The organism is Epilithonimonas bovis DSM 19482, from assembly GCF_900108115.1.
GTDB lineage: Bacteria > Bacteroidota > Bacteroidia > Flavobacteriales > Weeksellaceae > Epilithonimonas > Epilithonimonas bovis.
Genome location: NZ_FTPU01000002.1, coordinates 56494 through 114164, shown reverse-complemented (window position 1 = coordinate 114164; position 57671 = coordinate 56494). Strand labels below are relative to the sequence as shown.

Sequence of the window (57671 nt, the reverse complement as noted above, 5' to 3'; positions counted from 1 at the left end):
GAATGTTTTTGTGCATGCTTTTACCGATGGGCGCGACTGTGACCCGCATTCAGGGAAAGGCTTTATACAAGATCTTATTAACCATATGGATGCGACTACAGGAAAACTGGCATCCGTCATTGGTAGATATTACGCCATGGACAGAGATAAGCGCTGGGAGCGTGTGAAATTAGCGTACGACCTTTTGGTAAATGGCGTAGGTAAAGAGACCAAAGATCCTTTGCAGGCGATTCAGGATTCTTATGACGAGGGTATTACCGATGAGTTTATCCAACCAATTGTTTGTGCCAACAACCACTTTCCTGTGGCCATGATCGAGGATCATGATGTTGTGATTTGCTTCAACTTCCGTACAGACAGAGGCCGTGAGATTACAGAGGTCTTGTCTCAGCAGGATTTCCCTGAGTATGGGATGAAAAAACTGGATCTGTACTATGTAACCTTAACCAATTACGATAAAACCTTCCAGAATGTACGTGTTGTTTTTGATGAAAATGTACTTCAAAATACAATGGGCGAAGTTTTGGAAGCTGCAGGTAAATCACAAATCAGAATTGCTGAAACCGAAAAATATCCCCATGTTACCTTCTTTTTCTCCGGAGGCAGAGAGGCAGAATTTGTTCAGGAGAAGCGTTTGCTTTGCCCAAGTCCCAAAGATGTGGCCACTTATGACCTGAAACCGGAAATGTCGGCTTATGATATCACCAATGCCATTGTACCGGTGCTGGAAAATGAATCTGCAGATTTTGTTTGCCTTAATTTTGCCAATACAGATATGGTAGGGCACACGGGTGTTTTTTCTGCCGCCGTAAAAGCAGCTGAAACAGTTGACGCCTGTATACAGAAAGTAGCTACCACAGCTTACGAGCATGGTTATGCTGTATTTATCCTGGCAGATCATGGTAATTCTGACGTAATGATTAACCCTGACGGTACACCTAATACGCAACACTCTACCAATCTGGTTCCTTTTATAGTAATGGATAAAGATCATACCTGGAACCTAAAACCTGGTAAATTAGGAGATGTGGCGCCAACGATTCTCAAAGTAATGGGCGTTGACATACCCAAAGAAATGACAGGCAATATCCTTGTCAGTTAGAAATATAAATTAAAATCATTGAGCCGGTTTTTTAACCGGCTCTTTTTATAATGCAGAAAAGTTAAAGATCATAAAATTATGCAATGATTAATATTTTATGTTTAGCTTTGCTAATTCAAATAATTATAGATGCACGATAAACAATTGCAATTGGAAGTAATGAAAACTCTGGAGGGGAATATGCCTGAGTTCATCAGTTCCTACCTTACCCCGATAGAGAAAATTTGGCAACCTTCAGATTTTTTGCCAGATAGTTCCAGTGACAATTTTAGATATGAGATAGAGGAACTGCAAACCTTTGCAAGAGAGATGCCTTATGATCTTTTTGTAACTTTGATTGGCGACTGCATCACAGAAGAGGCACTCCCAACTTACGAATCCTGGCTGATGGATCTGGATGGTGTCAACCAGCAGGAAAACGTTGGCTGGACCCAATGGATAAGAGCATGGACTGCCGAAGAAAACAGGCATGGTGATCTTCTTGGCAAATATCTCTATCTCTGTGGCCGTGTCAATATGCGTGAGATGGAGATCACTACGCATCATCTCATCAATGACGGATTCGATATCGGAACGAGCTCAGACCCGTACAAGAATTTTGTCTACACCAGTTTTCAGGAAACCGCAACCAATATTTCGCACAGGAGAGTGGGCACTTTGGCCAAGCAGTCCGGCAACAAAAAGCTGGCGCAGATGTGTGGTGTCATTGCTGCCGACGAGGCCCGACATGCTAAGGCATATAAAGATTTTGCTTCACGGATTTTTGACATGGATGCCAGCGGAATGATGCTCGCGTTTGAAGATATGATGCGCAGGAAAATTGTGATGCCGGCGCATTTATTAAGAGAGTCAGGACAAAAAGCTGGCGAACTTTGGGAGCATTTTTCTGATGCAGCTCAAAGGGCGATGGTGTACACCGCACAGGATTACATCGATATTTTTAAAGACTTGATTGATGAATGGAAAATTGACAGCCTCAAAAACCTGAATGATAAAGCAGAGAGAGCAAGGGATTATGTTATGAAGTTGCCCGACAGGCTTCAGAAAATATCAGACCGGATTGCCACACCGCATTTGCCATACAGTTTCAAATGGGTTAAAAGCTAAAATTAATAAATTGCGCCTCAGGCGTATTTTTTATATCATACATACTCAATGATTTCTTGGATTAAGAAATGATATAATTTGTATATTTGCATCTTTATTTATGAGATAACACAGCAATGATAAAAAGCAACAAAAAGCTGGCAATCGATTTTGATGGCACTGTAGTAGAGGATGCCTACCCGGGCATTGGCAAAGCAAAAACATTTGCATTCGAAACACTCAAAAAACTTCAGGGCGAAGGTTACAGACTTATCTTATGGACGTATCGCCATGGCAAATCTCTGGAAGATGCTATAGAATTCTGCAGAAAAAACGGGCTGGAGTTCTACGCTGTTAATTCAAGTTTTGAGGGCGAAGTTTTTGACTCAGAAACCCAATCCCGAAAAATAGATGCAGATCTTTTTATTGATGACAGGAATTTGGGTGGTTTCCCGGGATGGGGAGAGATCTACCAGATTATTAACGAAAGGATTGAGTTTCAGGTTGCAGGTGGCGAAGTTCATGCCTACTCCAAAATGAAAAAAGAAAAGAAAAAAGGTCTTTTTTGGTAATTTAAAAATAAACAAGAATAAAGGCAAAAGATTCAAGTATGAAGGAAAATGATTTGCTTTATAGAACATTCATATTCGGTGTCAATTGTCTGAAATTTTTGAAAACTTTGCCCAGTTCTTATGAATTGAATGTCATAAAAGTTCAATTATCAAAATCTTCTACTTCAATTGGAGCTAATTATGAAGAATCTCAGGCAGGTTCTTCTAAAGCTGATTTTCGGAATAAAATCAGAATTTCCTTACGAGAAGCCAGAGAAACAAACTATTGGCTTAGAATTATCAAGGAATTGGAAGTTTCGGATGAGGAACATTTAACGAAACTTCTGAAAGAAAGTTTTGAAATTAAAAATATTTTAGGAGCAATATTAAATAAAACGAAATTGGATTAAAGGTGAAAAATTGTTTCTTTTTACTTTTATCTTGATTTCTCACTACAGATATGATTCAACTTAAAACAATAGAAGAGCTTCGGTTGATGAAGCAAAGTGCAAGACTGGTTTCCCAAACTTTAGGAATGCTGGCCAAAGAGATAAAACCTGGCGTTACAACGCTTCATTTGGACAAATTAGCCCACGATTTTATAAAAGATCATGGGGCAGAGCCTGCATTTCTAGGCTATGGCGGTTTTCCGGCATCGCTTTGCATCTCACCCAATGAGCAGGTTGTTCATGGCATCCCAAATTCTGCTCCTGTGGAGGATGGTACCATTTTATCCGTGGATTGCGGTGTAGACTGGAACGGTTTTGTGGGTGATCATGCTTACACGTTTGAGGTAGGTGAGGTGTCTCCGGAAGTCAAAAAGCTATTGAAAGTTACCAAGGAATCTTTATACAAAGGCATCGAACAGTGTGTGCGTGGCAAGCGTGTAGGTGATATTTCTTATGCTATCCAAAGCTACTGCGAGAAGGTAGGTTACGGTGTTGTCCGCGAATTAGTTGGCCATGGTGTTGGCCGCGTTATGCATGAGGATCCGCAAGTTCCTAATTATGGCAGAAGCGGTAGCGGCAAGGTTTTGAAAGACGGTATCGCGCTCGCCATAGAACCAATGATTAATTTGGGAACCGAAAAAGTGAAGTTCCACAAAGACGGCTGGACGGTGACTACTGCAGATAACAAACCATCGGCACATTTTGAGCATGATGTCTGTATTATTGGCGGAAAACCCGTTTTGCTGTCAACCTATCAATACATTTATGATGCGTTAGGAATCCAGTCTGATGAAGAAAAAGCTTTTCAGATCGATTTTTAATCGGATTAATCCATCGGTAAAACCTTGAAAAAACTCGCCAAATTTCTCTTAAACAGTATCCCAAGGCCTGCGCTGATCCAGCTTAGCATCCTTGCAAGGCCTGTTATTTATCAGATTTTTAAAGGGAATAATTTTTATGATCCCATTGATGGCAGATCGTACCGCAGGTTTTTGCCCTATGGTTACGGTAAGCAGAGGGCTAATGCGCTGTCTCCGGGGACTTTATCTCTGGAGAGACACCGCCAGATGTGGCTTTACCTGCAAAACGAAACCCAATTTTTCACCGAAAAACTAAAAGTCCTTCACATTGCGCCGGAGCAGGAGTTTTTGCGCCGTTTCAAAAAAATGGATAATCTGGATTACACTTCTGCGGATCTTTTTTCTCCCATTGTTGATGTAAAAGCCGATATTCTTGATCTGCCTTTTGCTGATAACAGTTTTGATGTTATCATATGTAATCATGTTCTGGAGCATATTGTAGATGACAAAAAAGCAATGTCTGAACTTTACCGCGTGATGAAACCCGGCGGCTGGGGAATCCTTCAGGTTCCAATGAAAAATTCACTGGAGAAAACTTACGAAGATTTTACAATTACCGATCCCAAAGAGCGTCAAAAACATTTTGGGCAGTACGACCATGTCCGCTGGTATGGCATGGATTATTTTGACCGGCTACGAAGTGTCGGTTTCCAGGCCGAAATTAATTTTTATTCTCAAAAATTCTCAGAATCTGATACCAAAAAATTTGGCCTTAACAGAAACGAGATTCTTCCGGTTGTTTCTAAGCCAGTTTGACACATCGGTCAAACAATTGTTTGATTGAATTGTGTTAAATATTCAATAAAATTATTCCTCAACAGTTTGATGGTCAGCAATAATAGTTTTTGTTGATTATCTTTGATAGATTTTATTATTAATTACATAACATACGTTTTATAATTAATCAATAAATTTGAACGTTTGTTTGAAAACGCATCTTAAATTATTATCTATGAGGAATATCGCGCTTAGTTTTTTTGTTGTTTTAGGTCTTTTGACATCATGCTCCAAGTCAGAAAAAAAAGATGACAATAAAGAATTGCCTCCACAACCTTATCAGTATATTGTGGCCAACAGCGGTCCGGCTGAAAATCTCACACAATATCCCGCAAGGCTGGAGGGTGTGGAAAATGTGGAAATCCGTCCTAAGATTGATGGTTTTGTAGAAAAAATCTACGTGGACGAAGGCAGCCAGGTGAAGAAAGGGCAATTGTTATTTCTTATAAGAAACCCCCAGTACGAGCAATCGGTATTAGCAGCGCAAGCTACGGTAAACAGTGCAAGGGCACAAGTGGCCACCGCACAGATGCAGGTTACAAAAACCAAACCGCTTGTAGATAAAAAAATCATATCTGCCTATGAACTTCAGGCTGCAGAATTGGCGCTCAAGTCAGCCAAAGCAGCTTTGGCAGAGACTCAGGCTCAGTTGAGCAATGCGCAGGTTAATCAGGGTTACACCAGGTTATACAGCCCTGTGAATGGCGTGGTGGGAACCTTGCCTTATAAAGCCGGCAGTTACATCAGCAGTGCGACTGCGCAGGCTCTTACTACTGTTTCTAATATTTCGAGGATTTATGCTTATTTTTCAATTAATGAGAAGCAGCAGCTGGAGTTTTTCAAACATTCTCCAGGCGCAACTATTCAGGATAAGATAAAAAATTCGCCGCTTGTGGATTTGATTTTATCTGATGGTAGTAAGTATGACGAAAAAGGCAAAATAGAATCTATCAGCGGACTCGTAGATCCCAACACCGGATCTTTTTCTATGAGGGCCACTTTTGCAAACCCTAATGGTTTACTAAGAAGCGGATATAGTGCAACAGTCCAGTTGCCCAACAATATGGAGGATGTGATTATTATTCCTCAGGCTGCTACGTATGAACTTCAGGGTAAAGTATTTGTTTACCTGATTGGTAGCAATAACAAGGTAAAATCCACCGAAATCAAGGTTGAAGATTTGCCGGACGGTGTTACCTATGCTGTGACTTCTGGCCTTAAAAAAGGGGATAAAATTGTTGTGGAAGGTATTGGCCTTCTCAAGGATGATACGCAGGTCGTGCCAAAAGAGACCAGTTTGCAGAGCGTACTCAACAAAAAATAGTCTTCTAAAATATTTTATTATTGTCAAAAGTGAGTGTTGACAGCTTTTAATTTTAAAAGCCTTTATCCTTCATCTTTTTTCTTTTAGTCTAAAAAATATGTTTAAAAAATTTATAGAACGTCCCGTATTGTCCACGGTTATTTCTATCATCATTGTTATTCTTGGTGTTTTAGGAATTTTGACCCTGCCAATCTCACAATATCCGGAAATTGCACCGCCAACAGTTGTTGTAAGTGCAAGTTATCAGGGTGCCAATGCTGATGTAATCCTAAAAAGTGTTATAGTTCCTTTGGAAGAGCAGATCAATGGTGTGGAAGGGATGACCTACATGAGATCCACTGCAACCAATGACGGGACAGGTTCGGTAACCGTTTATTTCAAGCAAGGTGTCAATCCCGATATCGCTGCGGTAAATGTACAGAACAGGGTTTCCAGAGCAACGCCTCTGTTACCGGCAGAAGTTACTAAAGCCGGGGTTACAACGACCAAAAGACAGAGTTCCAACGTGCTGATTTTCTCACTGTATAGTGAGAATCCTGCTTATGACATGACCTTTCTGCAAAACTATACCAATATTAATATCGTACCTCAGATCAAAAGGGTAACAGGTGTAGGTGATGTAACGGTTTTTGGTACCAAGGATTATTCTATGCGGATTTGGCTTGATCCTAATAAGATGGCATCTTACGGGCTCGTACCTTCGGATATCAACAGCGTTTTGGCGGAGCAGAATATAGAAGCTGCGCCCGGAAGTTTAGGCGATGAGAGCGACCAGAGTTTCCGTTATACTTTGAAATATAAAGGAAGGCTCACTCAGATTCCGGAATTTGATAATATTGTTATTAAAGCCACAGAAAATGGGCAGATCCTTAAGCTAAAAGATGTCGCCAAAATAGAATTGGGTGCACAGGATTACACAGGAAGTAGTGCCACAGACGGCTATCCGTCTATTGGGATGGCTGTTGCACAGACAGCAGGCTCCAATGCTCAGGATGTGATCAATCAGTCTATCGCTGTTCTGGATAAAGCACAGGCTTCTTTCCCCAAAGGAATCAAGTATGAGGCGCTGGTAAACGCCAACGACTTTCTGGATGCATCAATTGATAAAGTGGTCCATACATTATTTGAAGCTTTTATACTTGTATTTATCGTAGTGTTTATATTCCTTCAGGACTGGCGCTCTACGCTGATACCGGCAATCTCGGTTCCGGTAGCAATTGTAGGGACTTTCTTTTTCCTGGATATTTTTGGCTTTACGATTAACTTGCTTACACTTTTTGCATTGATTTTGGCAGTGGGTATTGTGGTAGATGACGCCATTGTTGTGGTAGAGGCGGTCCACAGTAAGCTGGAACAAGGTGAGAAATCACCGTTAAGAGCATCTGTAAGTGCAATGGATGAGATTAGTGGTGCCATTATCAGTATCACGCTTGTGATGGCTGCTGTGTTTATACCAGTAAGTTTTATCTCTGGTTCTGCAGGTGTTTTTTACAAACAGTTTGGTTTGACGCTGGCTATTTCCATTATATTATCTGCGGTCAATGCATTGACATTAAGCCCGGCATTGTGTGCCATTTTCCTTAAACCGCATTCTCATGAGGATAAGAAGAAGAATTTTATACAGCGTTTTTTTGATAATTTCAATACTGTTTTTGATGTTTTTGTAGCAAGATACTCACGCGGGATATTATTTTTACTCAAGAGAAAGTGGATCGCATTTGCAGGTCTGGCTGTTTTTGCCGGTATTTTTGTCTGGCTGATGAATACCACGCCTAAGTCATTTGTACCAAGTGAAGATATGGGAGGTGTTTTTATGGATATTTCGTTGCCGATTGGTTCTAATGAAAACCGAACCAAAGAAGTGATGGCTAAAGTTGAAAATATTGTCAAAAAACAACCCGAAGTTCTCCATATCTTCAAGGTTTCGGGAAGAGGGATGATCAGTGGGACTGGTTCCAATAACGGGATGTTGATTGTAAAACTGAAAGACTGGAAAGACAGAACAGCAAAAGGTTCTGACCTGCAATCCTTTGTTGCAAGAATGTATAAAGAAACAGCCGGTATCAAGGATGCTAAGATGACATTTTTTGGTCGCCCGACCTTGCAGGGTTTTGGTAATGCAGCCGGTTTTGAAATGCAGATCCAGGATCAGAAAGGTGGCAATATTGCTGATCTTACCAAGGTGACCAATGATTTTATTGATAAAATGAATCAGCAGCCAGAGATCCAAAGAGCATTTACGTCCTTCAACCCAAATTACCCGCAGTATATGATTGACATAGATGTGGCGACAGCAAAATCTGCTGGATTCTCGGTTTCTGATATACTCAGTACTATGCAGGGCTATTATGGTGGTGTTTATTCATCTAATATTAATTTGTTTGGTAAACAGTACCGTGTCATCTATCAGGCACCTTATCAGGACAGAGAAAACCTGGAAAGTTTAAATATGATTCAGGTTCGTAATTCACAAGGAGATATGGCACCGCTAAGCCGTTTTATCACCGCTAAAAAAGTTTATGGCCCTCAGGCCGTTGGCCGTTTTAATTTGTTTACTGCCATTTCTCTTAATGGCACACCCAACCCGGGTTTTTCTTCCGGAGATGCCATCAATACGGTAGAGCGTGTAGCTCAGGAGACATTGCCTCAGGGTTATGGCTATGAATTTTCGGGCTTAACGAGGGAAGAAGTTACGGCAGGTAGTCAGACAGTTTATATATTCATCTTATGTTGTGTATTTGTGTATTTTCTTTTGGCAGCACAGTATGAGAGTTATCTTTTGCCATTTGCGGTAATGCTTTCGTTACCGGTTGGTTTAGCCGGTGTTATGATGTTTAGCAGCTGGATTGGCGGTTCTAATAATATCTATACTCAGATTTCCCTGATTATGTTGATTGGGTTATTAGCCAAAAATGCGATTCTTATTGTAGAGTTTGCCCTGGATGCCAGGAAAAAAGGTTACACCATTGCCCATGCGGCCATTAGTGGTGCCAGGCAAAGGATTCGGCCAATTCTGATGACCTCATTTGCATTTATATTCGGTTTGATTCCGTTAGCGATTTCTACAGGAGCCGGAGCTGTGGGTAACCAGTCTATTGGGATTGGTGCGATTGGCGGCATGTTGTTCGGGACAGTTTTCGGGGTGTTTTTTATACCAATTCTATTTGCAATATTTATGTACTTACAGGAAAGAGTCAGTGGGAAAAAAGATCTACAGAAATATGAAGGCGAATTAAGCGAATAACCAAAAACAAGTTGTAATCAGATGAAAATTAGAATATCAAATTTAATCCTAATGGCAGGTGTTGCTGGTTTTTTCCATTCATGCAAAGTAACCGACACTTACCAAAGTCCCAAAATAGAGCAGAACCGGGATAATCTCTTCCGGGAAAAAACCAATACAGACAGCCTTTCTGTCGCCAATGTCTCATGGAGCCAGATCTTTACCGATGACAAACTGCAAAATATCATCAGGAAGACCATCGCTAACAATGCAGATCTCAAAGTGGCCATTGCAAAAATCCAGGAAGCGGATGCTGTTTTCAGACAGTCAAAACTGCAGAATCTCCCAAGCCTGGACGCTGTAGCCGGTATTAAGGAAACTAAAAATAGTAGCGCTGCCCAAGCCAGTACGTTCGTAATGCCCGATCTTATGAATTATCAGTTGGGGATCAGTACAGGTTGGGAAGTTGATATCTGGGGCAGGATTGCATCGCTAAAGAGATCCGCTTATGCGGGTTTTCTACAAACCGATGCTGCTAAAAGGGCGGTGCAGACGCAGCTTGTAGCGCAGGCGGCCGGTCTTTACTATCAGTTGGTCTCCCTAGATAAACAGCTGGAAATTACAAATCAAACGATAGAACTGAGAAAACAAGATGTAGAAACAGTGCAGGCTCTGATGACCGCAGCCTATCTCACAGGAGCTGACGTAGAACAGAGCAAAGCTAACCTCTACTCGGCGCAGCTATCTGTTCCGGACCTTGAGTTGCAGATCCAGCAAACCGAAAATGCTTTGAGCATCCTGATGAATGACAATCCACAACCTGTAGACAGAAACTCTTTCGATTCACAGGTAATATATACCGATCTTAAAACAGGCATTCCCGCATCATTGCTCAAAAACCGTCCGGACGTTCAGGCAGCAGAATTATCTTTCCGCCAGGCATTCGAAAACAAAAATATGGCGATGGCTCAGGTTTATCCCACATTCAGTATTACCGGGACATTAGGCTTGTCATCCAGAACTTTGGAAAACTTTTTTACCAATTCGCTTTTTTACACTGCAGGCGGCACACTTACACAGAATATCTTCCAGATGGGCAACAGAAAAGCTCAGGTCAAAATTATGGAGGCCAGGAAGATGCAGGCTTACTATACATTTGAGAAAACCCTGCTTACAGCCGGTTCCGAGGTTTCCAATGCATTACTTTCTTATCAGAAAGCCAGGGAAAAAGAGACTACAAGGCAATTGCAGATTCAGTCTTTGGAAAAGGCAGTGGAGTTTAACAAAGAATTGCTAACCTATTCTTCCAGTACCAATTATGTGAATGTTTTAACCTCTGAGCAATCCCTGTTAGCCGCAAAATTAGCCGCTGTAAATGATAAATTACAGCAGTTGAAGGCTGTTACCGAGTTTTACAGAGCCTTGGGCGGCGGCCAGTTTTAGGCAGGGAAGCAGTTGATTTCAGTAATGATTTCCTGACATCTAGTTAAGTTTTTCCGGAGCTGATTCCCGCTGTCCGCTGTATCTTTTGTTTTTTCGCTCGGTTGGCTCCGCTTCGCTCCGCCACCTCGCTCAAAACAAAAGGATGCCGCTTCCATCGGGGCTATGGGCTTTGTCCTTCGTTAAAACTTTACAGCAAATTGTATTTATCTTTGTAAAATATTAGAAACCGACAATCACAGATTAATTATGAAAGATCTAATGGGGCAGGCGATTTGGGATTTTTACCACCAACATAATCCCGAAGACCTGCAGACCGAAACATCCATATCCGAGCTGGATGAATTACCTGTCAATTACCTCTTCCGCGATTTTACGTCAATGAACATGGTCGAGCAAAAAGCGCTGCAATTGGCTTCCGGTAAAGTTTTGGATGTTGGCGCCGGCGCCGGTTCTCACGCACTCTATCTTCAGGATGAGAAAAAACTGGATGTTACCGCACTGGATATTTCTCCAAAATCGATAGAAATCTGTAAAGAGAGAGGCATCAGAAAAGCCATTTCTCAGGATTTGTTGCATTTTTCCGGTGGGACCTATGACACGATTCTCCTGTTGATGAATGGTACCGGGATTTTTCAAAGCCTGAATGTGATTGATATTTATCTTCAGAAACTATACGGTTTACTCAATAAAAACGGGCAAATCCTGATAGACAGTACCGATATTCTCTATATGTTTGATGCCGATGAAGACGGCGGTGTCTATATCCCGGCAGACGGCTACTATGGCGAACTTGATTACATTGTCCATTACAAAGGTGAGTCAGAAGACCCCATAAAGTGGCTTTATTTAGATTATAACACACTTAAAAATGCCGCAGAACATAATAACTTTAATATAGAAAAAGTTTTGCAGGATGAGGATTCTTACCTGGCAAAACTGACAAAAAGAGGGTAAAACAACATATGTAAATCATATTGTCTCTTGGCTCCATTGATACAAATAAAATAAAAAATCCGGCGATACGACTCATCAGCTGAATTGCTCTTTGCCATACAGTTCCTACATGGTCGTTGCCATCAAATAATTTTCCGTAAATTCGCATAAAATTTTAATCAGATGAACTACGATATCATTGTTATTGGTAGTGGGCCTGGTGGTTATGTAACTGCAATCAGAGCTGCTCAGTTAGGTTTCAAAACCGCAATTATAGAAAAAGAAAATCTTGGAGGTATTTGTCTTAACTGGGGATGTATCCCAACCAAAGCGCTTCTTAAGTCTGCCCATGTTTTTAATTATCTCAAACATGCAGAAGAATATGGCCTTAATAAAGTAGATAATCCGGGCTTTGATTTCACAAAAGTCATTCAGAGAAGTAGAGGTGTGGCCTCTAAAATGAGTGGCGGAATCCAATTCCTGATGAAAAAAAATAAAATCGATGTCATCCTTGGAACTGCCAAGGTAAAACCAGGCAAAAAAGTTTCTGTGGTAGATGCCGAAGGCAAAACAACAGAGTATGCTGCTCAGAACATCATTATCGCGACAGGAGCACGCTCCCGTGAGTTGCCAAACCTGCCTCAGGACGGTAAAAAAGTAATTGGTTACAGACAGGCATTATCATTGCCCGAACAGCCAAAATCTATGATTGTTGTCGGTTCTGGAGCTATCGGGATCGAGTTTGCTGATTTCTACAACACAATGGGAACCAAAGTGACCATGGTAGAGTTCCTGCCAAACATTGTTCCTTTGGAGGACGAAGAAGTTTCCAAACATGTAGAGAAATCTTTGAAAAAATCTGGAATAGACATTATGACTAATGCTTCTGTAGAGTCTGTTGACACTTCCGGAGAAGGCGTAAAAGCTAAAGTAAAAACGGCCACAGGCGAGATAACGCTGGAGGCTGATATTCTGTTATCTGCAGTAGGTATCTCTGCTAATATAGAAGGGATTGGCCTGGAAGAAGTAGGTATTAAAACTGATAAAGGACGCGTACTGGTTAACGAATGGTACCAGACGTCGGTTCCTGGTTATTATGCCATCGGTGATATTATCCCAACTCAGGCATTGGCTCACGTAGCTTCTGCAGAAGGTATCACGTGTGTAGAAAAGATTAAAGGCATCCATACAGAAAAAATAGATTACGGCAACATCCCGGGCTGTACCTATTGCCATCCGGAGATTGCATCTGTTGGTTTAACAGAAAAGCAAGCCAAAGAAAAAGGTTACGAGATCAAGGTCGGGAAATTCCCATTCTCTGCTTCCGGAAAAGCAACTGCTAATGGTGATGTAGATGGATTTATCAAAGTTATTTTTGATGCCAAATACGGCGAATGGCTTGGTGCTCATATGGTAGGAGACGGCGTAACAGATATGATTGCAGAAGCAGTTGTCGCCAGAAAGCTGGAAACAACAGGCCACGAGATTCTGAAATCAATCCACCCGCACCCAACGCTTTCCGAAACCGTGATGGAAGCTGTTGCTGCAGCTTATGGAGAAGTGATTCATATTTAATAAGAATTACATAATATTCATTAACTAAAACCACAGATTGTTCTGTGGTTTTTTTAAATTTACTTAATGGAAAATTCTAAAATAGGCCTGGTTCTCTCTGGTGGCGGGACAAGAGGTTTAGCACATGCAGGGGTACTGAAGTTTCTTCAGGAAAAACATATAAAACCGGATATCCTGTCCTGTTGCAGTGCTGGCTCTATTGTGGGATCTCTGTATGCAATAGGCAAATCACCGGAGGAGATTTTGGATTTTTTTCAGTCTATTTACTTCTTCAACTGGAAGCATTTTACCTTTAACCAGCCTGGTCTGGTATCGTCTTCTATTTTCCTTAATTACCTGATTCCTATTTTTGAGGATGTTACCATTGGCGACCTGGATAAAGATGTCCGGATTGTTGCAACAGAGCTGATAACAGGTCAGCAAAAGGTTTTTGAAAAAAACTATAAAGTAGTAGATGCAATCATTGCATCATCCTGTATCCCGGGGATTTCTACGCCCTATTTTATAGGGAAAGAGATGTATAGTGACGGCGGTGTCCTTAATAACTTCCCGGCAGATGTCATCCATAGCGAATGTGATAAGATGATTGGTGTTTATGTAACACCACCGCAGGATGTAGAGCAAAGCGATCTCAGGAGCATACGTTCTGTCACCACGCGGGCGTATGAATTGCTCTCTCACCGAACAGAGATCTACAAATTTGCATTTTGTGACTGGTTCATCACTTCAAAAAGGCTGTCAAAATACGGCACGTTTGAGAGAAAGCCTCAACGGTTGGAAGAGATTTTCCAAATTGGATATGAGGAGGCTAAACGGACTTTCTCTGAAAATGAGGAAGATTTCAAATCTCTATTTTCAAAATAATTTTACCAGTTTTTATCGATCAGATATACAATCTGAGCCATTGTGACGGCTCCCAGAAGCAATTCTCTGCGGTTGACTTTCTCAAAAGTATCAGATTCGCTGTGATGCAAATCAAAATATCTTTGAGAATCGGGGATTAGTCCTGATAGTGGTACATTTTGCATTTTCATAGGTTCTATGTCAGACCCGCTGTGGGTTAAGGAAAAATCATATACACCATATGGTAAGAAAAGTGATTGCCAGGATTGTATTTGCATTCTCTTGCTCTCATCCATTTCCAAAGATATCCCTCTGGGTGCGTAACCTCCGGAGTCGCTTTCTATAGCAAAAAGATGATTTTCATTTTTAACCTTTATAGAATCTGCATAAGCATCTCCGCCGCGGGTTCCGTTTTCTTCGTTTGCAAAACATACAACACGGATGGTATGGTTGTTCTGGATATTCAGTTTTTTGAAAATATTGATAATTTCGATAGCCTGCACAATGCCGGCGCCATCATCATGAGCACCTTCTCCCACGTCCCAAGAGTCAAGATGTCCACCTGCAACAATTACTTTGTTATCCTTTTTGCCGGATATTTCGCCAATGACGTTATAGGTTAATTTTTCGCCATTCATACCACAGTGAGAGTTGATTTTGGCTGTAATTTTCTGTTGCTGGGCAAGACTCTCCAGCTCATCTGCGGTTTTGGGGCCAACTGCAATAGCCGGGATTTTTTTGACGCCATCTTCATATCTCATTCCTCCGGTATGCGGAACGTCATCAAAGGCAGTGCTCAGGGATCTTACCAGAACTGCTTTCCCGCCTTTCTTAGCTACAAGAGTTGCCGTATTTCTCCGGTAAGGACTTGCTTCTCTGTAACCTTCCATCGTGTAAATATAATTTTGAGGAAATGGATAATTAAACAGAATGATTTTGTCCTTGATTTTAGAATCAGGCATTTTCTCAAATTCATCAATTGATTTTACAACGATGATTTCGCCTGTCAGGTCATTGCCTTTTGTCCCTTCGGAATTACCCAGAGAAAGCATTTTAACAGATCTCCACTGGCCGTCTTTCCCCTGGATTTGTAAAGATTCTTTCCCTCTTGTCCAGACAGGGACTTTTACTTCCTGTTTCCAGACTTTATCAGCGCCCGCCTCTTTAAGTTTTTGTGCTGCCCAGTCTGTTGCTTTTTCATAAGCAGTTGATCCGCTAAGCCGGTGTCCTATCGTTTTGGTAAGTTCATAGAGGTTAGAATAAGCTTTTCCGCTATCCATTGTTACATCTGCTATGTTTCTGAACGTTAAAGAGTCATTTTTTGTTTGAGAAAATGCCGATAAAAAGCTTAACAGCGCTATTGATGTTAATGTTCCTTTCATGATTTTAGATTATTTTTTCGCCACAGATTTTACAGTATCTTGCATTATCATCATTATCATCGTTGCCACAGCGGTTGCATACAATATGATTTTTTCTTTGTCTCCTGAATTCTGAAGTTACAATGCCTGTTGGAACCGCAATAATGCTGTAACCACACAACATAACCACTATCGAGAGTATCTTACCTAATGGCGTGCCCGGTGAGATATCGCCATAGCCGACGGTGGTAATCGTTACGACGGCCCAATAGACGCTTTGCGGGATGCTGCTGAAACCGTTTTTCCCTCCTTCTATCACGTACATCAATGCTCCAATGATGACAATGAAAATAACCATGAAGAGTAAAAAAATATAGATTTTCCTGGAACTGTGGCGCAAAGCTGATACAATAAATTTCCCGTCGTGCATATAATCAGCGAGGTTGAATATCCTGAAAATTCTAAGGATTCTCAACATTCTTATAATGCCGACAAAATGCCAAACAGGAAAAAACAGACTGATGTAAAAAGGGACTATGGATAAGAAGTCAATAATGCCTAGTGGGCTGAAAATATATTCGTCGCGGTCTTTGACACATATTATTCTGAGGAAATATTCTGCTGTAAAAATCAACGTGATAAAAAACTCGATATAATAGAACTCTTTATGGTACTGCAGCCTGATGATTGGTATGGTCTCCACCATCAATAAAACTGTACTTGTCAGGATAAGGATCAGCAATATGATATCGAAAATTTTACCGGCTCTGGTCTCCGACAGATAGACAACCTCGTAGATTTTTCTTCGCCAGCCTTCTTCCGGAATCAGGTCAAATTCGGATTTAATTTTAACTTTCATTAGTTATAAATAAAACTTGAAGTTAATAAAAATAAACTATAAAATTTATAATAAAATAATAGACAAAAGTCTTTTATATTAAGACAAAAGTCTTATATTTGTGTTGTAAAAGAAGAATGATGAAAAATATTAAGACATCAGACAATATCAATACCATTCAGGAGTCATTAGCTGTATATGGCTATCATAACTATGATGATGCCGGTATTTTCCGTATCATAGATGTTGCGGAAAAAGGTATTAGCTTTAAGTTTTTTGATAGTCTTGTTAAGAAGTTTCCTTTTAGTTTTCAGGAGTGGGCTGGTTTCCTTCATATTTCGGGAAAGACATTATCCCGTTACCAAAAAGAAGATAAAACCTTTGATACACTTCAGTCAGAAAAGATTTTGCAGATAGAGATGTTGTATACCAGGGGAGAAGAGGTTTTTGATTCTGCGGATAATTTTATGATTTGGCTGCAGGCAGAAAATTTAGCTCTGGGAAAAACAAAACCTCAGGATCTGTTAGGCAGTAGTTTTGGTATAGCGCTTCTTATGGATGAGCTTACGCGTATAGAACATGGTGTTTTGGCATAAGGGATGATTGTTTACAGACTTGCTAAAGAGATGTATGCCGATGATCTCTCAGGAAAAGGAGCGGAAATAGCAGGCGGAAGATGGAACAGCAAAGGCAACGCAGCGCTGTACACAGCGCAGTCTATAGCTTTGTGTGTAACTGAGATTGCGGTGCATATCCCTTTGGGTATTTTACCAAAGGATTACCGGCTTGTGCATATAGAAATACCTGATGTGGAGGTTTATCAGCCAAAGCGGTTGCCAAAGGAATGGAATACTTTCCCACACTCTGACGGTACTCAAAAAATGGTGGACAAATTTCTAAAAGACAATAAGTTCCTGGTGATGAGAGTACCTTCTGCTACGGTGCAGGGAGAATTTAATTATATTATAAATCCAAGGCACCTTAACTTCCCGGGGCTTATTATTAAAAAAACAGAAAAATTTACTTTTGATGACAGGCTGTTCATCAGATAATTTATCAATCATGAAAATTAAAGAATTTATTTCCGCATTCGAAAAAATAATTCCGGCGCAACAGGCGGAAGATTTTGATAATGTAGGTTTGCTATGCGGTAATCCGGATCGCGAAATATCCGGCCTGTTGATTGCGCACGATGCCCTGGAACCTGTCATTGATGAAGCAATTGATAAGGGGTTTAATCTTGTAGTATGTTTCCATCCAATTATTTTTTCGGGGCTCAAATCTATTACCGGAAAAAACTATGTTGAAAATGCTGTTCTCAAGGCTCTGGAAAATAAGATTGCTATCTATGCCATCCATACAGCATTTGATAATGACTATTTTGGTGTCAATTATAAAATTTGTGAGGTTCTAGGGCTTACAAACCAACAGGTATTGTTGCCTAAGCAAAACCAATTGAAGAAACTGGAAGTGTATGTTCCGGCAGATTCTGCAGAGCGCCTGAAAGATTCGCTTTTTGCAGCCGGTGCCGGAGATATTGGTTTTTATGACGAGTGTAGTTTTGCAATCAACGGGACAGGGACGTTTCGCCCGTTAAAGGGTTCGCAGCCAAAAGTTGGCAGTCATGATGTGAGGGAAAAGACTGATGAGGTTCTGCTATCTGTAATTTTTGAAGATTATAAAAAACACCAGATCCTTTTTGCGATGCGCCAAAACCATCCTTACGAAGAAGTGGCCTATCAGCTGATTTCTTTGGATAATGAGAATCAATACACGGGTTTGGGGAGATTCGGAGATCTGGAAACAGAAATGGATGAAGGTTATTTTTTACAATACGTAAAAGATAAATTTAATCTTAATGTCATCAGGCACAGTTCTTTTGGGCGAAAAAAGATCAGAAGAGTAGGTGTTTTAGGCGGCAGTGGTGCCCGCGGAATCAGGGCTGCGTTATCGGTTAAATGTGATGCTTACCTAACGGGTGATATCAAGTACCATGATTTTTTTGCAGGAGAAGGTAAAATGCTAATTTGTGATATTGGCCATTTTGAGTCAGAACAATTTGTTACTCAACAATTATTTGAAATTTTGTCCGAAAAATTCACTACCTTTGCCATCGCTAAAACGACAAAAAAAACAAATCCGGTTAATTATTTTATATAGATATGGCTAAAGTAAACGAAATTTCTGTAGAAGAAAAACTAAGAGCTCTTTACGATTTGCAGATTATAGACTCTCGTCTTGATGAGATCCGCAACACAAGGGGTGAATTGCCGATTGAAGTAGAGGATCTCGAAATAGAGATAGAAGGTCTTGAGAAAAGAGCCCAAAAGTTTGAAGCAGAAATTGCTGAGCAAAACGCAGAAATCAATGATAAAAAAGAATTGATAAAGCAGGCTCAGAACCTGATGGAAAAATATAAAACGCAACAAGACAATGTTAGGAATAACAAAGAATTTGAAGCGCTTGCCAAGGAAGTTGAATATCAGGAATTGGAAGTTCAGTTAGCTGACAAAAGAATTAAGGAATATGGTGCAAAGATTGATCATAAGAAAGAAACTTTGTCTGACCTTAATGTAAAAATAGAAGAGCTGAAAAATCACCTTACTCACAAGAAAAATGAGTTGGACACGCTGATTGCCGAGACTCAGAAAGAAGAAGAATATCTTCTGGAAAAATCAAAAGAGTTCTCAGAAAAAATTGATGACAGGCTGTTGGTTTCTTATCAGAGAATCCGTAATGGGTCTAAAACAGGTCTTGCGGTTGTAGGTTTGGAAAGAGGCGCGCCAAAAGGGTCATTCTTTACCGTTCCGCCACAAAAACAAATGGAAATCGCCCAAAGAAAAAAAATCATTATTGATGAGCATTCTGGTAAAATCCTGGTTGATGATGAGCTGGTTAACGAAGAAACTGCAAAAATGCAGGATATCATTAAGTTTAGCTAATATCATACACGATATAAAATAAAGAATCCGTCTCACAACTGAGGCGGATTTTTTTTGGTTATTATTGAGGGTTTTTGTATATTTATATCTGATAATCAGACAGTTGTTTATGAATTTTAAGCATTACAATCAAAATCAGTTGGTTTTGTTTCCTTGTAGTTTTGAGGATTTGATTCCCGAAAATCATCCTGTTCGGATCGTTAATGATATTTTGGAGAAGGTAAACATTGACCCGCTCCTGAAAGCTTACAGCAAAGAAGGAAATCCCAGTTATCATCCCGTGATGATGCTCAAGGTGATGGTTTTTGCGTATATGAACAATATTTATTCATCGCGGAAAATCGAAAAAGCGCTTCGTGAAAACATCAACTTCATGTGGCTCTCCAACATGAGCATCGTGGATCACAATACCGTGAACCGTTTTCGTACCCATAAACTTGAAGCCGCCTTCAAAAATATTTTCTCACAGGTGGTTTTGCTTTTGGCAGAAGAAGGTTTGGTGAGCCTGAAACAGGTGTTTGTAGACGGAACCAAAATTGAAGCACAGGCGGGTCGCTACACTTTTGTCTGGGCAAATGCCATCAAAACCAACAAAGAAAAAATGCTTCGTCAGCTGGAAGAGCTCTGGAAATACGCTCAAAGTGTGGCAAAGGAAGAAGATAAAGACCCTGAACCGCCGGAGTTCAAAGAGATCAGCAAAGAAAAAATCCGGCAAACGGCAGAAAATATCAATGCCAAATTAAAAGGCAGCGGGGGTAAAACCGATTCCGACAAAAAAGCCAAAGCCAAACTGAATTACATTAAAAAAAATTTTGAGAAAAACCTCGATAAATACGAAGCTCAGGAAGCTATTTTAGCAGAGCGGAATTCCTACAGCAAGACCGATGAAGATGCTACTTTCATGAGAATGAAGGACGATCACATGATGAATGGACAGCTCAAACCGGCTTATAATGCACAGATTTCCACAGAGAATCAAATCATCGTCAATTATACCATCCATCAGCAAACCAATGATATCAATACTTTGGAGCGTCATTTGGAAAATTTTGAGAAATTGTTTGGTAAAAAAAGAATGGAAGAGTTGGAAGAACTCACTGCTGATGCGGGGTACGGAAGCGAGCAGAACTACGAATTATTGGAACAGAACAATATTACACCATTTGTAAAATACAATACTTTCGACAAAGAGCAGAATGCCCGTTATCAGGCGAAACACAAGATTTTCAGCAAAGAAAATCTGCATTACAACGGGGAAGACGATTTTTACGTTTGTCCGATGGGACAAAAGATGGAAAAAACGCACGAAAGCACGCGCAAAACCAAGACCGGTTATCCTCAAAAGCTCTCCCATTATCAGGCTAAAAACTGCGATGGATGCCCAATTAGAGGCGTTTGCCACAGTTCCAAAGAAAACCGAAGCATCGAACGGAACCATCATTTGGAAGATTACAAAGAGAAAATACGAAAACTTTTAAACAGTGAAAAAGGCATTAAAAAAAGAAAACAACGCTCGGTTGAAGTAGAACCTGTGTTTGCACATCTCAAACATTGCAATAATTTTAAGCGGTTTACCCTCAAAGGTCTGAAAAAAGTAGAATTGGAGTTCGGTTTACACGCTTTAGCACACAATCTAAGAAAGAAAGTTGCCTAAAGAGGACAACTTTTTCTATTTTCCAAAATAATATACATTTTACTGAAATAAAAAATCCGCCTCAAATTTTGTTGTGAGACGGATTCTTTTTTTATGCCATAAGTGTATTATTATCTGATATTAACTGATCCGGAACTGCTTTCGTTTTTCATCACTTTATTCAGGCTACCTCTTTTTACAACATTGATGTCGCCACTGGAAGATGCGCTTGCAGTAAGGCTCTGGCTGACGCCTAAAGTAATATCTGCGGAAGAAGATGTTGTGAGAATGGCGTTTTCGGCAGTCAGGTTTTCTGCTTTTATATCACCGGATGACGATGCCTGTGCAGTTACATTATTTGCTTTCCCTTTGATATTAATCCCGCCGGATGAGGAGGTTTGCAGGTTAAGATTCTTAGCAACAACATCACCGTAAAAATCACCGCTGCTGGAAGCCTGGATATTAATATTATTACCGCTGATATTCCCTTTTACATTTCCGGAGCTTGATACTTTTACATCAAGATCAGAAAAACTGAAATCATCCTTTAGCACCACACTACCGCTGGAGCTGGCTGCCAGTTTATCAAATTCCCTTGCATAGACCTTGATTTTGATTCGGTCTGTTGAGATATTTTTAAACCCTTTCGATTCTATTTTTACAGTCACTTTCCGGCCTTCCTGTTTCACTATGACATACTGCATCAGGTCAGATGGCGCATAGACAACAATCTGCTCTTTTTGAGATTTATAAACTTCTGCATTCAGGCCTGTGGAGATCTGCAGTTCATCAAAATCCAGTGCGTAAGTTTTCTCAATGACTTCGCCCTTGCCGGAGTCTGACAGGATATGCGAAAACATCACGTCATTAGAGCCGTTTTTGCTTTGTATACAAGAAAAATTCCCTACCGAGGCCAGAAGGATGAGAGATAAAAGTTTTATTTTCATAATGTTATATTTTATAATAGGTAAGACATTTTAGTGAGGAAGAATATTACATCTGATGATTATTTTTTCTCATTCTGAATAATTTTATAAATTTACATTATTAAAATTAAAACTATAAAATCGCCTTTCTATCTTGTAATCATACACCAATTGTGATGAGCGCGACTGCATTTAACATCTGAAAAAAAATAAAAATCGACAATATGAAAAATCTGTTTTCTGTCCTTTTGTTGGGAGTATCCTTATCATTTTATGCACAATCCGGCCCGCCGGCAGGTGATGCAAAAGTGGGTGATTTCTATGGCAAGGATGTCCCTTCCAAATTGGTAAAAAAAGCCGTTTCTACAGACGAACTTAATAAGGAACTGAAAAGCAAAAATAAAATTACTAATGTTGCGGTAAAAGGTAAAGTGACTGGCGTTTGTCCCAAAAAAGGATGTTGGGTAAGCCTCGCGACTGATAGTGGCGAAACCTTTTTTGTAAAGATGAAGGATTACGCATTTTTTGTCCCAACGGCTTTAGAAGGGAAAACCGTCGTTTTAGAAGGTACTGCAGAGAGCAAAACAACCTCAGTTAAAGAATTGCAGCATTACGCCGAGGATGCAAAAAAGTCACAGGCTGAGATTGATGCTATTACAGAACCCAAAACCGAAACCCGCTTTTTGGCCAATGCGATCAAGGTTGTAGAATAATTCTAATGCTATAATAATTGTAAAGCTTCAGTAAGACTGGAGCTTTTTTGTTTGGGCGTAACCCTTTGTTTTTCCAGTGCATTTATGAAAAGATCAAAACTTATCCATAGAAAAACAAGCGGGTCGGGCTATCCGCTACTATCTTTTGTTTTTTCATCAACATTTCTCTGGCCGTAGTGCCTAGGTCATAAAAAAAACAAAAGGATAACCGCTGCTATCCCTTACGCAGCTGCGCAAAATTCAAACTTTTCACGTTATTATTACCGTTCCTAATTCCAATTAATCTGCGTATATTTGGGGAAAATTTTCAAAAAATGGCAGACTGGAAAACCGCTAAAGAATACGAAGATATTACCTATAAAAAATCAAATGGCGTCGCAAGAATTGCGATTAACAGACCAGAGGTCAGGAACGCTTTCCGGCCAAAAACCACTTCAGAACTTTATGATGCTTTTTATGACGCTTCCGAGGATCCATCCATCGGTGTCGTTTTATTGACAGGCGAAGGGCCAAGTCCCAAAGACGGCGGTCATGCATTTTGCAGTGGTGGCGATCAGAAAGCACGCGGCCAAAAAGGTTACGTTGGCGAAGACGGCAGGCACCGCCTCAATATTTTGGAAGTTCAGCGTTTGATCCGTTTTATGCCGAAAGTAGTGATTGCTGTTGTTAATGGTTGGGCTGTTGGAGGAGGACACTCGCTGCATGTGGTTTGCGATTTGACTTTGGCAAGTAAGGAGCATGCTATATTTAAACAAACCGATGCTGATGTGACCAGTTTTGATGGTGGTTATGGTTCTGCTTATTTGGCAAAAATGGTAGGTCAGAAAAAAGCCAGGGAGATCTTTTTCTTAGGAAGAAATTATTCGGCTCAGGAAGCTGCTGATATGGGAATGGTAAATGCCGTAATTCCGCATGCAGAATTAGAAGATACGGCTTACGAATGGGCTCAGGAAATCCTGGCCAAATCACCAATGTCTATCAGAATGCTGAAGTTTGCAATGAATCTCACAGACGACGGAATGGTTGGGCAGCAGGTTTTTGCTGGCGAAGCAACCCGTTTGGCTTATATGACCGAAGAAGCCAAAGAAGGCAGAAATGCCTTCCTCGAAAAAAGGAAACCAAATTTCGGAGACGATCAGTGGATATCTTAATTTGGTTGATGGTTGTCAGTTTCTAGTTAATAGTATTTTATTCAACATTATTTTTTGACATTTTTTCCATCAACCGACAACTAACAACCGACAACTAATTTATGAAATATTGGATACAAGCCGCACGGCTTAGAACATTACCACTGTCACTGAGTGGGATAATCATGGGGTCTTTTATAGCACGATGGCGGATTTCTCAGGAAGGCGGCAATTGGGACTGGCGGATATTTGCGTTGGCACTTTTAGTCACACTTTTGTATCAGATCCTTTCCAATTTTGCAAATGATTATGGTGACGGGATAAAAGGGACAGACCACAACAGGATTGGCGAAGCAGAAAGCAGGGCAGTAGCCTCAGGGAAAATTACAGCTAATCAGATGAGAAATGCTGTTATCTTATTGTCTGTGTTGTCATTTGTGGCAACGGTCGCTTTACTTTATGTTGCGTTTTACCCGGATTATACCAAGGAATTCTGGATTTTCATAGGGCTCGGGATCGCCTGTATCTTGGCAGCGATTGGTTATACGGTAGGTAAAAAACCTTATGGCTACATGGGATTGGGTGATATATTTGTCTTTATTTTCTTTGGATTGGTGTCTGTGTGTGGAAGTTATTTCCTTTTTACCAAAACCTTTGACTATGACGTTTTGATTCCGGCTTCTGCAATAGGGATATTGAGTATGGCCGTCCTTAATCTCAATAACATGAGGGATATTGTGAATGATGAATTGTCTGGCAAAAAAACACTGGCACTCAGGCTGGGCTTTCGGAAGGCAATGGTTTATGAGATCATTCTGCTGCAGTTACCAATATTGCTGATATTTCTTTTTCTTATGATTAATTTTGGGCAGCAGCATCAGAATTTTTACCCTTTCATAGTAGTTGTGCTTATGTTCCCGTTTATGAAATTAAGAAGAAATATCATGGCCGTAAAAGAACCAAAACAATTGGACCCTTTTTTGAAACAGGTCGGTATTCTAACTTTTGTTATGGCAATCTTAACCGCTTTTGGCCTTAACTATTTTAATTGATAAGAGATAAAAATGAAAATAAAATTCCTTGGACAAAATTGTTTTTTGTTCACCTATAACGGGCAAACCATTCTTTCTGATCCCTTTTATAATTATCAGAAAGATCAGACTAATTTTGATATAAAAGCTCAAAAAATAGACTATGTTTTGATTACGCATGCCCACGGCGACCATATTGCAGATGTTGTAGAAGTGCTTGATAATCATCCGGATGCAACAATAATAGGACAACCAGAGATTTGCGGATATTTTAAGCATAAGAAAAATATTGATATCAACTTTGGAGGTTCTGCCAAATTGGATGGTCTTAAGATTTCTATGGTTCCTGCATTGCACACCAGTTCTTTTCCAGACGGGACTTATGGCGGATTGGCATCAGGTTATGTTTTTAGGTTTGCAGACGGCAGAAATCTTTATTTGGCAGGAGATACCGGTGTATCTGCGGAGATGAGTATTTTGCCGCAAGTTTTTGGGAAGCTGGATTTGTCGATTATTCCGGTTGGTAAGCATTATACCATGTGCCCGAGAAAGGCCGCTTTTGCCGCTTCGGAATTATTGAAAACACCAAAAGTGATTGGTTGCCATTTCGATACTTTTCCACCGATTGAAATCAATCATGAAGAGGCTAAAAAACACTTTTCTGCAAAACAGATAGATTTTATATTGCCAGAATTAGGCGAAGAATTTGAATTTTAAACAAACAAAAAAATTAAGAGATTAAGTCAATTCAAAATTTTGAATATAACTTAATCTCTTAACATATAGAAACAAAAAATGGCAAGCTACCTAAATCACACCGCTACAACCGATTACCTTTGCTGCGTTCCCACCCTGGAGGATTCTCAGGAGCTGGTTGTTTAGGACTTGCCGTTGCAAAGATAGAAAAATAAAGAGAAAAGATAAAAGAAAAAAGTGCAAAGACTTTGGAAACAGCTTTAAATAGCTGATTGTTAAAATAATAAATTTCAAATTCACTTTTAATTATCCCAACTCTCACTTTTAAAATAAAAATTATGACAAAAAATCCTTTAGCAGTTGGCTTAGGTTTATATTTAGCGACAATGCTCGTATTTTTTACGGTTTATTATTTTTTTGCCAATGCCAATTACTGGAATACTACCATGCAGGTGAATGCCTTTGGGATGACTTTTCTCTATGTTTTGGGAGGTTTCCTTTCAGTTTTGTGGTTGCGCGGTGATGGCAAAATTACTTATCCTCAGGCTTTTAAGCAATCTTTTGTAACCTTGTTTGTAGGCGGTTTACTTTCTGTACTGTCCATTTTTGCTTTTCTTAATTATGGTGATACCGATGCACGGGATTTGCTGAATCATCAGTATATCCAAACCGAACTTAATAATCTGGATGAAGCTTATGCGCAGAAAAAAGTGGAGGCATCCAATCTAAAAGACCAAACGAAAATAAAGGAGCTGGATACTGATTATAAAAATGCAAAAGAGGCCAGAGTGGTAGCACAAAAGGAGAACAGGAACTATTTTTCTTTTCAGTTTTTGTCAGCCGTGTTTGGTGGATTTATGCTGTTTTATCTACTTTTGTCTATTATTATCGCAGGATTTTTGAAGAACAAAAAACGCTACGAGTAAGGTATTAAATAATAAACAGTTAATGGATATGTAAGTGATTATTTATCCTAATATTAAAATCTGATAGCTAATGCCTAACATCTAATATCTTTATAAAAAAAATGAATCTCTCTATAATTATCCCATTACTCAACGAGCAAGAATCTCTGGAAGAGTTATTTACAAGGATTGACAAAGTTTGTCAGCAAAACCGATTGTCTTACGAGGTTTGGTTTATAGATGACGGCAGTACAGACTTGTCCTGGTCTATCATAGAAAATTTGAAAATCCAGTATCCGCAGATTCACGGGATCAAGTTCTCCAAAAATTACGGAAAATCCCAGGCATTGCACGCAGCTTTTGAAAAAGTGAATGGTGACGTTGTGATTACGATGGATGCTGATCTACAGGACTTCCCGGAAGAGATTCCGGAGTTGTATGAGATGGTTGTCGCGGGCAATTACGATATCGTAAGCGGTTGGAAAAAGAAACGATTCGATAATGTGATGACCAAGAATCTTCCTTCAAAACTTTTCAATGCGGCGGCTAGAAAGGTTTCAGGAGTTTCGCTACACGATTTCAATTGCGGACTGAAAGCTTATAGGAAACAAGTTGTGAAATCTATTGATGTTTATGGTGATATGCACCGTTATATTCCGGTTTTGGCTGCCAATGCAGGTTTCAGAAATATCACGGAAAAACCCGTTCAGCATCAGGCAAGACCTTATGGAACTTCGAAATTCGGGACAGAACGTTTTGTTCGTGGATTTTTGGATTTGGTAACGCTTTGGTTTGTGAGCAGATTTGGTGGGAGGCCAATGCATTTCTTTGGTGCAGCAGGAACTTTGATGTTCATTATCGGATTTTTATCTGCCATTTGGTTAGGTGTTTCAAAGCTTATTGACGTTTATATTTTCAAAATCTATGGAAACCTAATTGCAAACAATCCTTGGTTTTTTATTGCTTTGACCATGATGATTTTGGGAAGTTTATTATTTGTAGCAGGATTTTTAGGAGAATTGATTATCAGAAGCAACCGCGAGCATAAGAATTATCATATCGAAGAAATGATTTAATTATGAGTCATCATTTGTTATTGATTATCCATCTTCTTGGCGCTTCGATTTGGGTTGGCGGACATTTGATTTTGTCAATATCAATTTTGCCTGAAGTTCTCAAAAAGAAAGACGTGGAAATTCTCCTCGATTTTGAAAGGAAATATGAGAAAATAGGAATTCCTGCTTTGCTTTTGATGGTCATTTCTGGCGTTTGGATGTCTCACAAATTCGGAATTGGATTTTCAAATTGGTTTCATTTTTCGAATCCAATAGAAACTGTTATTTCTTTGAAATTGATTTTACTTCTGATAACGGTCTTGTTTGCAATCAGCGCTAATTTTTTTGTGATTCCAAAACTGACTGCTAAAACTCTACCATTAATGGCTTTTCACATTTTGTCGGTTACAACAATCGGTGTTTTGATGCTGTTATTGGGAAGTTTCGTGAGATATGGCGGACTTTCTTTTTGATTAAAGTCATCTTCTGATTTTCTTAAAATAATTGTAAATTGCTTCAAATAAAAATTACTCAATTGAAACAAATTCTAAATTCCTTTACATATCTTTTTATCTTTTCCATAATTGTAATTTCCTGCGGAAAAGTCTCTCCAAAAGGCGATATCCAATCCAAAGATGTAGAATTGGCTGAGTTTTCCAAATTGGATTTGAAAGGAAAATTCCGGGTGTTTTATGTTCAAAGTCCACATAACTTTGTGAACGTGGAAACTTATCCCAACATTTCGGATAATCTTACTATAGAAGTCAAAAACAATCAGTTGGATATAACAGAAAACAGACCGACTGAGAAAGTCGATTTTTATAATATTACGGTTTATGGTAAAAACCCTTTTAATGAAATAAAAATAGCTGATTCTGTGGAGCTTAATATATCAAGCCAGATGAAAGTTGACCAATTTTCACTTCATTTAAAAGATAATGCTAAATTTATAGGATCGGTCATCTCAGAGAAATCAATGATTGATATGGCGAACAAAAGCAGGGCTAATCTGCTGGGGAAAACAGCCTTAGCCAAGATCAGTATCAGAGATACCGCGAGCATTATTTCGCCTTATTGGTATATTCAGGATCTGGATATCGATTCTCAGAACGGAAATTATGCAGAACTGAACGTAGATGAAGAGATCAAAGGAAAAATTGGTAATACTGCAAAACTTATTTTTTACGGAAATCCGTCCAAAAAACTCAAAGTGACAGAAAAAGCAATGATCCAAAACAAAAAATTGAATTAAAAATTAAAAACTATCAATAAAAATGTCAGTACAATCAACATTAGATAAAGCAAAACTTTGGCTTGGAGAAGCCTTTGACGAGGAAACCAGAACTGCCGTTCAAACCTTAATCGATTCTAATTCGCCCGACCTCGAAGACTCTTTTTACAGGGAATTAGAATTCGGAACCGGCGGAATGCGTGGTGTAATGGGCGTTGGAACCAATCGTCTTAATAAATACACATTGGGACAAGCCACTCAGGGATTAGCCAATTACCTTCATCAATCTTTTCCACACGAAGAGATCAAAGTAGCCATTGCTTACGATGTTCGTCACAATTCAAAAGAATTTGGTAAAATCGTTGCCGATGTTTTAACTGCTAACGGAATCAAAGTTCTGCTGTTCAAAGAGCACCGTCCAACGCCGGAATTGTCTTTTACGGTAAGAAATAAACAATGTAATGCCGGAATTGTTTTAACGGCTTCGCACAATCCACCGGAATATAATGGCTACAAAGTCTATTGGAATGACGGTGCACAGATTGTACCGCCTAATGATGAAAATATTATCAGAGAAGTTTACGCAACTAAGTTTGAGGATATCAAATTCAATGGAAATGACGACCTAATCGAATGGGTTGGGGAAGACCAAGATGATGTTTACATCGATGCCTGTATGGAGAATTCTCTTTACCAAAATGTTGGAAGGGATAATCTAAACATCGTTTTCACATCTATCCACGGAACAACTTATACAACCGTTCCGAAAGCTTTGGCAAAAGCAGGCTTTAAAAAAGTGGATTTGGTTCACGAGCAGATGATCCCAAGCGGCAATTTCCCAACCGTAGATTCTCCAAACCCGGAAGAGCCTGCAGCACTTTCTATGGCGACGGATTTGGCCGAGATTACCAATGCGGATATTGTGATAGGAACAGATCCGGACGGTGATAGATTGGGCATTGCAGTGAGGAATCTCGAGGGCAAAATGCAGCTTCTCAACGGGAATCAGACCAATACAATCCTGACTTATTATATCCTTGACCGATGGAAAAAAGCGGGGAAAATTACCGGTAAAGAGTTCATAGGATCTACCATCGTAACTTCGGATATTTTCTTTGATATTGCTGAGAAATTTGGTGTGGACTGCAAAGTGGGATTGACGGGCTTCAAATGGATTGGGAAAATGATTCGTGATTTTGAAGGCCAGGAAAAATTCATTTGCGGCGGCGAAGAGAGTTTCGGTTTTATGACAGGAGATTTCGTCAGAGACAAAGATTCGTGCGGATCTATCCTAACAGCCTGCGAGATTGCCGCATGGTGCAAAGCCAATGGGACAACAGTTTATCAATATTTAATCGACATCTATAAAGAAGTCGGATTTTATTATGAGGGCCTCATCAATGTGGTAAGAAAGGGTAGAACAGGCGCAGAAGAAATTAATCAGATGATGAGCGATTTTAGAAACAATCCGCCCAAAGAAATCGCCGGATCACCCGTTGCTGAGCTGAAGGATTTTAAAGAACAGACGATGCTGGACGTGGCCACGGGAGAAAAATCTGTGATGGATGATATCCCAAAATCCAATGTGTTGATTTTCTATACTCAGGATGGCACAAAAGTTTGTGTGCGCCCGTCCGGAACGGAGCCGAAAATCAAATTTTATGTTTCTGTGAAAGACAGCATCCACTCTCAGGAAGAGTTTGTTGCCAAGCTGCCTAAGCTTCAGGAAAAAATCAATTTGGTCAAACAGGATCTTAATCTTTAATTGAAAATTTTTATTCAAAAAGAATATAACAAAGCATATTTTTAATGAAAAGTTCTCAATTATTAAAGCAGTTTAATTTTTGAGAACTTTTTTTTGTAATCGTTTGAATTAATTGGTTACATTTAAGACATTTGTAAATTATAAAAAGTAAAATCCGGATCAGTTCGGTAAATCCTCAAAAAATAGTCCAGTGAAAGTATCAAAACTAGCCTCTAATCTTGTTGGGTCAGAAATTGTGAAAATAGGTAATGAAGTCAATGATCTCAAAGCCAAAGGTGCAAAAATTACCAATCTTACCATTGGAGACCTTAATTCTAACATCTATCCAATTCCGTCTGAATTAAAAAAAGGGATTGAGAAAGCTTACAATAATAATTTGACCAATTATCCACCTGCCAACGGGATGTTGTCCCTGAGAACTTCGGTAAGTAATGATCTCAAAAAACGTTGGGGTTTAGATTATTCACCTAATGATATTCTGATTACTGCGGGTTCCAGGCCTTTGATTTATGCGGTGTTTAAAACTATTGTAGACGAAGGCGATAAAGTGATCTATCCGATCCCGTCCTGGAATAACAATCATTATTCTTATTTAACGACGGCTAATGCAGTGGAAGTCCAAACTAAAGAATCTAATAATTTCTTGCCAACAGCTGAAGATTTGAGACCACATTTGGATGGAGCAGTTTTGCTATGCCTTTGTTCTCCACTTAACCCAACGGGCACCATGTTCACAAAAGAGCAATTATCTGAGATTTGTGAGTTGGTTTTGGAAGAAAACAAGAAAAGAAGTGCGGATGACAAGCCGCTTTATCTGATGTACGACCAGATCTACGCCATGTTGACTTTCGGGTCAGAGCATTACAATCCGGTGAGCCTTTTCCCTGAAATGAAAGATTACACCATTTATATAGATGGAACATCCAAATGTTTTGCTGCCACCGGTGTAAGAGTAGGTTGGGGATTTGGGCCGAGTTTGGTCATTGATAAGATGAAAGCATTGTTGACACACGTTGGAGCCTGGGCACCGAAACCAGAGCAGGAAGCTGTTGCTGAGTTTTTGGCTGATGATTCTGCTGTTGATACATTTTTAGATGACTACAAACAAAAGCTGAATACAAGTTTGAAAGAACTTCACAAGGGAATTCAAGATTTGAAAGCAAAAGGTTTTGCAGTTGAAAGTATTTCACCAATGGGTGCACTCTATTTAACCATCAAATTAGATTACCTCGGGAAAACTACTCCAGAAGGAAAAGTTATTGATAATTCTACAGACTTGGTTTTCTACCTGATTAATAATGCAGGCATGGCTTTGGTGCCTTTTTCCGCATTTGGTAATGATAAATCAGTCCCATGGTTTAGAGCTTCTGTGGGTGGATGTTCATTAGATGATATCAAAGATTGCCTACCAAGGTTGGAAAAAGCTTTGAGAGATTTAAAATAAATGGAAAAAATTCATCTTTGCTTTGGAAAAAATTCTATCTTTGTGTAAAGAAATACAGAGATGGGAAATTACAAACAAAAAGATAATCCAAAAAAATCTAAAATAGAAGAACCAATGGCGGCTTACAGTACAAGACCTTCTGTCTTTAATAGGTTTTCAATACAAGACGATTATAAGCTTTTGAAAAAAGCGAGAGAAGGTGTAAAAACTGAGGTTTTTTATTCTCTTGCTGATGCTATAAAAATGCCGGAGAAGACTTTGGCTTCTATGATCAACCTCTCTCCAAGAACAATTAGTAATTACAGAGATCAGGAGAAAGAGCTGGATCCTATCTATAGCGAGCATCTTTTGAAACTGATCAATCTTTACAATTTTGGTAAGGAGATTTTTGGTTCATTAGAAGAGTTCAATCTTTGGATGGAGCGCCCTTTTTGGAGTTCTCAGGAGAAGCCAATAGATTTTGTTTCAACTTCTGGCGGCGTAGATTTGATCTATCAGGAAGTAGAAAAACTGGCTCAAGGTTATCCTGTATAATGCTGGTTTACAGAATTGTTCATAAGAGATACGCCGAATCGCTGTTTGCCAGCGGGTTGGAAGGACGATGGAATTCCGAAGGTAAAAAAGTAATTTACACGGCGGAAAATGTTTCGCTGGCTTATCTGGAAACTTTTGCCCACAGAAAAGGTTTGGGATATAACAAAGATTTTAAAATCATGATTATTGAGATTCCTTCGGATGCAGATATTCAGGAGGTTGAATCGTCACAATTGCCTAAAAATTGGCGGGATTTCAGAAATTACGAAATCTGTCAAAAATTGGGTAATTCCTGGTTTGATGCTTGCGAGCAACTTTGTCTGAAAGTCCCAAGTGCTGTCGTGCCGGAGAATAAAAATTTGGTTATCAACACCTTTCATAGAGATTTTAAAAAAGTTAAGTTAATAGAAGTTCTTAATTTCGAGCCGGATAATAGGCTGGAAGAGATTATCAAACAATATCAATCATAAAGCTGAAGATTATAATACCCAAAAAACGTTATGAACAAAGTAATTGCCGTTATACCTGCCCGGTATAATTCTACAAGGTTCCCTGGGAAATTGATGGAAGTACTGCGAGATAAAACCATTATAACAACTACTTATCAGAATGTCGTAGAAACAGGATTATTTGATGAAGTTTTTGTGGCAACAGATTCCGAATTGATTTTTGACGAAATCTCCAAAAACGGAGGGAAAGCCGTGATGACCGGCGAACACGAGACAGGGAGCGACCGGATAGCAGAAGCTGTACAGGATATTGATTGTGATATTGTGATTAATGTTCAGGGTGATGAGCCTTTTCTGAAAAAAGATCCTCTGAAACAGTTGATTGACGTTTTTTCTAATGACGAAAAGAAAGAAATTTCTTTAGCATCATTGAAAATTCAGTTAAAAGAAGCGGAAGAAATCAAAAGTCCTAATAACGTAAAAGTCATTACTGACCGAGATGGATTTGCTTTATATTTTAGCCGCTCAGTGATTCCGTTCCACAGAGAATTGGCTTTTGATGTAAAATATTATAAGCATATTGGTGTCTACGCTTTCCGGAAAGAAGCTTTGCTGGCATTTTCAAAACTGCCAATGTTACCGCTAGAAACCTCAGAAAAGCTGGAGCAGCTGCGTTATCTGGAATATGGGAAACGCATCAAAATGATCGAAACTGATTTTGTAGGTGTAGGAATAGATACTCCGGAAGATCTGAAAAAAGCCAAACAATTAATCTGAATTTTACCAACTCTTCCGGAGTTGGATTTTAGAAGTCGACCGTCTCAGGATTTAAGCCTGAAAAGCCTGTCTCTTTAAGTGTTTTAAGTTTCTCCATGTCACTTTCAGATATCTCGAATCGGTTAAAATGGAGATTATTATTGATATTTTCTTTGTTTTCCGATTTCGGTAAAACAACTACGCCACATTGCAGGCAAAACTGGATGCACAGGATAGCCGGCGAAACGTTATATTGGTCTGCAATCGCTTTCAGGTCGCGATCTTTAAGAAGCCTTCCGGATCCTATCGGGCTCCATGCTTCTATAGCAATGCCTTTTTCTTTGCAGTAATCTACAACTTTCGGTTGCGTATATCCGGGATGGAACTCAATCTGGTTAACAGCAGGGATGATTTCCGCGCTTTCCAGCAAAGCTTTGATATGTGGTAGCATAAAATTACTCACACCAATACTTTTCACAACACCTGTTTTATACAATTCTTCCATCGCTTTCCAGGTTTCCGCATTGATTTCTTTCCAGTTGGCAAACTGTTTTTCATTCGCTGGCCAATGAATCAGAAGCAGATCAAGATAATTGGTCTGCAGTTTCTTAAGCGATTGTTCTACAGATGTTTTTATGCCAAGTGTACTTCTGTTGCTGTTCCATATTTTAGTGGTAAGATACAAGTCTTTCCTCGGGATTTTGGAGTCAGCAAGAGCTTCGCCAATTTCGGCTTCGTTGCCATAGATGGCTGCTGTGTCAATATGTCTGTAACCAGCTTCCAAAGCCAATTTTACTGTTTTCTGTACGTTTTCTGTTGTTTGCCAGGTTCCAAAACCGATATCCGGAATTTCGGTTCCGTTGTTAAGAATCAAATTACTCATTTTGTTAAATTTTTTACTTCGGATGCCAAAATCAAGCCAGCCAATGGCTTTTTAAAATAAATAATTGTTATGATTAAAGGGAAAAAATAGGTGTTGATTTTAGGATATTTTATAAATTTGGACCCATGGAGAGACACGATTTTGGATTGCTGGGAAAAAATATTTCGTATTCGTTTTCTAAAAAATATTTCGAAGAAAAATTTAAGAAGCTGTTCCTGAAAAATTACAGTTACAATTTCTTTGATATTGCTGATATTAATGACGTAACGGCTATTTTCACAAATCCTAATCTTGTTGGGATGAATGTTACAATCCCTTATAAACAGGCCATTATCCCATATCTTGATGATCTAAGTGAAGAGGCGCGGAGCATTGGAGCGGTCAACTGTGTTAGTTTCCGCGACGGAAAAAAAACAGGCTATAATACCGATGCTTTTGGATTCGAGAAAACACTTTTGATCCATAAAAAAGACGATCACAGAAAAGCACTTATTTTGGGTGATGGCGGTGCAGCAAAAGCCGTTAAATATATTTTACAAAAGCATGGCATCGCTTATCATACTGTTTCCAGAAAATCAGAAATCAATTTTGATAACCTGCCTTCTGACTTAGTGAAAGATTCATTATTGATTATCCAGACCACGCCCGTTGGCACTTTTCCTAATGTTGAAGATTCTGTTTCTTTTCCTTTTGATGCCGTTTCGGATCAGCATTATGTAATTGATTTGATTTATAATCCATCAGAAACCGCTTTCCTGAAGCGCTGTGCAGCAAATGGAGCCACAACAATCAATGGTTTTTTTATGCTTGAGCAGCAGGCTGAAAAAGCCTGGGAGATTTGGAATAGCTGATCTACAAATAATCTTTGATAATCTTCCACTGCTCCAGTTTTTCCTCAAACTTAATGGTATGCAGCGGGCTGGTAGAAGGAAGTACAACAATAGGAATTATGAAGTTTTTCCCGACCACTTTTAGCAGGTTTTTATATGATTTTTGGCCATTGCAAAAGATAATCTTAATGTTCGGATGGCTGTTAATCAATTCTTGGATATCATTATCAATTTCAGATTTTATATCCGTGTCTTTGCTGCCTTTTCTTTCACAACTTTCGATAACATCCCACAGCGCGATGCGGTGCTTTTTCAGCAGTTGCAGTCTGGTATGGTAATCAGAAGAAAATTCTGTGTCCAAAAGATGAAACATCAATTTCCAGAAGTTGTTTTGTGGATGCGCATAATACTGTTGCATCTGCAGGGATTTGACCCCGGGAACCGAGCCCAGAATCAGGATTTTTGAGGAGTTGTCAACAATTGGAGGTAAGGATGAGATTCTGCTCATGTTATTTTAAATTCTCCAGGATCTTGAATAGCTCATTGCTGATATTGCCACCCTGATAATTATTAAGAATAATTGAAAAGACATACTTTTTGCCATCACTAGCTGTATGATAGCCTGCAAAAGATTTGCTGTCCTTGATGGTTCCACTTTTCATTTTAATGCCGTTCTGCGTAGGGAAACCGTCATAAAACGGGTCAAACCAACTTTGTTTTTTAGCATACAGCAAAGCCTGTACCTGTGCTTTTGCAGAAACATAATTCTGTGGAGAAAGGCCGCTTCCGTCAGCAAAATTAATCATTATTGGATTAATCCCTTTTGATTTCCAAAAACCTTTCAGAAAGGCAACACCAGTCTCAAAGGTTGCGTTATTTAGCTTTTCTTTAGCCATTGTCTTTACCAGGGTTTCACCATAGAGATTGATACTTTTTCTTAAAAACCAATAGATGATCTTGTCCAGTGTTGGTGATTTGTATTCAAAAATGAAACTGTTATCAGGTGCTTTTCCAGCAGATTTTCCGGCTAGTTTTTCATTATAGAATGTTGTTACTTTTCCTGAAATAGGGATGTTGTTGTCTTGAAGTAAATTTTCGATTTCTAAACCTAACTGTATTGGTGGATTGGGAGTTGCACCCGATACAGTTAAAGTTTTACTTGAAGGTAATGTGCCGTTAATTAAAGCGGTATGAGAATGTGGTGCGGTGTAAATTAAGCTTTGGTCAGAGATGCCGCCAGTTTTCAGTTCATTAATCCAATTAACCTTATCCAGATCATAAGAGAAACTTTTGAATTGGCTACCCGTGATACTAATGTCAAACTGATTTTCTTTCCAATTAACACCAAACGTTCCGGCACCATAATAGTTCCCCAAATCATTCCAGGGCCAACCACCCGGCGTACTTTGAAAATCAAAATAAGAATCATCGATAATCAGGCTTCCGTTGATTTTTTTGATTCCGGCTTTCTTAATCGCCTCCAAAAGTTTTTGTTTAAAATTTTCCGGTTTGTAATTCTCATAGCGCCAGCTGCCCAAAGTGGGATCGCCGTTGGAGGTAATGTAAAAATCACCGTCCAGATTACCATTGGATAATTTTCCGGAATAAGATGCCGTAGTTGTGAATTGGTAATTTTTCCCCAACGTCTCCAGCGCAGCAGCAGCGGTGAAGATCTTTTGTGTACTGGCTGTGGAGAGGCCTTTGCTGCCGTTGTAGTCATAGATCAGGTTTCTATTTTCATCGGTGATATAGAAGGACAAATTGGCGGCTAATGCATTGGGTAAAGACATCATGTCCTTCACAGATTTGTCGATTTTGTCTGAAACAGATTGTGAGGAATACAGCTGAGCGCCGAGCAGAGCAAAGAGAAAAAAAGTTTTCATCCGGAAATTTTATCAAAATTAGGGTTTTTAGTGTTTTATGAATGAAGACTTGTTGAAATATTTTTTGCCGCATTTATAACGGACGTGTTTTGTCGGTTTTGTGTTTTATGTTTGCGCAAAAATAATAACGTAAAATAAATTATTAACCTCAAATACAGATTAATGACAAAAACACTCATTGATAGTATCGACAAAATTTACCATCAAACGACAGCTTACAGTTACAAAACTTTGGAGCAATACCGAAAGGATTTTGAAAAAGAATTAAATGTTATATCAGAATTGTTTCAGATCAATGTGTTGGAGTCAATTTTTCTGACCGCCATTATTATCAATAATACAGAGTATAAAAACTGCCAGTTGGAAGATATTGCGGTGAGATTGGAGGTTTCAAAGTTTGAAGTATTGGCTCAAATACAAGTTTTGTTTACGCTTCGGGATAAAAAATTGATAGAAATAAATGAATGGGAAGACTTCTCCCCAGAAAGGCCACACTTTTTGAACCAACGCAAATACCCGATCGATATCATGAATAAGAATTTTTCGATTTCAAAAATCGTTGAAGATAAATTATTAATTTTTTAAAACTAGGATCATGGCAAATCATGTATGGAAAGTTACCGCCAAAAGGGACAGCTTCACTATTGCTAAAGTAATGACGGTGGAAATCGTAGTCAGGAATGCCAGTAGAAAGCCCAATCAGAAAAAAGTTATAGATGCCATTAACCAAAAATATGGCGCCAAAACCGCTTCAAACGGTACCTATATGGGGAATTTTGATATGGTAAAACTGTAAATAGCCCGGAATTATGGAAAACCGTAAAAACAGAGTGGGGGTTTTTTATATATTTGGGGAAAATTGATGAACTATGGAACAAGCAAATAAATCACCATTTCTAAAAGAAGAAGTTTTAGGCAATTTATTTCAAACAACATTTAAAATTCCGCATTATCAGAGACCATATAAATGGAGAAAAGAACATGTGATACAATTGTTGGATGATTTGTACGAAAATATCTACCTGAAAAAGAATGCTATATATCGTGTTGGAAGTATCATTATTCATGATGACAAAACCCATAATAATATTGTTGATGGTCAACAAAGGTTAACCACTTTATCTCTAATTTTTCACTATTTAAAAGAACAGAATGTCCTATTACAAAATGAAAATTATAAGCATGAAATTTCAAAAAACAATATAAAGTACAATTATCAACTCATAGAAAACTGGTTTTTGTCTAAATCTTTTTCGGCCTCTGAAAAGCAGGATTACTTGGATAAAATAAAGAAAGGTTGTCAGTTTGTGATTATTACTGTTTATCAGCAGGATGAGGCATTCCAGTTATTTGATTCACAAAATTCTCGAGGAAAGCCTTTAGAACCCTACGATTTACTTAAAGCTTTTCATCTTAGAGAAATGGAAAATGACGCCCATACCGAAGCAGAAATTGAAAAGTATGCTGTGCAATGGGAAGATTATCTTTTAAAAAACGATAAACCGCTAAAATCTATTTTTGAAAATCATCTGTTCCGAATTAGGAAATGGGCCAAAAGAGAAAAAAAATACCTTTTTTCAAAGAATGATATATCTGAATTCAAAGGCATAAGTTTGTATAAAGGAAATAAATATACGTATGAAATTATCTATAGATTATTAGACGGAGCAATTCAGAATGCTCAAAAAGATAAAATGCTGAGAAATTTTAATATTTCTTAACAATATCCTTTTCAGATCACCATGCCTATTATTAACGGAAAAGTCTTTTTTGATTATGTATTTCATTATATTGAATTAAAAAGAGATTTATTTGAAAATATAATTTTTAGGGATTTTCAAAATTTTTATACAATATTTACAAACTATGAAAAATCTGACCGTATCGGAGATTTGAAAGTGAAAAATTTGTTTGAAAATATATGCATGCTTTTTACAGACCGTTTTGGTATAGATAAATTTGATAAAGTGTACTATACCGAATTTTACAAGAATTGCTATCAATTAAGATTAGATAAGAAAGCGATCAACGATAATTCAGTCTTAAATTATGAAAAAGGGCAAAAATTTTTCTATCAAATTCCTGATGTATATCAACCTGAGGAATTGCACCAAAGTTTGTTTTGCAACTATGTTTACGATAAAGAATGGTCTGTAGGCAATTTTGTGAAAGGTTCTGAAAAAATTTATAAATATTTAACCAATAAAATTGATGAAAATGGAGCAACAAAGTGAGGCGATTTCAATAGAAAATCTATTACAGAATGATCAATATATTATTCCTATTTACCAAAGAAATTATGAATGGGATAAGCCACAGATTTCTAAGCTTATTGATGATATAAATAGTGTTTCCAAAAAAGAAAAATATTATCTGGGAACATTGGTGACTTTTAAGAATAATAATGACGAATTTGAATTGATAGATGGCCAGCAAAGACATACAACATTAAATCTGTTAAAATCTTTTTTGAAGTCAGAAAAAGAAGAAGTGGATTTTAATATACATTTTCAGGCAAGGAGTGAATGTGAAAAATTTTTCAGACATTTGAGTAATAGAAAGACAGAACAGGATCCTTTTTATGAAAATGAAAAGTCCAAAAACCTTTTACAGGGTTATACTATAATCCAAGATGTTTTTAAGGATCAGGATATCGATAAAGATTTATTTCGGGAAAAACTCTTTGAAAGTACATACATTTTCCGGACGAAATTACCAGCAGATACAGACCTAAATCATTATTTCGAGATAATGAACAATCGTGGTGAACAATTGGAGAAACACGAAATTCTTAAGGCTGAGCTCATGGACAAAGTTGATGATTCTAAGAAATTATTATTTGATGAGATTTGGAGTGCTTGTTCTGAAATGGGAGATTATGTATGGAATAATTTTAACCGAAAACTACGAGATCATATTTTTAAAGATAATATTAAAGTAGAAGTCAGTATTTCTAAACTAAATGAAGAAATATTATATAGGGAAGCTAATTATAATCCTTTAAATCCCGAAAAAAAAGAAAAAACTATAGCACAGATTTTGGAAATCCACAAAATCCCTGAAAATTTTTCACAAGAAGATCAGGAGAAAACAGACAAATTTCGTTCTGTACTTGATTTTCCTCAATTACTATTGTATACATTTAATCTTCTACATCCAGAAAAGGATCATTCGTTTGATGATAAAAAACTTTTGGAGTTTTTCAAAAATTATGAAAATGCAGAATTATTTATAAATAAATTATTAGAGAATAGAATTTATTTTGATACCTATGTTATTAAAAATGATTTAACAACACAAGATAAAAATACAAAATGGGGAATAAGAAAATACAAGATAGAAAATAATGAATTTACAACTACAGAATCTGTTTTTGAAAATAGTAACGAGGAAGATAAGATTGAAATGTTGCAATCTATGTTTTACTATTCTTCTGTTTCTGAAAATAAAAAGGAGTGGTTGTTGAAAATATTAAAATATCAACCTAAAACAGATAAACTATTGTACGAGATTTTATTTTCAGATTTCAAAAAAAATATTCAGAACTTGAGTGTTGAGAATCTGTTTTATCTAAATTTTGCAGCTAAAAATTTCTATTATTTCGAGTATATGTTGTGGGAAGTTTATAATGATTATTTGAAAGGTGAGAACAACTTTCTTAAATTAAGTAAGGACTTACTATTTATAGGAGAGAGAATTAATAAAGGCTTATTTGAAAATTTTAGGTTTAGACAACTCAATTCTATTGAGCATTTGTTCGCTCAGAATCATATAGATAAAGTTGAGGAGATTGAAAATAAAAGTAAAGAGAAAATACTAAATTGTTTTGGTAATTTGTGTTTGATTTCAAATTCAGAAAATTCATCTGCAGGAAAAGATCATCCTGAATACAAGAAGAACACGTATGGAGAAAACAATGTAAGTTTAAAAAGATTAGTTATGCTCCAAACATTTTCGGGAGAAAAGGGGAATACATGGAATTCTAATGAAATATTACAACACCAAAAAGAAATGGAAGCAATATTGAATTACTTTAAAAATAAGTAAACTTTCAAACCCCTCACTCCAAAAAAATGAGGATTTTTAAAAACAATCCAATGCCACTCATCCACATTCAAAATCAAAATATTCTTATAATTTCTGATACTCATGGCAAACACAGAAAACTAACAATTCCTCAAAATATAGAAATCATTATACATTGCGGTGATATATGTAATGATGGCGATTTAGACGAAATACAGGATTTTTTTAATTGGTATTCCAGTTTGGAAATTCCGCATAAAATTTTTGTCAACGGTAATCATGATTGGCCTTTCGAATTAGAACCAGATTCCGCCATCGACTTAATTCCTGATAATATAATTTGGCTGAGGGAAAAATCAATTAAACTCAAAGGGATCAAAATAACAGGGATCAATCCTTATTGTATTTTTCATAATAGAATTTTAGGATCTGATATTGATATCCTCGTTTTTCATTATCCATCGTTTGGAATTTTGGATAATGGGATAGGAGACGAGAAATTAAGAGATCTTATTTTCGCAATCAAACCTAAATATGTTGTGTTTGGACACAATCACGATGGTTTTGGTAGGTGTAAAACCAAGAATGTAAACTTTGTTAATGCATCCTATTCCAATAAATTAAGTAAACGGACTTAAAATGTCCGTTTACTTGTTTATATTTGCTTTACAAAATTTAAAATCATGGCAAAGCGAGAGCAATTATACCGTTTGATGTATATTTATAACCATTTGAAATCCAGACCAAATGGAGCAACTTATAATGAGTTGAGAAATTTTCTGGAAGAAAAATATTACAAAGACAGTTTTGGTAATGAATTGGCATTCAGCGAAAAAACCTTTAAACGTGACCGAAATTTATTAGAAGAACTTTTCGGTATCGAGATTAGTTTTAAGCGTTCTACCATGACGTATCGGTTGACAGATGAAGCCTTTACCGATTCCTCTCAAACAATTTTTGATAACCTGATGTTGATGAATGCTTATAAACAGACGGAAAACGATTCCAAAATAATGTTGTTTGAGAAACGCCAGGCCTCCGGATTGCATAATTTGGAGGGGCTTATCTATGCGATTAAAAATTCCAAAATCATCACTTTTAATTATACCAAACATTGGGAGGGCATTCCGCATAAAAAAGTTTTGGAACCTTATGCACTCAAAGAATTCAAAAACCGATGGTATCTTTTGGCCAATGAAAATGATGGAAAAGATTTCTTTCTCAAAACTTTTGGGCTTGACAGGGTCTCTGACCTAGAGATTTCAACAAAAACCTATTCAAAACAAGAGTTCGATGTCAACCAAATGTTTGTCAATTCATTCGGGATTATTTCAACGTTAGGACAAGCGCCGGAAACCATTGTTTTGTCTTTCGATTGTGAACAAGGCAAATTTGTGAAGTCATTACCAATTCACCATTCGCAGAAAGTCCTCATCGATAATAATTCGGAATACAGAATTGAATTGACATTAGCTCCAACTTACGATTTCTATCAGGAACTTCTCACGCATACAGGAAGAATGAAAATCATTTCTCCGGAAAATGTAAGAGTGAAATATTTTGAACTTTTGAATTCAGCTAAAAGTTAGTCCTCCGCTTTCCCAAAAAATTACTTATCATAAAGTATCATAATTTTTGAAGCTTTAACCACCGTCAAGTAATATCTTTTCCATATTTTCGTTGAAAAGGAACAAACTTTGTTGAAGCTGTCCTCGACAAGCTCAGAACGACAATAATTTTGAAAATCTATATGAATTCAAAAAAAGTATTATTAGCCTCGTTAATTTCTTTTTATGGAATTTCCGATGCACAACAATCTCAATATTTTACTCAAAAAGAAGACTATCATTTTGGATTGGCAGAGAATCTCTACAACACCAAAGTTTATAACGCTTCTCAATACGAATATTCCAGCCAGTATTTTTATAACAAAAGCCTAAGCAATTCCAGAAAAGAAGCTGCATTGTTTTTCAGCAACGTCATTGGCGTGATTCTTCAGCAGCAATATGCGGAAGAAGGCCTCAATGCTTTTATGAAAGAATACCCAAAATCGGCTTATTTTGCTCAAGCCAACGGACCATTGGCCGATTATTACCTGGGGAAAAAGGATTTTGAAAAAGCACTGCAGGCATTGCAAAATGTCAATCAATATCAGCTGAGCAAAGAGGAAAATACGCAGTATATTATGAAGCTGGGTTACGCCAAGTTTATGACGGGCGACTCTGCCGGGGCAATCGAAGCGTTGGAAGAATCTTTCAAAACCGCAGATGAAACCAGTAAACCCGCTATTGCCTATATGTTGGGGCATCTTTACTATGCCGATAAGCAAAATGAAAATGCCTTTGTCTACTTTGATCAGATCAAAAATAATGAGGAATATGCCCATCTGGTAAAGCCTTATTATGTGCAAATGTATTACAATCAGAAAAAATATGATCTGGCTATTTCTGAAGGGAATGACATCCTTAATACAGGCAAAACAACCGCTTATGATACCGAAATCCATAAGATAGTAGGAGAGAGTTACTTTATGAAAGGTGATTATCAGTCGGCTTATCCGCACCTTAAGTTATTTTTGGATAAAGAGCAGTCGCCATCAGAAAGTGATCTTTACGAAATGGGATTTGTTTCTTCTCAAGTGGGGAAAAATGCCGAAGCCGTTGGTTATTACAATCAATTGATTAACAGTAATTCTCCGTTGGCGCAAAACGCTTATTATCAACTTGGTAACGCTTATTTGCAAAATAATCAAAAACAAGAGGCTTTGTCAGCTTATCGTAATGCATCCCAGATGAACTACGATGCCAAAGTCCAGCAACTCGCTTTAGAACAGTACGCCAAATTGGGTTACGAGTTGGGAAATCCATTTGAGAATTCTTCCAAAGTGATACAAAGATATTTGGACAAATATCCTAAAAGTGCAAAAACTCAGGAAATGAGGTCTCTTTTGGTGAAATCTTATCTTTATTCCGGAGATTACAAAGCCACTTTGGACGCGCTGGCAAAACTGGATCAGAAAACCAACGAAACCAAAAAAATAGAGCAGGAGGTTTCCTATCTTTTGGGTTCTGAGGAATTCAATAAAGGGAATTTTGATACTGCTGAATCTTATTTTAAACGAAGTCTTCAGTATAATCTGAACAAGGATTTTTATAAGAAAGCACAGTATTGGCTGGGACAAACTTATTACCAGAAAGGCGATTACAAATCTGCGATTGCAGCCTATACCAAGCTTGAAAACGAAACTGCAGATGGTTTCCCGGAACGTGAACAATTAGATTATGACTTAGGCTATGCTTATTTCAAATCAAAGGATTTTACATCGGCGCAGGAATATTTCAAAGAATATCTGAGATTCCCCAAACAGGAATATAAAGCAGATGCGGAACTGCGCCTGGCTGATACGTATTATGCAAACAATCAGTTGAACGAAGCTCTCGATATCTATAATAAAGCCGATAATGCCAGCGATTATACCTTGTATCAAAAAGCTTTGGCTTTAGGTTTCAAAGGTGATACCCTTGCGAAAATTACTGAACTGAAAGCTTTGATCTCAAAATACCCGAATTCTGAATATGTGGATGATGCGAGCTATGAGATTGCAACGGCTTATGCACAAAATGATGAATTTGACCAATCGAATTCTTATTTTGATAAGGTCATAAGATCCAGTCCTGATAAAGATCTGGTCGCCAATTCCCAGATCTACAGAGCTCAGAATTATATTGATCAAAACCTAAATGACAAAGCCATTGCAGAATTCCGCCAATTGGCAAACCAATACAAAAATACGGCTTATGCTGACAAAATTGTGGCGGCAGCAAAACCTGCTTTTGTGAAAAACGGTGATGTGGCCGGTTATGAACAGTTTGCAAAAGGGCTGAATGTGAATGTTTCCGGAACAGAGATCAGCGAGATCAACCTGAATCTTGCACAAGACAGTTTCTCGAAAAAAGATTATACAAAGGCAGTAACTTATTATGAAAAATACCTTGACCAAAGTCCAAGTGGTGACAATCTTTTCAAAGCGCAGTACGAGTTAGGCGAAAGTTATTATCAGTTAAAACAAACCGATAAAGCATTGCTTCCGTTACAGAATGTGGCTGATTTCCAGAATGATTATCAGCAGGAAGCGCAGGTAAGATTAGCTCAGATTTATTTAGCTCAGGATAAAGTTGCTGATGCGAAAAAGTATTTGGAACAAACTGCTAGTTCTACGAACGTGACCATTAAAAATTTCTCTTCAGTTGAACTGATGAAAATCTACGCAGACGAAAAGAACTTTGCCGAAGCAGAAAAATATGCAAATGCTGTAATTGCCAATACCAAAAATTCGGCAGCAACATTGGAACAGGCGAAAGTCATCAAAGCCAGAAGCCTGATGCAGCAAGGTAAAGATAAGGATGCGCAAACTGCTTATACAGCTCTTGAAAAGTCTTCTAATACAGAAGTTGCGGCGGAAGCTCTTTATGCCAAAGCTTTTTATCAGAACAAAGGAAAAGCTTTCAAATCATCTAATGAAACCATTTTCAAATTAGCGAACAATTATGCTTCGGAAGAATATTGGGGCGCAAAAGCATTGGTTATTATGGCGAAAAATTATCTGGCCCTGAAAGATAATTACCAGGCCAGTTACACCGTAGATGAAATCATCAATAATTATGGCGATTTCCCGGAAGTGGTTGCAGAAGCGAAGGAGGTGAAAGCACAGATCAAAAAGTAAAAGATTATCAGATAAATTGAACACAAAGGACACAGAGAAATTTATAATAATGTAAAAAATGTTCACAAAGGCACTTCGTTCAAAAAAGTAAATTGAGATTATTGTTTTTTCTTTGCTAAGTTTTACGCCTTTGCGAACTTAAAAACATTTTGTAAAAAAAAATCCTTGCGCTTTTTGCGTTAAAAAAACATTATTTTAAAGAATGAACAAACTAAAATATATCGCCGTTCTGGCATTTTTGAGTACAGTAGGCATTTCGGAAGTGGGAGCTCAGATCAAAGAAGAGCAATTGATTCTCGCTAAAAAACGGGAACCTGAAGTCAAGAAAATTGAGAAGAAGAAAACATCTGTTGTTCAGGAAAAAAACTATCCGCCAGATAATAAGAAAAAGGAAGATTCGCTTAACCTGAAATATGATATAGTGAATGTTCCGCCGGTTTCCGATTTCAAAACAACCGAAATCCAGAGTGAAGATATTTCTCCAAAATTCTCCAGTGATTATCAGTCCAATTATTTCAGATTGGGCTATGGGAATTATGGGAAATTTTTGGCGGATGCTAATATCTCGGGTAAGATTCAGGATAATGTTGAGATTGGTGCCGATGCGCATTATCTTTCTACAAGTGGTTTGAAAAAAGACTACGATTGGGACTCTAAACAAAACGAAGCCAAAATTGGTGTCTTTTCCAATATTTATACAGAAACGGGAAAGTTTAACATTGATGCCAATTATGCCTTCAATAATTATAATTATTATGGTATCTATGCCTTGACACCACAGACTAACGATTTGGATTTGACGCAGAAAGTCAACAAATTCAGTGTGAACGGTTATTATGACCATTACTCTAATGATATTCTGAATAATGTGCGTGTAAAATCCTATTTCCTGAGCGATCATTTCGGTGCAAGCGAAAATTATGCTAATGCAGAAGTGAACTTATCTAAGCATGATTTTTCTGTTTATGATGACATTACAGCCAACGGCGATCTGGGAATCAATCTGGAAACAGTTAATTCTAAATTTAATATACTTAATAAGAGTACCAACAACCAGTTTAACTTCACGCTTTCGCCAAAAGTGACTTTCTACAAAGGCGATTCTTATTTCCTGATTGGTTCTGATTTCAGCTTCCTTAATTCAAAAAATACCAGTATTGGTGGCGATTCTAAGAATAATAAATTCTACTGGTTTCCCAGAGCCGAGGTTTTGGTTGCTGCAGCTGACGAATTCAAATTTTATGGCGGGATTGACGGTGGCTTGAAACTCAATACCTATGGCAATCTTTTGGACGAAAATCCTTACTTGATTTCTGATCTTTATCTTGCGCCTACTGAGACCAAGTACCATTTTTATTTTGGGATGAAAGGTGATGTAGACCAGGCATTTAAATACGATTTCAATGCAGGTTTCAGCAAGGTGAATCAAGCACAGTTTTTTATGGCCAATAATCTTTTTGACTTTAATCTTAACAGCAACCGCAATGGTTATGATTATGCCAATACATTTAATTCTGTTTATGATAATGGGACGCTGATGGAAGTTAAAGGTGATTTGCAGGCATTTCCTGTGGAGAATCTGGTTGTAGACGCCGGCCTTCATTTTATGAAATACAAGCTGGATAATCTGGATCAGGTGTACTATAAGCCTCTTTTCAGATTTAATATCGGTGCCAAATATACGATGTTGGAAAAGAAACTTAATCTGGGCTTCAAAACCTATTTTGTAACCGACAGAACAACCAATTCTTTTGCTGTATCTGCTGTAAATCCGATTATACCAACAGATTATTATACAGAAGAATCAAGAAATCAAAAAGTTGGAGGTTATGTCGATTTAAATCTTTCCGCAGAGTATAAAATTCACAAAAATTTCAGTATTTTCGCACTCGGAAATAATCTTCTGAACACCAAGTACCAAAATTACCTGGGTTACAAAGTTTTGGGTGCACAGGTTGTTGGAGGTGTGAAAATTACTTTCTAAGCATTGTTGATGAATGATTTCTGTATCATTTATATCATCAATGATCATTAATAGAAAACTGGCTCCGTAGTTCAACTGGATAGAATATTGGATTTCGGCTCCAACGGTTGGGGGTTCGAATCCCTCCGGGGTCACTTGACGGGAAAAATCACTTTTAGGAGTGATTTTTCCTTTTTTTTTACTTCGTAATTGATTGTTAATCAATAGTATTTGAGCTAATGCTGAATTCAATTTAGGTGTTCGAAATGCTGTTTCTTGAAATTCCAATTTTTCAGCCTACATTTGCAGTACATCCTTCAGTTTTCAACTATGAATAAAAAATTAAGTGAATGTAGTCATACGTGTTTTATGTGTCAAAACATAACGCAGGATTGGTGGCAGATGATTGACCTAAAAAGGTTTTTGGTCAAGGTTAAAAAGGGGCAAAAATTCATAGAGGAAGGGAATGAGATGTCAGGAGTTTACTTTATACAGGATGGTTTTGTAAAAGTTCATAAGCATTGGGGAGAGCGTGAAATGATTGTGAGATTTGGTAAAAAAGGCGATATAGTCGGACACCGCGGAATTTCGACGGCTAATTCACTTTCTCCAATTTCTGCCACGGCAATGAAAGATTCTGTTCTCTGCTTTGTAGAACTGGATTTTTTTAAAACCTTGTTGAAAACCAATAATACTTTTGCTTATGAATTGATGATGTTTTACGCAGAGGAACTGCACTGGTCTGAACAAAAGATGGGAAGTTTAGTTCAGTTGTCTGTAAAGGAACGTTTTATCGTTAACCTTTTATATCTTATCGATCATTTAGGACTTGATAAGGAGAATGTTTTAAAAGCTGAACTAACCAAGACAGATTTGGCGGCATATATAGGAACAACCTATGAAACTATGCATCGGGTAATTTCAGAAATGGAAAACGAAAATATCCTCATATTTTCAGGAAAACGAATAAAGATTGCAGATTTAGAGAAATTGAAGTTAGATTTTGTTTAACTTTTATATTATCATCATTTAACACCTTTTTTGAGGTGTTTTTTTTATAGGTACTAGATTAAAAGGGAAATTTCAACTCATTTTTAAAATATGATGTAAATCATATTAAATACAAGTTATTGTTAATCAATTAGGTATTTTATATTATTTACATCATTTATTTTGAATGATTTTAAATAAGATATTTATGTCTTATTCAAAAATTGGTTATTGTATCTTTGTTTAAGAAAAAAAAGTGGTTCTTGATTGTAAGTGAGTTATCATTTAAAACTTTGCACATGTTCAGTATTTTTACAAATATAAATAAGAAAGCATTTTTCAATGCTATTATTGCAACGTTCGTTGTAATTGCTATCACAGTGATAGGCTCTCTGAATTTACAGAATTTTGACGCAGCCTTGATCATATACTTTTTCGGAACAATAAGTATGACCTTTGGCGTAGTTTACCATCATTCTGTTTGGAAGCAGCGTCCTGCTACACAAAAGTATTGGAAACGCACCTGGGAATTTATCTTCAGTAAAGATTATCCAATCTATATGAGGGAGGTGATTCGTCTTTCTGTACGCAACATTCTCTTTCAAAGGTTTATTATGCCAAGAGGAAGAATGCGATGGCTAGGTCACTTTCTTTTAGCAACGGGATGTTTAATTTCTTTCGGAGTTACTTTCGGGCTCACCTTTGGCTGGATGCACTTTACGTTAAAAGCTGGAACAACGGATATGTATGAAACCCATATGATGGGGATTACAGTAATGACTTTTCCACTTAATACTGTGATGGCACTTATCCTTTTCCATATTTTGGTTTGGACTGCTATTATGGTGATAATAGGTTGCTTAATTATGATGCACAGAAGATTTGTAGACGAGGGATTAATCGCAACACAATGGTTCGAAAGAGATTGGCTTCCATTGATTTTACTCGTTGCAGTTTCCGTCACTGGTTTGGGAATTTGGTTTGATTATTCTTATCTCGAAGGAAAGATGAGTCAGTTTATGGCAATCACACACGCAATTACGGTTGCAATGTTTCTGATGTGGATTCCGTTCGGGAAGTTTTTTCACATTTTTCAAAGACCGGCACAAGTTGGTGCAAATATCTATAAAATAGAAGGAAAGCGCCGTGGAATGCAAACTTGTCCACACACAGGCGACGAATACACAACTTCAATGCACATCGAAGATTTAAAAGAAATAACCCAGGAAATGGGATTCGATTTAGAAAATGAAGAGGGGAAAAGTTATTTAGATTTCAGCCCGGAAGGAAAACGGGCAATGCTTGCAAAAGCACATCTAAAAGCACGACAAGAATCTGGAACTTATTTTGGTTAAAATTTAAAATAAAATGGCAAAATTACCTGTAACAGCCGACGAAATCATCAATGTTTTCGGACCGCACAAACATTATCCAAACAAAGGTACAGTGAGGTCTAATCCTCAAAATCCTGATGCTTTGGTAAAAACGCATTGCTGTTTTTGTGGTTTGCAATGTGGCATTCAATTAAAAGTAAAAGACAAAAAAGTCGTAGGTTTTGAACCTTGGAACGATTTCCCTTTTAATGAGGGTAGACTTTGTCCAAAAGGTGTTCAGCGCTATATGCAGGATAATCATCCGGACCGTTTGCTTTCGCCATACAAAAGAGTAGAAGGTAAAGGTTTTGTGCCGATAGAATGGGATGAAGCGTACGATGTTGTGATTAATGAAATTAAAAGAATACAGGAAAAATACGGAAAAAATTCTTTCGCAATGTTGTCAGGCGTTTCTCTTACCAATGAGAAAAGTTATATGATCGGGAAATTTGCCCGAGTTGCTTTGAAAACCGCAAACCTCGATTACAACGGTCGTCTTTGTATGGTGAGTGCCGGTGCAGGAAACAAAAAAGCCTTTGGAATGGACAGGTCTTCCAACAGTTGGGCAGATTTGGCGCACGCAGAAGTCATCATCATTACCGGCGCAAATGTGAGCGAATGTTTCCCAGTTTTAACCCATAAAATCTGGGAAGCTCGTGATAACGGAGCCAAATTGATTGTCATCGACCCACGTCAGATTCCGATTGCCAGAACTGCCGATATTCATCTGCCATTGAGACCCGGAACCGATTCTGCATTGACGAATACAATGTTGAAAGTTTTAATTGATAACAATTGGCTGGATAACGATTTTATTCATAATTACACTTCAGGATTTGAAGAAACTGCCGAAGCTGTAAAAGATTGCACTTTGGAATGGGGAGAAGAAGTAACCGGAATTCCGAAAGAATTAATTTATAAAGCCGCAGAAATGTGGGGTAAAGCCAAAACCAGTTTTCTGATGCACGCTCGTGGAATCGAACATCATTCTAAAGGCGTTCAAAATGTTTCAAGCTGTATCAATTTAGTTTTAGCAACCGGTAGAATCGGGAAACCTTATTGCGGTTACGGAACCATTACCGGGCAAGGGAACGGACAAGGCGGTCGTGAACACGGTCACAAATGCGACCAACTTCCAGGAAACAGAGACATCGAAAATCCCGAACATCGAAAATTTGTTGCCAATGTCTGGGGAATCAAAGAAGAAGATATGCCCGGAAAAGGTTTAAGTGCTTATGAAATTATTGAAGCTATCAACAGAGGCGAGATTAAAGGTTTACTTTCAATTTGTTTTAATCCTTTGGTGTCTTTGCCAAATAACAGTAACGTTCGTGCAGCATTAGAAAAATTAGAGTTTTACGCCGGAATTGATTTCTTTTTATCAGAAACTTTGCGCCACGCCAACATTATTCTCGCTGGTTCATTGCAGGAAGAGGAAGAAGGAACAACAACTTCTGCAGAAGGTCGCGTTATCAGAATCCGTGCAGTAGTTGACCCACCCGGAAAAGCAAAACGGGACAGCGAAATTTTAATGGAACTCGCCAGAAGATTAGGCGAAGGAGATAAATTTAATTATAAAAACAGCGAAGAAACTTTTAATGAATTAAGAGTTGCATCCAGGGGAAGCGCTGCAGATTATTACGGAATTACTTACGAAAGAGTAGAAAAAAATCTCGGAATTTTCTGGCCTTGTCCTACCGAAGATCATCCCGGAACACCGAGACTTTGGGAAGACAAAGTTTTCAATACCAATGATAAAAAGGCGCATTTCAACCCAACGCCTTATAAAAAACCAACCGAAGAACCAGACGAAGATTATCCGATTGTGTTGACAACGGGTAGAGTTGTAAGCCAATATTTAAGCGGTTCTCAGACAAGAAGAATTGGGAAATTAGTTGATTTGTATCCAGAACCGTTATTGGAAATTCATCCAAAACTGGCAGCAAAATACGGCATCGAAGAAAATGATTTAATTAAAGTTTCTACAAGACGAGGAAGCGCATTATTTCCTGCAAATGTGGTGGAGACCATCAGACAAGACACTGTTTTCATTCCTTATCATTGGGGCGGAGTCAATTCTGCAAACCAATTAACGATCGATGCTTTGGACCCGGTTTCAAAGATTCCCGAGTTTAAAGTTTGTGCCTGCAAAGTGGAAAAAACAGGACGAAAAAAAGGTGAAAATTCAAAAGAATTTGCCAACCAAAGTAGAGATATTCAATATTAAATTTTAAAAAATTATGGCGGAGCAATTTGAAAAATTTAATGATATGGAGTTTTTCGTGGATATGCAGCGATGCATCGGCTGTCACTCGTGCGAGATGGCTTGTGCGGAGTGTGAAACCAACGGAGAAACCTCGATGATTCATATTCATTATGTTGACAGAGCAGAGACGATTCAGACCACAGTTCAGGTTTGTATGCACTGCGAAGACCCGATTTGCGCAAACGTTTGTCCGGCAGACGCAATCACAAAAGACGAATATGGAATCGTACACACGGCAGATACTTCCAAATGCATCGGTTGTGCCAATTGTGTCATCGGTTGTCCGTTCGGAGTTCCACAGATTCCGGACCAAAGCGCAATGCTGATGATGAAATGCAACATGTGCTACGACAGAACAAGTACTGGACTCAAGCCAATGTGTGCAACAGTTTGTCCGAGTGGCGCATTAACCTTTGATACCAGAGAAAATGTGGCGAAGAAAAGACCAAACAGTTCGCCAGTCAACCGCTTTATCTTCGGGAAAGAAGTCGTGAATACCAAAGTGAATATAATGATGCCGAAAGGCAGCGAAGAATTAAAAGTTTTTTAATCATAGTACTATGTCAGAAGATAATAAAAAAATCCCCGCCTGGAAAGCCGATTTCCCCATCAAAAAACGAGAGGCAGCTTACGTTTCCCGCAAAGAATTCATCAAACTCATTGCCTTTTTTTCTGGGACTTTAGCATTAGCAAATGTGGCGATTCCGGTGTTTAATTATTTCAAAAAAGAAGAAAAACTCGGCGAATATTTCGTGGGATTGACCACCGACCTTAATATTGGAGGAATGCGGACTTTCTACATCAACGAAGATCACAGAAATCCTTACATGCTTATCAGATTAGCCGAAGACAAATGGAAGGTTTTCGAGCAAAAATGCACGCATCTTTCGTGTTCCGTTCTATACAATCACGATGAAAAAGTAATAGAATGTCCTTGTCATCACGGTTTTTTCAACCCCGACGATGGTTCTGTCATTCAAGGTCCGCCACCAAGACCTCTTCCACAATTAACGGTTGTCATTAAAGATGATAAAATTTTCGTGACAGATTTCATCAAAGAAGCCAAGGAAACGTACGGCCACGGATAGAACGATGATTATTTAGGCAACAATTTCCAATTTCACTCCCAGACCTACGAAAGTGGTTCGAGGAAGTCAATCTTTTTTGCACAGGCTTTTCTCAACGAAAAAAGGATTACCGTTAAGCCGGGTTGCAACAATTCGACGGTTCAAAATAAATTAAAAAATAACAAAATGTCAATACGAAAGAAACCCATCAAAAAAGTAACATTCCGCGTCAACGAAATGTTGGTTGCCATCATCAGCATTTACATATTGTTGGTCAGTATGCAGATGTGGCTTTTGTTCGGAACAATTAACAAAGCTTTAGACAAAGAACATATCGATTTTGCGTGGTATTCCGCAATCGGTTCTGTTGTTATATTTCTGTGTACTATTTTCTTTTTGAGATATGTACCCGATATTCCGACTGGACAAATCAAAAATTCAGAAGCCGAAAAAGATGACAAAGCCTACTGATTTACTCGATTCCTTCGGGCGAAAACATGATTATCTCCGACTCTCGATTACCGATAGTTGCAATTTCCGATGTCTGTATTGTATGCCCGATGAACCGTTCAAAAGCACACCATCCATCGAGTTGATGAACAGTCAGGAAATTTTCGAAATTTCTAAAATTTTTGTGCAACAATTTAATATCAATAAAATCAGAATTACGGGTGGCGAACCTTTGGTAAGAAATGATTTTGAAACCATTATTCAACAAATTTCTACGTTGGGAGCGAGTATTGGGATTACAACCAACGGCGTTTTGCTTCATAAATATTTTGATTTATTTAAGAAATGTGGCGTCAGAAATCTCAACATCAGCATCGATTCTCTCGACCGTGAAAAGTTTAAATATATTACAAAAAGAGATCTTTTTCAAACGGTTTGGGACAATATCAAAGAAAGCATAAAACGTGGGTTCAATGTAAAACTAAATGTCGTTGTAATGCGAGGTTTTAATGAAGACGAGATCCCAGAATTCATCGCACTTTCTCATCATTATCCGATTGAGTTGAGGTTTATAGAATTTATGCCTTTCACAGGGAATTCTTGGGAGAAAAATAAAGTCATTCCGATTTCCGAAATGCTCACTTTGGTTTCAGAACATTTCACTTTCGAAAAGGTGGAAGACCATAAAAATGATACGTCAAGAAAATACAGAATTGATGCAGAAAGTAAGGGCGTTTTTGGTTTGATTTCCACAATGAGCAACTCATTTTGTGCTGGTTGTAACCGAATCCGCATCACATCCGACGGAAAAATGAAAAATTGTCTTTTCGGCGCAGATGAATTTGATTTGTTAAAATCTTTCAGAAATAATGAAAGTTTAACTGAACTGATCAAATTGGGAATCATCAAAAAACATAAAGAAAAAGGCGGACAATTCTCCGAAATGGAAAATGTAAACAACCAAAAAATCATCAACAGAAGTATGATAAAAATTGGCGGATAAAAATTTTACCAACCGATAGGATAAAAAAAACATAACGATAAGATTTCAAACAATTCATAAATAATTACCAATGAAAAAATTATCCAATTTGATTACGATTGTGATGATTGCAGTCACAATGTTACAATGCAAAAAATCTGAAGCAACCAATCCAGCGACGGATAATTCTGCAAAAACTTCTCAAAAACATTCTGAAGAAAAAGAAAACCACAAACACGACGAGAAAGATGACTTAAAATATGTGAGTAAAGAAATAAAAGTAACAGGGGATGTCGTAACACCATTGACTTTAACGGTGGATTCTTTAAAAAAAATGAAAGTCGTAGAACTCAACGATTTCAAAATTGTTTGCCAGACAGGATTGACCAAAGATAGCGTAGAATCTACAAAAGGAGTTTTGCTAACCGACATTTTGGAAAAAGCAAAAATCGCATAACAAGAGCATAAAGACCGCAATTTCTACATCGTTGCAAGAGCTTCAGATGATTACAAAGCCACCTTTTCCTGGGCAGAATTATTCAACAATCCGACTAGTGAAAAAGCGTATGTATTATTTGAGCAAAACGGAAAACCGCTGAAAGAAAAAGGAGAAATGATTGTTGTAAGTCTGAACGATACGAAAACCGGTCCGCGCCACGTAAAATGGCTGAAAAGCATCGAAGTAACCCGCGTGAAATAAGTCGAAATTGTGTAAGAAACTACCTTAAAGACTTCCATCTTCCATCATCAAACATTCAACATTCATCAAAAATGAACCATTTTATCTCCGTTTCCGAAGCTAAAAAAATAATCGAAACACAAATTTTTCGTACAGAAAAAGTGACGCTCTCAATTTTAGAAGCACAAGGTTCTTACACCTCAGAACCGATTTTTGCAACATTAGATGTTCCGTCTTTTGACAATTCTGCGATGGATGGTTATGGATTTCGATTTGATGATTTGGCAGATTTTTCAGAATTAAATGTCACTGAAATTATTCCAGCTGGGATTTCAAAAATCGATTTTGTTTTGAATAGAGGAGAAGCCGTGCGCATTTTTACGGGAGCAAAAATTCCTGATGGTGTCGATACCGTGATTATGCAGGAAAAAACGACCAGAATTGTCGACCGAATTCAATTTAATGATGATGAAATTTCAAAAGGTGAAAATATTCGTTTGAAAGGTTCTCAAACCAAAGTCGGAACAAAAATAATTGAAGAAAATACGTTGGTCAATCACGCAGTCATCGGGTTTTTGGCAGGATTTGGAATTGAGAAAATAGGAGTTTACAAAAAATTAAATATAGGACTTTTGTATACCGGAAATGAGTTAGTAGAAATAGGAAAACCACTTCTGGATGGCGAAATTTACAATTCTAATACGTACACGCTTCAATCAGCTTTATCTGAAATCAATCATCAGTTTTCGTTCGTCTATCACGTAGAAGATACTGAAGAAGCAACTTTTTCTGCTATAAAAAATGGCTTAGAAACGGTGGATATTTTATTAATTACTGGTGGGATTTCTGTCGGAGATTATGATTATGTGAAACCGGCTTTGGAAAAAATAGGTGTTTCAGAATTATTTTATAAAATAAGACAGAAACCCGGAAAACCTTTGTACTTCGGAAAACTTGAAGAGAAATTTGTTTTTGCGTTGCCCGGAAATCCCGCTTCTGTTTTTTCCTGCTATCATCAATATGTGAAGCCGTTTTTGCTCGGTTGTTTTGGACGAAAAGAGTTTGATGAAGAACAAGATTTTGCCATTTCGGAATCTTTTGCAAAGAAGAAAAACAAGGATCAAACCCAGTTTCTGAAAGCATTTTACACAAAAGGAAAAGTGCTCATTCTCAACGCACAGGAATCTTATAAAATGGATTCTGTAGCACAAGCCAACTGTTTGGTGGAGTTTCCCGAAGGCGCAACTGAAATCAACATCGGAGAAAAAGTCAAAATATGGAAAGTCTGAAAATCAAAGGCAGAATCTGGATTGAAACCGAATCCGGACTGAAAATCGGCATCGGAAGAGCCCGACTTTTAGAACAAATTGACGAGTTGGGTTCCATCACAGAAGCCTCAAAAATTTTGGAAATTCCGTATCGAAAGGCGTGGGGAATTGTGCGGGACATCAACGCCAATTCGTCCAAAGAAATCGTCATCAAAGAAGCAGGTGGGAAATCCGGTGGAAAAAGTTCACTCACAGATTACGGAAAAAAAATTGTGGAAAAATTCAAAACAGCCGAGGAATGTTTTATGAAATTTTCTGAAGATGAGATTTTTTGATGTTTAAAAATTTTAAATAAAATCAAAAAAATGAAAGCCATCATTTTAGCAGGAGGCAAAAGCTCCAGAATGGGACAAGATAAAGCCTCGATGATTTTGGGCGGAAAAACCTTGATACAGCACATTATCGATAATTTGTCTTTTGTTTTTGATGAGATTTTTATTTCAGGAAATCATTCAAATTATCCAATTTCGAAGGGCATTATTAAAGATGTTACAACACAAAAAGGTCCGATGGGTGGAATTCGCTCCGCCTTAGAATTTTGCCAGGAAGATATTTTTGTTTGCAGTTGCGATATGCCCTTCGTTTCTTCGGATTTGATTGAAAATATTCTTCAAAAAAAAGTAGAATACAGAATTAATGTCGTGCGTTTTGGC

55 protein-coding genes, 1 tRNA gene, 1 other RNA gene and 1 pseudogene (2 of these 58 only partly in view) are annotated in these 57671 nt (G+C 38.0%); 51 read left to right on the top strand and 7 right to left on the bottom strand.

What is annotated here, in order from left to right; all coding sequences use genetic code 11:
* From gpmI to B0B05_RS01375, 12 genes are all read left to right on the top strand, one after another.
* Nucleotides 1–1102, top strand: partial view of a 2,3-bisphosphoglycerate-independent phosphoglycerate mutase gene (gene gpmI, locus B0B05_RS01430; RefSeq protein ID WP_076781724.1) — the 3' portion only. Its footprint begins 425 nt before the window's first position; only the last 1102 of its 1527 coding nucleotides appear in the window; the start codon falls outside the window, past its left edge; it ends in the stop codon at nt 1100–1102.
* A gap of 129 nt (nt 1103–1231) precedes the next feature.
* Nucleotides 1232–2209: an acyl-ACP desaturase gene (locus B0B05_RS01425; protein WP_076781723.1), complete on the top strand. Its 978-nt coding sequence runs from the start codon at nt 1232–1234 to the stop codon at nt 2207–2209.
* Between the two features lie 119 nt (nt 2210–2328).
* On the top strand, nt 2329–2760 hold the full coding sequence (locus B0B05_RS01420; protein ID WP_076781768.1) for a BT0820 family HAD-type phosphatase: 432 nt from the start codon (nt 2329–2331) through the stop codon (nt 2758–2760).
* Nucleotides 2761–2798: 38 nt separating this feature from the next.
* Nucleotides 2799–3149: a four helix bundle protein gene (locus tag B0B05_RS01415; RefSeq protein ID WP_076781722.1), complete on the top strand. Its 351-nt coding sequence runs from the start codon at nt 2799–2801 to the stop codon at nt 3147–3149.
* A gap of 50 nt (nt 3150–3199) precedes the next feature.
* The gene (gene map / locus B0B05_RS01410) at nt 3200–4009 is read left to right on the top strand and encodes a type I methionyl aminopeptidase (RefSeq protein WP_076781721.1); all 810 of its coding nucleotides are present in this window, start codon (nt 3200–3202) and stop codon (nt 4007–4009) included.
* 24 nt (nt 4010–4033) lie between these two features.
* Nucleotides 4034–4804 (top strand): class I SAM-dependent methyltransferase, encoded by a 771-nt coding sequence (locus tag B0B05_RS01405; RefSeq protein ID WP_076781720.1) that lies wholly within the window; start codon nt 4034–4036, stop codon nt 4802–4804.
* 169 nt (nt 4805–4973) lie between these two features.
* A complete protein-coding gene (locus B0B05_RS01400; RefSeq protein WP_245799151.1) occupies nt 4974–6149 on the top strand; it encodes an efflux RND transporter periplasmic adaptor subunit in 1176 nt (391 codons plus the stop codon).
* A gap of 97 nt (nt 6150–6246) precedes the next feature.
* Nucleotides 6247–9393, top strand: a complete 3147-nt coding sequence (locus B0B05_RS01395) for an efflux RND transporter permease subunit (RefSeq protein WP_076781718.1) — start codon at nt 6247–6249, stop codon at nt 9391–9393.
* 21 nt (nt 9394–9414) lie between these two features.
* On the top strand, nt 9415–10815 hold the full coding sequence (locus B0B05_RS01390) for a TolC family protein (protein WP_076781717.1): 1401 nt from the start codon (nt 9415–9417) through the stop codon (nt 10813–10815).
* 246 nt (nt 10816–11061) lie between these two features.
* Nucleotides 11062–11769, top strand: coding sequence for a class I SAM-dependent methyltransferase (locus tag B0B05_RS01385; RefSeq protein WP_076781716.1), 708 nt, complete (start codon nt 11062–11064; stop codon nt 11767–11769).
* A gap of 162 nt (nt 11770–11931) precedes the next feature.
* Nucleotides 11932–13323, top strand: a complete 1392-nt coding sequence (gene lpdA, locus B0B05_RS01380; RefSeq protein ID WP_076781715.1) for a dihydrolipoyl dehydrogenase — start codon at nt 11932–11934, stop codon at nt 13321–13323.
* Nucleotides 13324–13389: 66 nt separating this feature from the next.
* The gene (locus B0B05_RS01375; protein WP_076781714.1) at nt 13390–14187 is read left to right on the top strand and encodes a patatin-like phospholipase family protein; all 798 of its coding nucleotides are present in this window, start codon (nt 13390–13392) and stop codon (nt 14185–14187) included.
* Between the two features lie 2 nt (nt 14188–14189).
* On the opposite strand, the gene B0B05_RS01370 is transcribed toward B0B05_RS01375, so the two are convergent.
* Both B0B05_RS01370 and B0B05_RS01365 read right to left on the bottom strand, forming a co-directional pair.
* The gene (locus B0B05_RS01370; RefSeq protein WP_076781713.1) at nt 14190–15548 is read right to left on the bottom strand and encodes a M20/M25/M40 family metallo-hydrolase; all 1359 of its coding nucleotides are present in this window, start codon (nt 15546–15548) and stop codon (nt 14190–14192) included.
* Nucleotides 15549–15552: 4 nt separating this feature from the next.
* Complete coding sequence (locus B0B05_RS01365; RefSeq protein ID WP_076781712.1) at nt 15553–16386, bottom strand: ion transporter; 834 nt, start codon at nt 16384–16386, stop codon at nt 15553–15555.
* Between the two features lie 119 nt (nt 16387–16505).
* On the opposite strand from B0B05_RS01365, the gene parS reads away from it, so the two are divergent.
* The 5 genes from parS (at nt 16506) to B0B05_RS01340 (ending at nt 20961) form a co-directional block, all read left to right on the top strand.
* Nucleotides 16506–16961 carry a type II RES/Xre toxin-antitoxin system antitoxin gene (parS, locus tag B0B05_RS01360; protein ID WP_168638267.1) on the top strand — a complete coding sequence of 152 codons (456 nt, stop codon included), beginning with the start codon at nt 16506–16508 and terminating at the stop codon, nt 16959–16961.
* A 3-nt stretch (nt 16962–16964) separates the two neighbouring features.
* Entirely contained in the window at nt 16965–17417 is a 453-nt protein-coding gene (locus B0B05_RS01355; RefSeq protein ID WP_076781710.1) for an RES family NAD+ phosphorylase, read from the top strand.
* 10 nt (nt 17418–17427) lie between these two features.
* Nucleotides 17428–18525, top strand: coding sequence for a Nif3-like dinuclear metal center hexameric protein (locus B0B05_RS01350; RefSeq protein ID WP_076781709.1), 1098 nt, complete (start codon nt 17428–17430; stop codon nt 18523–18525).
* A 2-nt stretch (nt 18526–18527) separates the two neighbouring features.
* Nucleotides 18528–19307 carry a zinc ribbon domain-containing protein gene (locus tag B0B05_RS01345; RefSeq protein ID WP_076781708.1) on the top strand — a complete coding sequence of 260 codons (780 nt, stop codon included), beginning with the start codon at nt 18528–18530 and terminating at the stop codon, nt 19305–19307.
* 109 nt (nt 19308–19416) lie between these two features.
* Nucleotides 19417–20961, top strand: coding sequence for an IS1182 family transposase (locus tag B0B05_RS01340; protein WP_076781707.1), 1545 nt, complete (start codon nt 19417–19419; stop codon nt 20959–20961).
* Between the two features lie 110 nt (nt 20962–21071).
* Here B0B05_RS01340 and B0B05_RS01335 read toward each other — a convergent pair whose 3' ends face one another.
* Nucleotides 21072–21887 carry a head GIN domain-containing protein gene (locus B0B05_RS01335; RefSeq protein ID WP_084173844.1) on the bottom strand — a complete coding sequence of 272 codons (816 nt, stop codon included), beginning with the start codon at nt 21885–21887 and terminating at the stop codon, nt 21072–21074.
* A 203-nt stretch (nt 21888–22090) separates the two neighbouring features.
* On the opposite strand from B0B05_RS01335, the gene B0B05_RS01330 reads away from it, so the two are divergent.
* From B0B05_RS01330 to B0B05_RS01315, 4 genes are all read left to right on the top strand, one after another.
* Nucleotides 22091–22579, top strand: a complete 489-nt coding sequence (locus B0B05_RS01330) for a DUF4920 domain-containing protein (protein WP_076781706.1) — start codon at nt 22091–22093, stop codon at nt 22577–22579.
* Nucleotides 22580–22893: 314 nt separating this feature from the next.
* Nucleotides 22894–23730 (top strand): 1,4-dihydroxy-2-naphthoyl-CoA synthase, encoded by an 837-nt coding sequence (locus B0B05_RS01325; protein WP_076781705.1) that lies wholly within the window; start codon nt 22894–22896, stop codon nt 23728–23730.
* 101 nt (nt 23731–23831) lie between these two features.
* Nucleotides 23832–24761, top strand: coding sequence for a 1,4-dihydroxy-2-naphthoate octaprenyltransferase (gene menA, locus B0B05_RS01320; protein ID WP_076781704.1), 930 nt, complete (start codon nt 23832–23834; stop codon nt 24759–24761).
* A 12-nt stretch (nt 24762–24773) separates the two neighbouring features.
* The gene (locus B0B05_RS01315) at nt 24774–25457 is read left to right on the top strand and encodes a metal-dependent hydrolase (RefSeq protein WP_076781703.1); all 684 of its coding nucleotides are present in this window, start codon (nt 24774–24776) and stop codon (nt 25455–25457) included.
* A 76-nt stretch (nt 25458–25533) separates the two neighbouring features.
* On the opposite strand, the gene ffs is transcribed toward B0B05_RS01315, so the two are convergent.
* Nucleotides 25534–25631, bottom strand: an RNA gene (gene ffs / locus B0B05_RS01310) — signal recognition particle sRNA small type.
* Nucleotides 25632–25774: 143 nt separating this feature from the next.
* On the opposite strand from ffs, the gene B0B05_RS01305 reads away from it, so the two are divergent.
* The 9 genes from B0B05_RS01305 to kdsB all read left to right on the top strand — a co-directional run bounded on the left by B0B05_RS01305 (nt 25775) and on the right by kdsB (nt 33596).
* Nucleotides 25775–26362 (top strand): DUF4199 domain-containing protein, encoded by a 588-nt coding sequence (locus B0B05_RS01305; RefSeq protein ID WP_076781702.1) that lies wholly within the window; start codon nt 25775–25777, stop codon nt 26360–26362.
* A 101-nt stretch (nt 26363–26463) separates the two neighbouring features.
* Nucleotides 26464–27417 (top strand): glycosyltransferase family 2 protein, encoded by a 954-nt coding sequence (locus tag B0B05_RS01300; protein WP_076781701.1) that lies wholly within the window; start codon nt 26464–26466, stop codon nt 27415–27417.
* Nucleotides 27418–27419: 2 nt separating this feature from the next.
* Entirely contained in the window at nt 27420–27869 is a 450-nt protein-coding gene (locus B0B05_RS01295) for a copper resistance protein CopD (RefSeq protein WP_076781700.1), read from the top strand.
* A 62-nt stretch (nt 27870–27931) separates the two neighbouring features.
* Nucleotides 27932–28648 carry a GIN domain-containing protein gene (locus tag B0B05_RS01290; RefSeq protein WP_317044108.1) on the top strand — a complete coding sequence of 239 codons (717 nt, stop codon included), beginning with the start codon at nt 27932–27934 and terminating at the stop codon, nt 28646–28648.
* Between the two features lie 22 nt (nt 28649–28670).
* Nucleotides 28671–30392, top strand: coding sequence for a phospho-sugar mutase (locus tag B0B05_RS01285; protein ID WP_076781699.1), 1722 nt, complete (start codon nt 28671–28673; stop codon nt 30390–30392).
* A gap of 190 nt (nt 30393–30582) precedes the next feature.
* A complete protein-coding gene (locus B0B05_RS01280; protein ID WP_076781698.1) occupies nt 30583–31836 on the top strand; it encodes a pyridoxal phosphate-dependent aminotransferase in 1254 nt (417 codons plus the stop codon).
* Nucleotides 31837–31896: 60 nt separating this feature from the next.
* Complete coding sequence (locus B0B05_RS01275; protein ID WP_076781697.1) at nt 31897–32370, top strand: antitoxin Xre-like helix-turn-helix domain-containing protein; 474 nt, start codon at nt 31897–31899, stop codon at nt 32368–32370.
* Nucleotides 32370–32840, top strand: a complete 471-nt coding sequence (locus B0B05_RS01270; RefSeq protein ID WP_076781696.1) for an RES family NAD+ phosphorylase — start codon at nt 32370–32372, stop codon at nt 32838–32840. The genes B0B05_RS01275 and B0B05_RS01270 overlap by 1 nt, the downstream gene beginning before the upstream one ends.
* Nucleotides 32841–32870: 30 nt before the next feature.
* Nucleotides 32871–33596: a 3-deoxy-manno-octulosonate cytidylyltransferase gene (gene kdsB / locus B0B05_RS01265; RefSeq protein ID WP_076781695.1), complete on the top strand. Its 726-nt coding sequence runs from the start codon at nt 32871–32873 to the stop codon at nt 33594–33596.
* 28 nt (nt 33597–33624) lie between these two features.
* Here kdsB and B0B05_RS01260 read toward each other — a convergent pair whose 3' ends face one another.
* Nucleotides 33625–34458: an aldo/keto reductase gene (locus B0B05_RS01260; RefSeq protein WP_076781694.1), complete on the bottom strand. Its 834-nt coding sequence runs from the start codon at nt 34456–34458 to the stop codon at nt 33625–33627.
* 125 nt (nt 34459–34583) lie between these two features.
* Between B0B05_RS01260 and B0B05_RS01255 the strand changes: the two genes are divergently transcribed.
* Nucleotides 34584–35309, top strand: coding sequence for a shikimate dehydrogenase family protein (locus B0B05_RS01255; RefSeq protein ID WP_076781693.1), 726 nt, complete (start codon nt 34584–34586; stop codon nt 35307–35309).
* 1 nt (nt 35310) lies between these two features.
* Here B0B05_RS01255 and B0B05_RS01250 read toward each other — a convergent pair whose 3' ends face one another.
* Entirely contained in the window at nt 35311–35796 is a 486-nt protein-coding gene (locus B0B05_RS01250; protein WP_076781692.1) for a DNA-deoxyinosine glycosylase, read from the bottom strand.
* Between the two features lies 1 nt (nt 35797).
* On the bottom strand, nt 35798–37171 hold the full coding sequence (gene dacB / locus B0B05_RS01245; protein WP_076781691.1) for a D-alanyl-D-alanine carboxypeptidase/D-alanyl-D-alanine endopeptidase: 1374 nt from the start codon (nt 37169–37171) through the stop codon (nt 35798–35800).
* A gap of 162 nt (nt 37172–37333) precedes the next feature.
* On the opposite strand from dacB, the gene B0B05_RS01240 reads away from it, so the two are divergent.
* From B0B05_RS01240 to B0B05_RS01140, 20 genes and pseudogenes are all read left to right on the top strand, one after another.
* Nucleotides 37334–37756, top strand: coding sequence for a hypothetical protein (locus tag B0B05_RS01240; protein ID WP_076781690.1), 423 nt, complete (start codon nt 37334–37336; stop codon nt 37754–37756).
* Nucleotides 37757–37766: 10 nt separating this feature from the next.
* Entirely contained in the window at nt 37767–37967 is a 201-nt protein-coding gene (locus B0B05_RS01235; RefSeq protein WP_076781689.1) for a peptidase, read from the top strand.
* Between the two features lie 73 nt (nt 37968–38040).
* Nucleotides 38041–39405, top strand: a pseudogene (locus tag B0B05_RS17315) (DUF262 domain-containing protein).
* Nucleotides 39389–41218 carry a DUF262 domain-containing protein gene (locus B0B05_RS01220; protein WP_159435808.1) on the top strand — a complete coding sequence of 610 codons (1830 nt, stop codon included), beginning with the start codon at nt 39389–39391 and terminating at the stop codon, nt 41216–41218. The pseudogene B0B05_RS17315 and the gene B0B05_RS01220 overlap by 17 nt, the downstream one beginning before the upstream one ends.
* A gap of 26 nt (nt 41219–41244) precedes the next feature.
* Nucleotides 41245–41835: a metallophosphoesterase family protein gene (locus tag B0B05_RS01215; RefSeq protein ID WP_084173843.1), complete on the top strand. Its 591-nt coding sequence runs from the start codon at nt 41245–41247 to the stop codon at nt 41833–41835.
* 45 nt (nt 41836–41880) lie between these two features.
* Nucleotides 41881–42786 carry a helix-turn-helix transcriptional regulator gene (locus B0B05_RS01210; RefSeq protein WP_076781678.1) on the top strand — a complete coding sequence of 302 codons (906 nt, stop codon included), beginning with the start codon at nt 41881–41883 and terminating at the stop codon, nt 42784–42786.
* A gap of 161 nt (nt 42787–42947) precedes the next feature.
* Entirely contained in the window at nt 42948–45920 is a 2973-nt protein-coding gene (locus B0B05_RS01205; protein ID WP_076781676.1) for a tetratricopeptide repeat protein, read from the top strand.
* 202 nt (nt 45921–46122) lie between these two features.
* Nucleotides 46123–47904, top strand: coding sequence for a TonB-dependent receptor (locus B0B05_RS01200; RefSeq protein ID WP_076781674.1), 1782 nt, complete (start codon nt 46123–46125; stop codon nt 47902–47904).
* 60 nt (nt 47905–47964) lie between these two features.
* Nucleotides 47965–48038, top strand: a tRNA-Arg gene (locus B0B05_RS01195).
* A 175-nt stretch (nt 48039–48213) separates the two neighbouring features.
* The gene (locus B0B05_RS01190; RefSeq protein WP_076781671.1) at nt 48214–48894 is read left to right on the top strand and encodes a Crp/Fnr family transcriptional regulator; all 681 of its coding nucleotides are present in this window, start codon (nt 48214–48216) and stop codon (nt 48892–48894) included.
* Nucleotides 48895–49172: 278 nt separating this feature from the next.
* Nucleotides 49173–50228, top strand: coding sequence for an MFS transporter (locus tag B0B05_RS01185; RefSeq protein WP_076781669.1), 1056 nt, complete (start codon nt 49173–49175; stop codon nt 50226–50228).
* 13 nt (nt 50229–50241) lie between these two features.
* Nucleotides 50242–52473: a molybdopterin oxidoreductase family protein gene (locus B0B05_RS01180; protein ID WP_076781666.1), complete on the top strand. Its 2232-nt coding sequence runs from the start codon at nt 50242–50244 to the stop codon at nt 52471–52473.
* Nucleotides 52474–52486: 13 nt separating this feature from the next.
* Nucleotides 52487–53062, top strand: a complete 576-nt coding sequence (locus B0B05_RS01175) for a 4Fe-4S dicluster domain-containing protein (protein WP_002978625.1) — start codon at nt 52487–52489, stop codon at nt 53060–53062.
* 10 nt (nt 53063–53072) lie between these two features.
* The gene (locus tag B0B05_RS01170; protein WP_076781664.1) at nt 53073–53600 is read left to right on the top strand and encodes a QcrA and Rieske domain-containing protein; all 528 of its coding nucleotides are present in this window, start codon (nt 53073–53075) and stop codon (nt 53598–53600) included.
* A 165-nt stretch (nt 53601–53765) separates the two neighbouring features.
* A complete protein-coding gene (locus tag B0B05_RS01165) occupies nt 53766–54050 on the top strand; it encodes a DUF6755 family protein (RefSeq protein ID WP_029292694.1) in 285 nt (94 codons plus the stop codon).
* The gene (gene moaA, locus B0B05_RS01160) at nt 54034–55032 is read left to right on the top strand and encodes a GTP 3',8-cyclase MoaA (RefSeq protein ID WP_076781662.1); all 999 of its coding nucleotides are present in this window, start codon (nt 54034–54036) and stop codon (nt 55030–55032) included. The genes B0B05_RS01165 and moaA overlap by 17 nt, the downstream gene beginning before the upstream one ends.
* A 70-nt stretch (nt 55033–55102) precedes the next feature.
* Nucleotides 55103–55468 carry a molybdopterin-binding protein gene (locus tag B0B05_RS16890; protein ID WP_245799149.1) on the top strand — a complete coding sequence of 122 codons (366 nt, stop codon included), beginning with the start codon at nt 55103–55105 and terminating at the stop codon, nt 55466–55468.
* Between the two features lie 314 nt (nt 55469–55782).
* A complete protein-coding gene (locus tag B0B05_RS01150) occupies nt 55783–56979 on the top strand; it encodes a molybdopterin molybdotransferase MoeA (RefSeq protein ID WP_076781659.1) in 1197 nt (398 codons plus the stop codon).
* Nucleotides 56967–57293, top strand: coding sequence for a winged helix-turn-helix domain-containing protein (locus tag B0B05_RS01145; RefSeq protein ID WP_076781657.1), 327 nt, complete (start codon nt 56967–56969; stop codon nt 57291–57293). Before B0B05_RS01150 ends, B0B05_RS01145 begins: the two co-directional genes overlap by 13 nt.
* Nucleotides 57294–57323: 30 nt before the next feature.
* Nucleotides 57324–57671 carry the 5' portion of a molybdenum cofactor guanylyltransferase gene (locus tag B0B05_RS01140; RefSeq protein ID WP_076781655.1) on the top strand. Its footprint extends 219 nt past the window's final position, so 348 of the gene's 567 nt are visible here — the first part of the coding sequence; its start codon is at nt 57324–57326; its stop codon lies beyond the right edge, outside the window.

Excerpts from the sequence above, each read along its gene's own strand:
- B0B05_RS01175 (WP_002978625.1), top strand. The coding sequence starts at position 52,487 with ATGGCGGAGCAATTTGAAAAATTTAATGATATGGAGTTTTTCGTGGAT.
- B0B05_RS01220 (WP_159435808.1), top strand. The coding sequence starts at position 39,389 with ATGGAGCAACAAAGTGAGGCGATTTCAATAGAAAATCTATTACAGAAT.
- B0B05_RS01250 (WP_076781692.1), bottom strand. The coding sequence starts at position 35,796 with ATGAGCAGAATCTCATCCTTACCTCCAATTGTTGACAACTCCTCAAAA.
- B0B05_RS01415 (WP_076781722.1), top strand. The coding sequence starts at position 2,799 with ATGAAGGAAAATGATTTGCTTTATAGAACATTCATATTCGGTGTCAAT.
- B0B05_RS01295 (WP_076781700.1), top strand. The coding sequence starts at position 27,420 with ATGAGTCATCATTTGTTATTGATTATCCATCTTCTTGGCGCTTCGATT.
- B0B05_RS01345 (WP_076781708.1), top strand. The coding sequence starts at position 18,528 with ATGGCTAAAGTAAACGAAATTTCTGTAGAAGAAAAACTAAGAGCTCTT.
- dacB (WP_076781691.1), bottom strand. The coding sequence starts at position 37,171 with ATGAAAACTTTTTTTCTCTTTGCTCTGCTCGGCGCTCAGCTGTATTCC.
- B0B05_RS01170 (WP_076781664.1), top strand. The coding sequence starts at position 53,073 with ATGTCAGAAGATAATAAAAAAATCCCCGCCTGGAAAGCCGATTTCCCC.
- B0B05_RS01325 (WP_076781705.1), top strand. The coding sequence starts at position 22,894 with ATGGCAGACTGGAAAACCGCTAAAGAATACGAAGATATTACCTATAAA.
- kdsB (WP_076781695.1), top strand. The coding sequence starts at position 32,871 with ATGAACAAAGTAATTGCCGTTATACCTGCCCGGTATAATTCTACAAGG.
- B0B05_RS01340 (WP_076781707.1), top strand. The coding sequence starts at position 19,417 with ATGAATTTTAAGCATTACAATCAAAATCAGTTGGTTTTGTTTCCTTGT.
- B0B05_RS01350 (WP_076781709.1), top strand. The coding sequence starts at position 17,428 with ATGAAAATTAAAGAATTTATTTCCGCATTCGAAAAAATAATTCCGGCG.
- B0B05_RS01330 (WP_076781706.1), top strand. The coding sequence starts at position 22,091 with ATGAAAAATCTGTTTTCTGTCCTTTTGTTGGGAGTATCCTTATCATTT.
- B0B05_RS01205 (WP_076781676.1), top strand. The coding sequence starts at position 42,948 with ATGAATTCAAAAAAAGTATTATTAGCCTCGTTAATTTCTTTTTATGGA.
- B0B05_RS01395 (WP_076781718.1), top strand. The coding sequence starts at position 6,247 with ATGTTTAAAAAATTTATAGAACGTCCCGTATTGTCCACGGTTATTTCT.
- map (WP_076781721.1), top strand. The coding sequence starts at position 3,200 with ATGATTCAACTTAAAACAATAGAAGAGCTTCGGTTGATGAAGCAAAGT.
- B0B05_RS01200 (WP_076781674.1), top strand. The coding sequence starts at position 46,123 with ATGAACAAACTAAAATATATCGCCGTTCTGGCATTTTTGAGTACAGTA.
- B0B05_RS01165 (WP_029292694.1), top strand. The coding sequence starts at position 53,766 with ATGTCAATACGAAAGAAACCCATCAAAAAAGTAACATTCCGCGTCAAC.
- B0B05_RS01210 (WP_076781678.1), top strand. The coding sequence starts at position 41,881 with ATGGCAAAGCGAGAGCAATTATACCGTTTGATGTATATTTATAACCAT.
- parS (WP_168638267.1), top strand. The coding sequence starts at position 16,506 with ATGAAAAATATTAAGACATCAGACAATATCAATACCATTCAGGAGTCA.
- B0B05_RS01355 (WP_076781710.1), top strand. The coding sequence starts at position 16,965 with ATGATTGTTTACAGACTTGCTAAAGAGATGTATGCCGATGATCTCTCA.
- B0B05_RS01365 (WP_076781712.1), bottom strand. The coding sequence starts at position 16,386 with ATGAAAGTTAAAATTAAATCCGAATTTGACCTGATTCCGGAAGAAGGC.
- B0B05_RS01390 (WP_076781717.1), top strand. The coding sequence starts at position 9,415 with ATGAAAATTAGAATATCAAATTTAATCCTAATGGCAGGTGTTGCTGGT.
- B0B05_RS01300 (WP_076781701.1), top strand. The coding sequence starts at position 26,464 with ATGAATCTCTCTATAATTATCCCATTACTCAACGAGCAAGAATCTCTG.
- B0B05_RS01425 (WP_076781723.1), top strand. The coding sequence starts at position 1,232 with ATGCACGATAAACAATTGCAATTGGAAGTAATGAAAACTCTGGAGGGG.
- B0B05_RS01150 (WP_076781659.1), top strand. The coding sequence starts at position 55,783 with ATGAACCATTTTATCTCCGTTTCCGAAGCTAAAAAAATAATCGAAACA.
- B0B05_RS01385 (WP_076781716.1), top strand. The coding sequence starts at position 11,062 with ATGAAAGATCTAATGGGGCAGGCGATTTGGGATTTTTACCACCAACAT.
- B0B05_RS01240 (WP_076781690.1), top strand. The coding sequence starts at position 37,334 with ATGACAAAAACACTCATTGATAGTATCGACAAAATTTACCATCAAACG.
- B0B05_RS01185 (WP_076781669.1), top strand. The coding sequence starts at position 49,173 with ATGTTCAGTATTTTTACAAATATAAATAAGAAAGCATTTTTCAATGCT.
- B0B05_RS01370 (WP_076781713.1), bottom strand. The coding sequence starts at position 15,548 with ATGAAAGGAACATTAACATCAATAGCGCTGTTAAGCTTTTTATCGGCA.
- B0B05_RS01305 (WP_076781702.1), top strand. The coding sequence starts at position 25,775 with ATGACAAAAAATCCTTTAGCAGTTGGCTTAGGTTTATATTTAGCGACA.
- B0B05_RS01180 (WP_076781666.1), top strand. The coding sequence starts at position 50,242 with ATGGCAAAATTACCTGTAACAGCCGACGAAATCATCAATGTTTTCGGA.
- B0B05_RS01145 (WP_076781657.1), top strand. The coding sequence starts at position 56,967 with ATGGAAAGTCTGAAAATCAAAGGCAGAATCTGGATTGAAACCGAATCC.
- B0B05_RS01335 (WP_084173844.1), bottom strand. The coding sequence starts at position 21,887 with ATGAAAATAAAACTTTTATCTCTCATCCTTCTGGCCTCGGTAGGGAAT.
- lpdA (WP_076781715.1), top strand. The coding sequence starts at position 11,932 with ATGAACTACGATATCATTGTTATTGGTAGTGGGCCTGGTGGTTATGTA.
- B0B05_RS01275 (WP_076781697.1), top strand. The coding sequence starts at position 31,897 with ATGGGAAATTACAAACAAAAAGATAATCCAAAAAAATCTAAAATAGAA.
- B0B05_RS01255 (WP_076781693.1), top strand. The coding sequence starts at position 34,584 with ATGGAGAGACACGATTTTGGATTGCTGGGAAAAAATATTTCGTATTCG.
- moaA (WP_076781662.1), top strand. The coding sequence starts at position 54,034 with ATGACAAAGCCTACTGATTTACTCGATTCCTTCGGGCGAAAACATGAT.
- B0B05_RS01215 (WP_084173843.1), top strand. The coding sequence starts at position 41,245 with ATGAGGATTTTTAAAAACAATCCAATGCCACTCATCCACATTCAAAAT.
- menA (WP_076781704.1), top strand. The coding sequence starts at position 23,832 with ATGAAATATTGGATACAAGCCGCACGGCTTAGAACATTACCACTGTCA.
- B0B05_RS01270 (WP_076781696.1), top strand. The coding sequence starts at position 32,370 with ATGCTGGTTTACAGAATTGTTCATAAGAGATACGCCGAATCGCTGTTT.
- B0B05_RS01235 (WP_076781689.1), top strand. The coding sequence starts at position 37,767 with ATGGCAAATCATGTATGGAAAGTTACCGCCAAAAGGGACAGCTTCACT.
- B0B05_RS16890 (WP_245799149.1), top strand. The coding sequence starts at position 55,103 with ATGAAAAAATTATCCAATTTGATTACGATTGTGATGATTGCAGTCACA.
- B0B05_RS01315 (WP_076781703.1), top strand. The coding sequence starts at position 24,774 with ATGAAAATAAAATTCCTTGGACAAAATTGTTTTTTGTTCACCTATAAC.
- B0B05_RS01375 (WP_076781714.1), top strand. The coding sequence starts at position 13,390 with ATGGAAAATTCTAAAATAGGCCTGGTTCTCTCTGGTGGCGGGACAAGA.
- B0B05_RS01285 (WP_076781699.1), top strand. The coding sequence starts at position 28,671 with ATGTCAGTACAATCAACATTAGATAAAGCAAAACTTTGGCTTGGAGAA.
- B0B05_RS01190 (WP_076781671.1), top strand. The coding sequence starts at position 48,214 with ATGAATAAAAAATTAAGTGAATGTAGTCATACGTGTTTTATGTGTCAA.
- B0B05_RS01260 (WP_076781694.1), bottom strand. The coding sequence starts at position 34,458 with ATGAGTAATTTGATTCTTAACAACGGAACCGAAATTCCGGATATCGGT.